Annotated in this window: 41 protein-coding genes (1 of these 41 running past the window's edge); 3 read left to right on the top strand and 38 right to left on the bottom strand. The window is 60.7% G+C overall.

The features are described from left to right. The 18 genes from GE107_RS19195 to GE107_RS19280 form a co-directional block, all read right to left on the bottom strand. A protein-coding gene (locus GE107_RS19195; protein ID WP_219641609.1) for an MBL fold metallo-hydrolase crosses the window boundary here: on the bottom strand, positions 1-119 show its 5' end (the start). 655 nt of this gene lie to the left of the window's left edge; 119 of the gene's 774 nt are visible here — the first part of the coding sequence; the start codon lies at positions 117-119; its stop codon lies off the left edge, out of view. Between the two features lie 20 nt (positions 120-139). Beyond that, positions 140-811 carry a GNAT family N-acetyltransferase gene (locus tag GE107_RS19200; RefSeq protein WP_219641610.1) on the bottom strand — a complete coding sequence of 224 codons (672 nt, stop codon included), beginning with the start codon at positions 809-811 and terminating at the stop codon, positions 140-142. Between the two features lie 21 nt (positions 812-832). Continuing rightward, positions 833-1492 (bottom strand): GNAT family N-acetyltransferase, encoded by a 660-nt coding sequence (locus GE107_RS19205; protein WP_219641611.1) that lies wholly within the window; start codon positions 1490-1492, stop codon positions 833-835. 9 nt (positions 1493-1501) lie between these two features. Continuing rightward, the gene (locus GE107_RS19210; protein WP_219641612.1) at positions 1502-2359 is read right to left on the bottom strand and encodes a carbon-nitrogen hydrolase family protein; all 858 of its coding nucleotides are present in this window, start codon (positions 2357-2359) and stop codon (positions 1502-1504) included. 115 nt (positions 2360-2474) lie between these two features. Next, on the bottom strand, positions 2475-3131 hold the full coding sequence (locus GE107_RS19215) for an SGNH/GDSL hydrolase family protein (protein ID WP_219641613.1): 657 nt from the start codon (positions 3129-3131) through the stop codon (positions 2475-2477). 63 nt (positions 3132-3194) lie between these two features. Further along, positions 3195-4550, bottom strand: coding sequence for a sensor histidine kinase (locus GE107_RS19220; RefSeq protein ID WP_219641614.1), 1356 nt, complete (start codon positions 4548-4550; stop codon positions 3195-3197). Further along, the gene (locus tag GE107_RS19225; protein ID WP_219641615.1) at positions 4547-5248 is read right to left on the bottom strand and encodes a response regulator transcription factor; all 702 of its coding nucleotides are present in this window, start codon (positions 5246-5248) and stop codon (positions 4547-4549) included. The genes GE107_RS19220 and GE107_RS19225 overlap by 4 nt, the downstream gene beginning before the upstream one ends. A gap of 15 nt (positions 5249-5263) precedes the next feature. Then, the gene (gene chrA / locus GE107_RS19230; protein ID WP_219641616.1) at positions 5264-6511 is read right to left on the bottom strand and encodes a chromate efflux transporter; all 1248 of its coding nucleotides are present in this window, start codon (positions 6509-6511) and stop codon (positions 5264-5266) included. Between the two features lie 41 nt (positions 6512-6552). Beyond that, positions 6553-8154, bottom strand: a complete 1602-nt coding sequence (locus GE107_RS19235; protein ID WP_219641617.1) for a serine/threonine-protein kinase — start codon at positions 8152-8154, stop codon at positions 6553-6555. 427 nt (positions 8155-8581) lie between these two features. Continuing rightward, complete coding sequence (locus tag GE107_RS19240; protein ID WP_219641618.1) at positions 8582-9604, bottom strand: 23S rRNA (cytidine(2498)-2'-O)-methyltransferase RlmM; 1023 nt, start codon at positions 9602-9604, stop codon at positions 8582-8584. 2 nt (positions 9605-9606) lie between these two features. Continuing rightward, a complete protein-coding gene (locus tag GE107_RS19245; protein WP_219641619.1) occupies positions 9607-10380 on the bottom strand; it encodes an ABC transporter ATP-binding protein in 774 nt (257 codons plus the stop codon). Then, positions 10377-10712 carry a thioredoxin family protein gene (locus GE107_RS19250; protein ID WP_370636458.1) on the bottom strand — a complete coding sequence of 112 codons (336 nt, stop codon included), beginning with the start codon at positions 10710-10712 and terminating at the stop codon, positions 10377-10379. Before GE107_RS19250 ends, GE107_RS19245 begins: the two co-directional genes overlap by 4 nt. Continuing rightward, positions 10705-11055 (bottom strand): cyclic-phosphate processing receiver domain-containing protein, encoded by a 351-nt coding sequence (locus GE107_RS19255; protein ID WP_219641621.1) that lies wholly within the window; start codon positions 11053-11055, stop codon positions 10705-10707. The genes GE107_RS19250 and GE107_RS19255 overlap by 8 nt, the downstream gene beginning before the upstream one ends. Next, on the bottom strand, positions 11052-11891 hold the full coding sequence (locus GE107_RS19260) for a deoxyribonuclease IV (RefSeq protein ID WP_219641622.1): 840 nt from the start codon (positions 11889-11891) through the stop codon (positions 11052-11054). Before GE107_RS19260 ends, GE107_RS19255 begins: the two co-directional genes overlap by 4 nt. 3 nt (positions 11892-11894) lie before the next feature. Next, entirely contained in the window at positions 11895-12713 is an 819-nt protein-coding gene (locus GE107_RS19265; protein WP_219641623.1) for an Fpg/Nei family DNA glycosylase, read from the bottom strand. 32 nt (positions 12714-12745) lie between these two features. Further along, a complete protein-coding gene (locus GE107_RS19270; RefSeq protein ID WP_255570646.1) occupies positions 12746-13591 on the bottom strand; it encodes an HAD-IIA family hydrolase in 846 nt (281 codons plus the stop codon). Further along, positions 13578-15032, bottom strand: a complete 1455-nt coding sequence (locus GE107_RS19275; protein ID WP_219641624.1) for a ribonuclease H-like domain-containing protein — start codon at positions 15030-15032, stop codon at positions 13578-13580. Before GE107_RS19275 ends, GE107_RS19270 begins: the two co-directional genes overlap by 14 nt. Next, the gene (locus GE107_RS19280; protein WP_370636460.1) at positions 15029-17314 is read right to left on the bottom strand and encodes a DEAD/DEAH box helicase; all 2286 of its coding nucleotides are present in this window, start codon (positions 17312-17314) and stop codon (positions 15029-15031) included. The genes GE107_RS19275 and GE107_RS19280 overlap by 4 nt, the downstream gene beginning before the upstream one ends. Positions 17315-17591: 277 nt before the next feature. On the opposite strand from GE107_RS19280, the gene tlp reads away from it, so the two are divergent. Then, positions 17592-17813, top strand: coding sequence for a small acid-soluble spore protein Tlp (tlp, locus tag GE107_RS19285; protein ID WP_219641625.1), 222 nt, complete (start codon positions 17592-17594; stop codon positions 17811-17813). Between the two features lie 193 nt (positions 17814-18006). Here the strand turns inward: tlp and metH are convergent, their stop codons facing one another. Next, positions 18007-21447 carry a methionine synthase gene (gene metH / locus GE107_RS19290; protein ID WP_219641626.1) on the bottom strand — a complete coding sequence of 1147 codons (3441 nt, stop codon included), beginning with the start codon at positions 21445-21447 and terminating at the stop codon, positions 18007-18009. Between the two features lie 224 nt (positions 21448-21671). Here metH and GE107_RS19295 point away from each other — a divergent pair, with 224 nt between their 5' ends. After that, positions 21672-22214: a 1,2-dihydroxy-3-keto-5-methylthiopentene dioxygenase gene (locus tag GE107_RS19295; protein ID WP_219641627.1), complete on the top strand. Its 543-nt coding sequence runs from the start codon at positions 21672-21674 to the stop codon at positions 22212-22214. 118 nt (positions 22215-22332) lie between these two features. Here GE107_RS19295 and GE107_RS19300 read toward each other — a convergent pair whose 3' ends face one another. From GE107_RS19300 to GE107_RS19315, 4 genes are all read right to left on the bottom strand, one after another. Beyond that, on the bottom strand, positions 22333-23124 hold the full coding sequence (locus tag GE107_RS19300; protein ID WP_219641628.1) for an HAD family hydrolase: 792 nt from the start codon (positions 23122-23124) through the stop codon (positions 22333-22335). A 12-nt stretch (positions 23125-23136) separates the two neighbouring features. Further along, positions 23137-23655: a hypothetical protein gene (locus GE107_RS19305; RefSeq protein WP_219641629.1), complete on the bottom strand. Its 519-nt coding sequence runs from the start codon at positions 23653-23655 to the stop codon at positions 23137-23139. A 68-nt stretch (positions 23656-23723) separates the two neighbouring features. Continuing rightward, positions 23724-23909, bottom strand: a complete 186-nt coding sequence (locus tag GE107_RS19310) for a DUF896 domain-containing protein (protein WP_219641630.1) — start codon at positions 23907-23909, stop codon at positions 23724-23726. Positions 23910-24035: 126 nt separating this feature from the next. Then, positions 24036-24563, bottom strand: coding sequence for a LysM peptidoglycan-binding domain-containing protein (locus tag GE107_RS19315; RefSeq protein ID WP_219641631.1), 528 nt, complete (start codon positions 24561-24563; stop codon positions 24036-24038). Between the two features lie 159 nt (positions 24564-24722). Here GE107_RS19315 and lexA point away from each other — a divergent pair, with 159 nt between their 5' ends. Then, a complete protein-coding gene (lexA, locus tag GE107_RS19320; protein ID WP_219641632.1) occupies positions 24723-25343 on the top strand; it encodes a transcriptional repressor LexA in 621 nt (206 codons plus the stop codon). 305 nt (positions 25344-25648) lie between these two features. On the opposite strand, the gene glnA is transcribed toward lexA, so the two are convergent. The 15 genes from glnA to GE107_RS19395 all read right to left on the bottom strand — a co-directional run. Next, entirely contained in the window at positions 25649-26977 is a 1329-nt protein-coding gene (gene glnA / locus GE107_RS19325) for a type I glutamate--ammonia ligase (protein WP_219641633.1), read from the bottom strand. A gap of 128 nt (positions 26978-27105) precedes the next feature. Then, complete coding sequence (locus tag GE107_RS19330; RefSeq protein WP_219641634.1) at positions 27106-27522, bottom strand: MerR family transcriptional regulator; 417 nt, start codon at positions 27520-27522, stop codon at positions 27106-27108. A gap of 118 nt (positions 27523-27640) precedes the next feature. Next, positions 27641-28915, bottom strand: a complete 1275-nt coding sequence (locus tag GE107_RS19335; RefSeq protein WP_255570648.1) for a methionine gamma-lyase family protein — start codon at positions 28913-28915, stop codon at positions 27641-27643. A 38-nt stretch (positions 28916-28953) separates the two neighbouring features. Further along, positions 28954-30255 (bottom strand): GTPase HflX, encoded by a 1302-nt coding sequence (gene hflX, locus GE107_RS19340; RefSeq protein WP_255570650.1) that lies wholly within the window; start codon positions 30253-30255, stop codon positions 28954-28956. 39 nt (positions 30256-30294) lie between these two features. Beyond that, the gene (locus GE107_RS19345; protein ID WP_219641636.1) at positions 30295-31287 is read right to left on the bottom strand and encodes an AAA family ATPase; all 993 of its coding nucleotides are present in this window, start codon (positions 31285-31287) and stop codon (positions 30295-30297) included. A gap of 118 nt (positions 31288-31405) precedes the next feature. After that, positions 31406-32071, bottom strand: a complete 666-nt coding sequence (locus GE107_RS19350) for a YdcF family protein (protein WP_219641637.1) — start codon at positions 32069-32071, stop codon at positions 31406-31408. Continuing rightward, positions 32071-32634 carry a ribonuclease FAU-1 family protein gene (locus GE107_RS19355; RefSeq protein WP_219641638.1) on the bottom strand — a complete coding sequence of 188 codons (564 nt, stop codon included), beginning with the start codon at positions 32632-32634 and terminating at the stop codon, positions 32071-32073. The genes GE107_RS19350 and GE107_RS19355 overlap by 1 nt, the downstream gene beginning before the upstream one ends. A gap of 249 nt (positions 32635-32883) precedes the next feature. After that, positions 32884-35412, bottom strand: coding sequence for a transglycosylase domain-containing protein (locus GE107_RS19360; RefSeq protein ID WP_219641639.1), 2529 nt, complete (start codon positions 35410-35412; stop codon positions 32884-32886). A gap of 193 nt (positions 35413-35605) precedes the next feature. Then, positions 35606-35848, bottom strand: coding sequence for an RNA chaperone Hfq (hfq, locus tag GE107_RS19365; protein WP_219641640.1), 243 nt, complete (start codon positions 35846-35848; stop codon positions 35606-35608). Positions 35849-35912: 64 nt separating this feature from the next. Beyond that, positions 35913-36899 carry a tRNA (adenosine(37)-N6)-dimethylallyltransferase MiaA gene (miaA, locus tag GE107_RS19370; protein WP_219641641.1) on the bottom strand — a complete coding sequence of 329 codons (987 nt, stop codon included), beginning with the start codon at positions 36897-36899 and terminating at the stop codon, positions 35913-35915. Next, the gene (locus GE107_RS19375) at positions 36896-37669 is read right to left on the bottom strand and encodes a class I SAM-dependent methyltransferase (protein WP_219641642.1); all 774 of its coding nucleotides are present in this window, start codon (positions 37667-37669) and stop codon (positions 36896-36898) included. The genes miaA and GE107_RS19375 overlap by 4 nt, the downstream gene beginning before the upstream one ends. Next, positions 37666-39666, bottom strand: coding sequence for a DNA mismatch repair endonuclease MutL (mutL, locus tag GE107_RS19380; RefSeq protein ID WP_219641643.1), 2001 nt, complete (start codon positions 39664-39666; stop codon positions 37666-37668). The genes GE107_RS19375 and mutL overlap by 4 nt, the downstream gene beginning before the upstream one ends. Positions 39667-39688: 22 nt before the next feature. Further along, positions 39689-41122, bottom strand: a complete 1434-nt coding sequence (locus GE107_RS19385) for a S41 family peptidase (protein WP_219641644.1) — start codon at positions 41120-41122, stop codon at positions 39689-39691. Continuing rightward, positions 41119-43764 (bottom strand): DNA mismatch repair protein MutS, encoded by a 2646-nt coding sequence (gene mutS / locus GE107_RS19390; RefSeq protein WP_219641645.1) that lies wholly within the window; start codon positions 43762-43764, stop codon positions 41119-41121. The genes GE107_RS19385 and mutS overlap by 4 nt, the downstream gene beginning before the upstream one ends. A 596-nt stretch (positions 43765-44360) precedes the next feature. Beyond that, positions 44361-44553: hypothetical protein (locus GE107_RS19395; protein ID WP_219641646.1), on the bottom strand; the 193-nt coding region annotated here is incomplete at its 5' end.

Genomic DNA, 44553 nt, shown 5'->3' on the forward strand with positions numbered 1-44553 from the left:
AACGAAGAGCGGAGCCTCCGGTTCGCGCCCGTCGTCCTCGCTTCTTCGCATACCGCGCACTCGCAATAGACCCGGGGCGTGCCGAGCGAATCTCCGTGACCCAAAAAGGTGATTTCCATGGCCCCCGCCTCTCCTTTGGTTAAAGCGGCAGCAAGCCGATTTCTTCCCGGCTCTCGAGACCGGCGATCATGTCCAGCCATTCTTGCGGCTTGTTCGGCAGCGCTTCGTAGTACCAGCGCAGGAACGATACCACAAGAGAGGATGGCAGCGACCGGATTTCCCCGTCTGCGGGCCGGAACCCGAGATCGAGACCGGTCACCGCTTTGCCTTCATGATCCCAGGAAGGGTGAACGTACGCGATGTCCAGCTTGCCGAAGCCCAGGTGCGACAGCACTTCGCGGCGAACCGCCGGGTGCATGGGCAGCACCTGTCCGAAGGCCAGCGAGGCATTCTCCAGCGGATCGTATATTTCGGCGAACATGCCGAGCGACTTCGTGCCCGATTCGCTTTCGAGCCTGCGCAAATCCTTCTCCCGATTGACGTACAGAAACCTGCCGATGCCGAGTCCGGGCTCGCCTATGATCGTGAAATCGGTCATGGACACGCGCAGCTTCGATTGGTAGCGGTATTCCGTGGCACCGACCACGCGGCCCTCATGAACGGCGACATAGACGTGAATGTCGGGATCCCGGAGCGGCTCTTCCCACAATTCGTAAGCCAGCACTTCCTCGGGCGGGAAAATCCGGCCCAACAAGCGGTGCATGTCGGCGAATTTCCCGTCCTGGATCGATTGGACGCGTATGTATTCCATGGTCTGCAATCCCTCCGGATATTATGATTTAAACGGGTTGCGCCATTCCATCAAGGCAGCGTACCCGCAAGACTCTTCGTCTTCCAAATAATCCGCCGCCACGCCGACCGGCAGCCGCCCGCACCGGAGCAGGAATGTCAGCACCGGATCTTTGCGGAAGCCGCCCGCGACCTGCTCCACGTATTGCTCGGGACTCATTTCCGATGCAACGAGATGGTATCCCGGCATTCTTCCGCCCCCAAGCAGCCTGCTCGCGCCCAAATGGACGACCGTCTCGTACATCGACTGCATGAGCCATTTGCCCAATCCGAATTTGCGGAATTCGGGCGCCACGCAAATATCGACGACATACAACGTATCGCCCGCGGGATCATGGTTGCGGATAAAGCCATGATCGGTCACCGACGCCCAATCATGCCGCTCGCCTTCAGCCAAGGTAACCCGCAGCGCGGTCATCGAGCCGGCGATCCGGCCGTCGATTTCGGCGCACAGCGCACCTTCGGGAAATCGCGTGACGTGCTCCGTCAGCTGTTCGGCGTTCCACCACAGCTCCGGCGGAAAAGGCGGCGGAAAGCTAAGCGCCTGCAAGGCGATCAAGCCCTCGAAATCCGCGTAACCGTAATTCCGGATGACGGCGGGAAGCATCCGGCTGCCGTCCGTCACCCGTAACCGTTTGTACATCTCGCTCACCTAATTCCAGTCCGGGTACAAATCCGTCCGGCGGTCCCGCCACGTCGTCACCGATCCGCTTCGGCGGACCTCCTCCAGCAGGGACAGATCCAAATCGGCGGTGATCAGCATATCCGCGTTGATCTCGCCTTCGCACAGAATTCCGCGAGGCGGGAACGGGATATCGTTCGGCGTGATGACGGCCGCCTGTCCATAGTTGGCCCGCATGAAATCGACGCGCCTGAGGGAGCCTACCGTACCCGTCGTCACGATGTACATCTGGTTTTCCACCGCTCTCGCGTGGCAGCAGTAGCGTACCCGGTAGAAACCGTGGCGGTCGTCGGTGCAGGAAGGGCAGAAAATGACGTCCGCCCCCTTCGCCCGAACGATCCGGACGATTTCCGGAAACTCGATGTCGTAGCAGGTCAGCAGGCCGATCGTGCCATAAGGCGTGTCGAATACGCGGACTCCGTCCCCTTCCTGGACGTTCCATTCGTCCTTCTCCGTCGGCGTGATGTGCAGCTTGTCCTGCGTGTTCACCGAGCCGTCCGGTCCGAACAGGTAAGCGGTGTTGCGAAGCCGATTTCCCCGGCGCGTTACATGGGTTCCGCCGATGATGTAAATCCCGAAGCTCTTGGCCAATCCCGAAAACAGCGACTCGTACGCTTCCGTATACTCGGGAAGCTTGTCTACGGGGTCTCCCGATTCCTCTCCTCCGCCTGCGGACAGCAAAGGGGTCGTGACGAATTCCGGAAACAGCAGGAACCGCGCCCCGTATTCAGCCGCGTTTCGCGCATAGTGGACGACCTGCCGGCTGAAATCATCAAAACTGGCGACGTCCCTGAGTTCGAACTGGACGGCGGATACCCTCATTTTCACCGGTGACGATTCCTCCTCTAGACGGCGACCCTGCCATTCGCCATTGGCGCGATGAAACCTGTCAAGCGATAAGAACGGCACCCGGCCGACTCGGACCGAATGCCGCTGTGCCATGCTATCCGCGGTTCCAATCGAATCCGACGGCCTGCAGGAACGCCCGGGCCAGCACCATGTGTCCGGCTTGCGTCGGATGCACGCGGTCCCAGGCGAGCGTAGCGGCGTACAGATGGGTCAGAACCCGGTCGAATGCCGCTTGCGTGTCCACGAACAGCGTCCCGTTCTCTTCGGCGATCCTGCGCACGATGGCGCCGTATTCATCCATGCGTCTGCGCATGGCGTCGGACTTGTTCGACTCGATATAGAACGGTGTCATGAGAACGAGACCGCGGACTTTCGGAAGCGTCAGCTTCACCAACTGGCGGAGGGTCGACTCGTATTCGTCCGGCTGGACCTGCCATTCCCGGATGAACGGCGTATCGAACTGCCGCCATACGTCGTTCGTGCCTATCATGACCGACAGCCAATCGGGTTTCCTCTGCAAGACATCGGTTTCCCAGCGCCCGGCCAGATCCCGGACGGTATTCCCGCTTACTCCCATATTGACGACCCGGATGCCCAGCTCTGGATACGAGGCTTGCAGGAAGGCGTCCGCCAGCGAGACGTAGCCTTTGCCCAGCGCCCCGAACAGTCCTTCCCCATCCGGCCTCTGGCGTTCGCAATCCGTGATCGAATCCCCGATGAAAAGCAGCTTTTCCCCGTTTTGCAGCTTCATGTTTCCCGTTCTCCCCTCGGTTCGGAAATGAAATGGAATGGAATAGAATCGAATGGCTTCACGTCAATTCGTGCGCGGAAACTGGATCGAAATCGTCGTCCCGATGCCCGGCTTGCTGAATACTTCCACGTTTCCGTCGTGCAGCTCGACGATGCGCTTGGCGATCGACAGCCCCAGCCCGTGACCGCCCGTCAGCCGATGGCGCGCCGTATCCACCCGGTAGAACCGTTCGAACAGATACGGGATTTCGCTTTCCGGGATCCCGATTCCGTAGTCGGTCACTTCGAGCTTCACGCCGGTTTTGTCGTGCCGGATCCGCACGTCGATCGGCTCTTTGCTGTACTTGATCGCGTTGTCGATCAGGATGAGGAGAAGCTGGCGGATCTTGTCCTTGTCTCCCCGCATCGGTACGGACTGGCTCTGCGAATGTACGCGGATTTCGCGAGCGAAGGTCGTGCCCAGCATGCCGGCGAGCTCCCGGACCACCTTCGTGACGTCGAAACGCGTGACGTTGACCCAGTCGTCCTGCTCCGCTTCGGCGAGCGTCAGCATGGAACGGGTCAGCTTCTGCAGCCGTTCCGTCTCCCTGCCGATCGCTTCGATCGCTTCGTCCCGAACCGCCTCGTTGTCCCGGCCCCACCGTTTGAGCATATCCGCGTAGCTGCCGATGACGGTCAGCGGGGTTTTGAGCTCGTGGGAGGCGTCCGCGACGAACTGCTTCTGGTGCTCGATCGTCCGGTCCAAACGGTCGATCATTTCGTTGAAGGCGCGGACGAGCTGCTGCAGCTCGACGGACTCCTCCCGGCCGTTCAGCTTGACGCGGTGCAGCTTCCCGCTTCGGTCGATTTCCCGCATCGTCTGGACCATCTGGGCGATCGGACCGGTCATCCGGGACGTAAACCAATAGGTTCCGAAAATGGCGACCAAGATCGCCCCCACGCTGGTGGCGGCCAGAACGCTGACGAGGATTTGGGTGTAACTGTCCAACACGGTCAGCCGACGGGCGCCCTCCACGGCGCCGATCAGCCTGCCGTCCTGATACAGCGGAACCGTCAGGAAAATGACCCGCTGGCCGTTCACTTGGAGCGATTCGGAAGTGAGCGCGGACGGATCGCCCGTCGGCAAGGACAGGAGCTCGGTGTCGATGCCGATTTTGTTCACGACCTTGTTGCCGACAAGCACGATGCGAAGCATCTCGTTGGCGTTGAACAGGTCGGTGAGCAGCTTCGGATCATCCAATCCGCCCATATGCTGCTTGCGCAGCGTCTCCGCGACCAAGTCCGCTTTGTTCGCGAGCAGTTGAAGCTCTCCCCGCGTCGTTACCCGGATGACGAAAAAATAGACGAAAATATTATACAAGATCAAGATGAAGATTAGCCAGAAAACGGTGAAAAGGGTGAAGCGAACCCTTAGCGTCATGCGTCGGGCTCCTTCAGCATGTAGCCGACGCCGCGGACCGTATGGAGAAGCTTATGGCGGTAACCCTTGTCCATTTTTTGCCGCAAATACCGGATGTAGACGTCTACGACGTTCGTATCCCCGATATATTCGTAACCCCAAACGTCGGACAGGATCTCTTCCCTCGTTTTCTCCTCGTTCTTGTGGCGCGCCAAGTAGAGCAGCAATTCGAATTCGCGCGGCGTCAAATCGATGGAATGGTCTTTGCGGTATACTTTGCGGGTAATGAGCTCGATCGTCAAATCCCCGATTTTCAAACAATCCTCGTTATCTCCCTCGCGGGATGCCTTGAAAATCCGCAAAATGTTCCGCACCCGGGCGAGCAGCTCCTCCATCGCGAAAGGTTTCGTGATGTAGTCGTTCGCCCCGTGCTCGAAGCCGCTCACTTTGTCAGGCACCGTGTCGCGGGCCGTAAGCAGAATCACGGGCACGGCCGATTCGCTTTGGCGAAGCCGGCGAAGCACCTCGATGCCGTTCAGCTCGGGCAGCATGACGTCGAGAAGAACGAGGTGCCAATCGCCGGATTGGGCCATTTCCAGGCCGGTCCGGCCGTCGGCGGCGCGTCCGACCCCATACCCTTCGTGCTCCAGCTCCAATTGCAGGATTCTCGCGATTCCGTCTTCGTCTTCTATGATCAGGATATTTTCCTTCTCTTTCATCGGGTATCCCCTTCCTTATGTCTCGATGATCCAACCTGCCGCCGCGCACGCCGCAACGACCGCGATCGGCGGGATCCGCTTGTACGCCAGCGCCGCGAACGCGGCGGCGGCAACGGCGACGTCCCCGGCATCGCGGACAGCGGAGGTCCAGACCGGGTCGTACAGAGCCGCCAGCAGCAGCCCGACGACCGAAGCGTTGACGCCGGCCAGCGCCGATCTGGCCGAGCGGTTGGCACGAAGGCGCTCCCAATACGGCATCGCTCCCGCCACGAGCAGGAACGAAGGCAGGAACACGGCCGTCAGCATGACGGCTGCGCGCAGCCACCCCGCGGCTCCGGGTGCGGAAGCGGCGCCGACGAAAGCGGCGAACGTGAAGAGCGGCCCCGGAACCGCTTGGGCCGCGCCGTAACCGGCCACGAACCGCTCTTCGCTGAGCAAGCCCGCGGCCACCGACTCGTGCTCGAGCATCGGAAGCACGACATGCCCGCCTCCGAACACGAGCGATCCGGCGCGGTATCCGATGTCGGCGAGAACGGCGAGCGGCTCGCCCGTGAACCGGGCCAACCAGGGCAGCAGAACCAGCAGAAGGCCGAACGCGATCAAGTACAAGTAAGCGTATGGGGCCGGGGTGCCGTGCAGCCCGGAACCCGGAGAGTCGGACGCGGATCCGGATGCGCCCTGTGGCATTTTGCCTCTGAGCGTCCTCCATCCGAGAATGCCGCACAGGATGATCGGCAGCAATTGGCCGGCCGGTCCCGGATACGCCAAAGCGGCGGCAGCGGTGGCGATAGCCATCGCGCCGCGGAGCAGATCGGGAATCAAGGAACGTCCCATGCTCCACACGGCTTGCGCCACGACGGCTACGGCCGCCAGCATGAGTCCGTGGATCGCTCCCGAAGCCGAAGCGGCAAGCGAGGGCAATCCCCAGGCGAACAACGCCATCAGAATGGCGGAAGGCAGCGTGAATCCGGCCCAGGCGGCAAGAGCGCCGGGGATTCCCGCCCTGCGCATCGCGATGGCCATGCCGAGCTGGCTGCTCGCGGGTCCAGGCAGGAATTGGCACATTGCCGTCAGGTCGGCGAACGTCGCTTCGTCGAGCCAGCCCTTGCGGCGGACGTAGGTTTCCCGGAAATATCCGATATGGGCGATGGGCCCTCCGAAGGAGGAGAGACCCAGCTTCAGAGCCGTCCGGCCCGTTTCGATCCAGCCGCTGCGATCGGCGGCGCGCGGCGCGGCTACCGCGTCTTCGGTTTCTTCTCTCATGCGACTATTGTAGCACGATTGGCACGGGACTGAAAAATCCTTCACTTTCCGGGGTCGGGAAGCATTGCCTCCGCCCATGCTTGAAATGCCCGGCCTCCAGCCTGCGAAGCGAGCGCTTCCCGGGGATAACCTTCTCCTTGCCAAACGGCTTGCAAAACGGATTCCGCGGACAACCACGGCAATTTCGCGACCGGTGCCGCCGGAAAACACCCCAACCACTCTCCTCGTTCCGCAAAAGGCCGATCCCGGTTGGCGATCCATCCGCACCTCGTTCCTCTACGGGCCGCGTTCTCCGACAAGTCCGCCTCCGCCGACTGCCTTCGAAGCGTCCACTTGGAGGGCAGGCAATCGGCGATCCACCACATCGAGCGCAAACCCAAGCGGACAAGCCATTCTTCCATTCCCGGCCGCTCCCAACGGCTGGATACGTCGAGCAGCACGAGCGGAACGCCGAGCTGCCGGAGCCAAGCGTCGAATCCGGCTTCCGGCAGACGAATAACGCCCGACGGATCGGCGGGGTAGTAGGAGGCGCTGCCGCTGCGCCATGCGGGAATCGCAGCCCCCTGTCCCGACGGATCGGCGAATACCGCGTGTTTGGGCATGGCACGGCGACCGTCGAGCAGCCCGAATAATTCAGGTTCGCCTCCGGGCACTTCCACCACGGCATGGTGAATGCCCTGCGAGGAGAGAAATCCGGACAAACCCAGCGTGGCGAAGGTCGCGCCCGCTGCAGGATAGGCGGAAAGAACGGCCGCGACCGTGACTCCTTGGGTACAGGGGGACGGTTGACCGGGTATCGCCCTTTCCCCTTTTACCTCCGGCAGCCAGACTTCTCCCAGCCGCCCGAGCAGCCGCTTCAGCTCGCCGGCGCTTTGGGGGCGCTTCTCCGGGTCTTCGGACAGCACCGATTCCAGCAGGTCGAGAAACCCGTTCGGCACATCGGCCTGAAGCTCCCGCCGAACGGAACCCGTCCGACGATACGCGAATCGGCCGCCGGATAGCAAGCAGTAGGCCATCGCGCCCCAGCCGTACAAGTCCGATCGCGCGTCGGTCTGCTTGCCGCGCATTTGCTCCGGGGCCGCGAACGCGGGTGTGCCGAGCCGCTCGGTGTCGGCGCCGGCTTCCGGGCGGTACGTCCGGGCAATGCCGAAATCGACGAGCACCGCGCGGTCGTGCCGGTCGATCAGAACGTTGGCCGGCTTCAAATCCCGGAACACGATCATCGGGCGCTGGCCGTGCAAGTAGCAGAGCAAATCGCACAGCTGCTCCAGGTAGCGCAGCACCCGAACGAACGGCAGCCGGTTGCCGCTGCGGGCGAACAGGTCGGCGAGGGTATCCCCCGGCACGTATTCCATGACGATGGCGGCCCAGCCGTCCGCGTCCGGCGGATAATAATCGACGATGTCCGGCAGATGGGGATGCTGCAGTTCCGACAATATCCTCGCTTCCCGGATGAACGCGTCCTTCTCCGCCGGATGCGCGGCCGTCAGCTTCAACGCCCTACGCTTGCCGTTTAACCGGATATCTTCGGCCAAATATACCCGTCCCATCCCGCCGCGGCCGATCTGGGCGACGATCCGGTATCGGTCTCCGTAGACCGCCCCCGCCTCCAAAACCGGGAGGGATCTTCTATGCTCCTCCATCCGCATGCTCTCCTTTTCGTTCGCCGATTTTATAAGTGATCCCGGAAGCCCTGCCTTTTTTTTCGCCGGCATCCGATGCCGCACGTCTGTCAACAGGCTGCGAACAGGTGTCCCCAAGTTTAAGCCTGTTTGGCGAGCTTAACTCTACCAACCGGTTCGAATCTTGATAGCTTACGCCTGTCTCGCGAGCTTAACTTCTCCAACAGCGCCGAAGCACCCGAGTTAAGCCTGTCGTGGGCTTAACTTCTCCAACAGCGGCGAAGCGCCGAATGATAAGCCTGTCCGGCGAGCTTAGCCTCGACCACCAAGCGAAAAATCCCGCGCCCGGCGGCCGATGCCCATACAGGGACACCGGCGCCGAACGCGGGATGCTTTCCCGGTCCGATACCAAAACCTATATCTACATTCCATCATCCGCCTACCGCAACTACGGCTTGCGTCTTACCCACATTGTAACTTCTTCCCGGTTATGAAACAACTGCTTCACCTTGCGGATCTCGAACCTCTCCGCGTACGCCTCCGTGAGCTCTCGCAGCGTCTGGAACGGCTTGCGGTACATCAGCTTGAGCGTAATGATGCCGGATCCGCCCGCAGACAGCGCAGGCGCCAGCGCGGTGACGAGCCGGCTCGTCCGGTGCGGGTCCCAGCTCATGTCGCAGACGAGAAGGTCGAACGTCCCCGGCGGGAACGAGAGATCCGCGGCGTTGCGCTTCAGATGCGTCAGTCTCGGGTGGCCCTTGAGCGAAGGATCCATGTCCGCCGGGTCGACGGCCGTTACTTTCAGCCCGCGCTCGAGCAACACGGAAGTCCAGCCCCCGGGGGCCGCGCCCAGATCCAGCGCGTTCGTGAACCGGTCCAGCGGCAGCTTGAACGCTCGCTCCGCTTCCAGAAGCTTAAACGCCGCCCGGGACAGAAGCCCTTCTTCCCTGCGGAACCGGACAGCGCCTCCGGGCCAATCCGACAGGTTGTCGCGCGGCTCGGAGCACCCGATGTGCAGCGTTCTGGCTGCGGCATAGACGGATACGATCCAGTCGGCATCCTGCAGCACCGGCTCGGCGCCCATCTCCCGAACAACGGCCGCCACGATGTCCCTGCCCTCCGCGGAACTGAACGGAAACGGACTATTCATCGCCTTGCGGACCTGGACGGCAACTTTCCTTCCATCCACTCTCCCGGAAAGCGTCCTGGCGTATTCGGTAAGCGCTTCGGCCGTACGGTCGCGATCCTCCGTCAGCGGAATTTCCGCTTCTAACGGAAACAGATGCCGGAGAAACACGGGCTCGTCCCGGCGGAGCTCCTTCAGCCAATCGGCGTCGTCCTCCCTGCCGGTCGAGATGCGGAACGTCTCCCCGGACAACCCGGAGACCGACAAGCGGGGATCGCGCCTGCGCAACTCTTCCATCGCGTATGCGGCGAATCCCGGATTGGCCGTTCCGATGAACGTCCCCATGGTCAAGCCTCCCTTCCGACGCGGATCCAAGGACGGCCGTCCACCCAATCCACGGCCAAGGGAAGTTCGTACGCTTCGCGGAGGAGCTCAGGCGAAAGCACTTCCCGTTTCGGTCCTTGCGCGGCCATCCGGCCATCGGCCATAAGCGCGACGTGGGTGAACAGCGGAACGATTTCCTCGATATGGTGCGTTACATAAAGCATGGACATTTCGGGAGAAACCAATCCCGCTAGCGTCTCGAGAAACTTCTCGCGCTCGAACAGATCGAGTCCCGCGCACGGCTCGTCCAGAATGAGCAGCTCGGGAGACGCCATCATCGTCCGGGCGAGCAGCACTTTCTTGCGCTCTCCCTGAGACAGCGTTCCGAACGGCTGGCCCGCGGCAGCCAGCAGTCCGGTGCGTTCCAATTCGCGCAGCGCCCGCTCCCTCACTTCCGCGGGGACCTCCTCGTATAAGCGAAGGTACGCGAACGCCCCACCCGCGACGATTTCCCAGACGGGATCCCGCAACGTGAACTTCTCGATCAGCGACGGGCTGATGTAGCCGATTTTCTTGCGGACTTCCCTCAAATCCACGGTGCCGTAGCGGTTGCCCAGCACGTCCACCGTTCCGGTCGTCGGAAACAGGTAACCTGCGATCATCTCCAGGACGGTCGTTTTGCCGCATCCGTTGCGGCCGAGCAGCGTCCAGTTCTCGCCTTTCCCGATATGCAGGTCGACGCCGCGGAGGATGTCCTTGTCCCCGCGGCGCAAAGTCAATCGTTCCAAATGGATCATGGCAGTTTGGTCCTCCCCCGTAAATCCGCCGATCGCAAACGTTCTAGCAATTCCGTGACCGACCCGAAGCGGTAGTGTTTCCGGACGCCTCCGTCCGGCCGTTTGATCAGCAGGCACGGCACGCTTTCGATCCGGAACGTCTGCGCGAGGTCCGGCATGATGTTCAAATTCGCCGCGGCCAGCGGAAGCTCCGGCATCATTGCCTGGACGACCTCCATCATCCGCCGCGCCGCCTTGCAAGTCCCGCAAAGCGGCGTATGTACGAGTACGGCGAGCGGTCCCGGCGCCGCCGTCCATTCCCTCCGCCATTCGGACGGTTCCCATTCACGCACGGCGCCCATCCTCCGCGGCGGCCGCGGCTTGCAGGACATCCGCCGGCATCGGGCCGTCGTGCACGCTCACGCCGGCGGGAGCGGCCGCCCGAAGCTCGCGGGCCATATATTCCCTGCCCAGCTTGCTGGAGGAGTGAACGTAAATTTCCTTCGGGTACTTGCCGCTTACGATGATGCCGCGCACGACTTCCGAACCGTTCGGCTGTCCGTAGCCGAGATCGTAATCCAGCGAGAGAATGCCGACCTCGCACTCGGCCAGCAGCAGCAGGCACTCTTCCGCCGTCCGCGCGGCAACGAACCCCGGAGGACAAGGACGCAAATCGTCCAAAAACACGTTGATCATGGGTCAGACTCCTCCCCCCAACGTTTCACTAAAGCCATTTGTTGCCGATGCGTGCCGTCTTCTTCGGCCGGAGTTTCCAGGATCAGAGGCACGCGCCGGATACCGGGCGCCGACAAGAGCTCGCGGAACCCTTCTTCCCCGATCCAGCCCTCCCCGATGGCGGCATGACGGTCCTTGCGCGAACCGGAAGGATAGCGGGAGTCGTTCAGATGCACAGCCTCCAGCGCGTCCCAATAGCCGAGCGATCCCGCCCGTTCCGCGAACGCCGTCCAGCCGCCGGGTTTCCACCCGCCGCTGGCGAACAGATGGCACGTATCGAGGCAGAACCCGATTTTGCCGGGGGAATCGCACAGGTTGCGGATCTGAACCAGCTCTTCCGGCGTCGTGCCGATGTCCCCGTGATCCCCCGCCAGATTTTCGAGCAGCACCTTTGCTTTTCCCGTCCACGCGGAAGTCACGGCGTTCAACCATTGAATGATATTCCGATAGCCCTGCAGCGGATCCTTGCCCTTGTAAACCCCGAAATGGACGACGACGCCGACCGAGCCGCACGCCTCCGCGATGTCCAAATCGTTCAGCGTCGACAACGCCATCTTCCGAGCCGCTTCCCCTTCCGCCGCGGGATTGACCGGATACGGGCCGTGGGCGACCGAGGTAACGCCGTTCGTCCGGCACCAGTCGGCGCAGGCTTCCGCGTCCCGACGGTCGAAGGCTTTGACGTTCAGGCTCCTCGGATTTTTGGGGAAATACTGAAACGCGTTTCCTCCCGTGGCGACGGCAACGCGGGCAGCGCCGCGATATCCGTCCCTCGTGCTGACGTGCGCTCCGATCCGCATGCGTTATCCCGACCTTTGGCAATGGGGACAGTAGAAGGCTTTGCGTCCGGAAATTTCCCCTTTCACGACCTTCGTCCCGCAGCGGACGCAAGGCTCTCCTTCGCGGTCATAGACACGGCAGCGTGGGTCGAATCCGCCCGTCAGCTTGTCGTCCGGCGTAAGCGGGCGGTCCATGTAGCCTCCGTATTCGGCGGCCTCCTCCAGCACCCTCCTCATCGAAGCGAACAGCCGGTCCGAGGCTTCCCGATCCAAAGAAGGAACGGGGGTTTCCGGATGAATTCCCGATTCGAAACAAATCTCGTCGCTGTAGCAATTGCCGATGCCGGACACGAGCTTCTGGTCCGTCAAGGCCGGCTTCAGTTTGCCCCGTCTCGCCGACAACCGGCCGTAGAACGTTTCCGGCGTCAGCCGGGGGTCGAACGGATCCGGACCCAACTCTTTGAGCTGCTCCAGCACTTGTTTGGCGCTCAAACGATGCAAGTAGCCGAGCCTCAGTCCGCCGAAATACAGGTTCTCCCCGCCAGCGAATCCGAGAATGACTTGAAACTCGCCGTCCTCTTTCGGCCCCTCGGCGCCGTAAGCAAGCCAACCGCCGAGCATAAGATGGAGCAGCAGGCGATTGCCGTCGTCGAGGTGGAGGATCAGCTGCTTGCCCTTCCGCTCCACGAACAGGATTCGGCGGCCTGTCAGCGCGGCTCGGAACGTGTCTTCCGGCTCGTTAACCGACTTGGCGCGGTTCACCGCGACCCGGGTGATGATTTGGCCGCACAGCCGCTCGTTCAGCAGCTTGCGGTACGTTTCCATTTCCGGCCATTCCGGCATGACGCTCTTCCCTTCGTATGTCTTGGCTGCGATTACGGCAGCATGAATTCCAATTCGTCCAATCCGGCGCATACCGCGTCCGGGAAGACGCCGGCCGACCGGCACCGCGCCTCCCAATCCCCGGCCGAGCACAGGCCGGTCAAGGTCAGAACGGAGGGGCAACCGACCCGGACGGCAGCCGCGATATCCGTAGCGGGATTGTCGCCGACGACCCAGGCTTCCTCCGGGCGAACCCCGGCCCGCTCCAGCGCGTAATCCATCAGAATCGAGGACGGCTTGCCGATGACGACGGGTTCTATGCCGGACGCGGCCCGCAGCGCTGCACCCAGACTGCCGGCTCCCGGCCGCAAACCCCCGTCCGTCGGCAGCAGGAGGTCGGGGTTGGTCAGGATGTACGCGGCACCGTCCAGCAAATGGCGGACGGCGGCCGCCAGCTTCCCATAGTGGAATTCGCGGTCGATTCCCTGCACGACGAGGTCCGCCGGCCCGTTATCCCCTTCGCTCAGTATGCGGATGCCGGCTTCGGCTAACGCCTCCCTCAGCCCGGCTTCCCCGATCGCGAAGGCGCGGCTGCCGGGATGATGCCGCTTCGCGTAGTCCGCCGCAGCCAACGCGGAAGTGACCACCTGGCGAGGCGCGGCGGGAATGCCGAGACGAACGAGATGCTCCGCCACTTCTCCGGGCGTCCTGGAGGAATTGTTGGTCACGAACCAGCAAGGAATCCCGGCATCCGCGAGCCGAGTAATCAGACGGTCCGCGCCCGGCACGCGCTCTCCTCCCCGGTACAGCGTTCCGTCCAGGTCGAACAGGATCGCCCGGGGCGCGGGCAGCGGCTTCTTCATCGCGCAGACGCCCTTCCCCCGTTCATGCATACTCATGCGGTAATCCTCCTGCTTGTTGTTCGGTCAAATCGGGCCTTCCTCTCCCGGCGTTCAGGTCGAAGGACTCCCGGTACAGCTTACGGTTCAGCCGCTCGATTCGCTTCTCCAAGCTCGCTTTCAGCTCCCGGAACTGGGACGGGGTCCGGAGCAGCGACAAACGGCGGCGGACCAGCTCCAGCGCCGCTTCCGCGTAGCCCAACGCGGCGCCGTAGTCCTTGGCCCGGTGCTCGTAATAAATCGCGAGCTCAAGATGGGCGTCCGTTCTTGGCAGCCTCGCCTTCTCCGCCAGCTCCGCGGCCCGTTTCCAGAGGGGAACCGCCCTTTCCCATTTGCCGAGACGTTTGTACTTCGCCGCAAGCGCGAGGCGGAAGCCGGTCTCGCTTCCGGAGGCTGCCGGTGCTTCTTCTGCCAGCGAATCGTACAGCCGCCGCGCCTCCTCCGGTTGCCCGTGCCGCTCCAGCCAAGCGCCGGTGCGGAACCGCTCCTCCGCGTCCGCCGGATCGGGAGCGGCGGATCCGAGTCCTCCTCCGAGCAGATGGCCGAAATGGATCGCCAGCGCCGCCAGCGTCAGCACGTCCTTCTCATTATGGACATACACGCCTTCCAGATGCTCCGGATTGCCGTCCCGCAAATACCGCATGTAGAGCTCCGGCGCCAGCGCGCCGGAAACGTCGGGTCCGCGCGCGATGCCGAGCCTCTCCTCCTCCACGATGCCGAGCCGGCATGACGGGAGCGTGTTTTTCCATAGCGCCCGCGAAGGATGAAGGAAATCCAAATGGCCGGGCTCGGGTCCGCTGCGCCGCCAGCCGTTCAGGATAAACCGGCCCACAAGCACCGGCCAATCGAATGAACGCCCGTTGTAAGTGGCCAAATGCGTCACCCCGTCGAACTTGCCGGTCAGCCACGTCAGCATCGCCCGCTCTTCCCCGGGGTCCCGGATGAGCCCCTGCTCGACGACGAACGCTGCCTCGGTGCAGCTTCCGATGCCGATCATGAACGGCACGTTCCCCGCGCCCACGCCGAGTCCCGTCGTTTCCGTATCGAGGAACAGCAGTCCCCGGAAAGTCGGAATCGGTGCATCCGCCGTCTCCGAATCGCGGCTCCCTCGGCTTGTGCTTCTTGTCTTGCCGTTCTGCCGGCAAGCGACAGGGTGCAGCCGGGGCGCGCAAGCGATCAATTCCTCCAAGCCGTACCTGCCGTGACGGTACGGGAACGGATAGACGATTCGCCGCAACAGGAACGTGCCGGCATCATTCGTCATTTCCTCGACCCCGAGCTTGCGGAACGCCTCGTGGAGTCCCGTATTCCCCGGCGGCGCAGGCGGAACCGCGTCCGATCCGCCATGCTCTTCCCTTTCGGCCGGATCCGCCCCTCCGGCGCTCTCGGCCGCCTTCGCCGCCGCTCGCAGCCGCTCCAGCCTTTCCTTGAGGCCGCTCATGACCGAACCCCGATCCCTTCCAAGAGCGACAACGCCAAATCCTTGCCGAGCAGCCCGACTTCCTCGATCGGCCCGACGCAGGCGGGACAGCCGCTCAGGCAGCCGCAGCCCCGGATCAGGTGCCCCGCCTCCTTCAGAATCTCGTCGTGCAGCTCGTACAGCCGCTGGCTGAGCCCGATGCCGCCGGGATAACGGTCATAGAAATAGATCGTCGGCTTCTTGTTGTGGACAGCCTTCACCTGCGGAACGACGCGGATGTCCTGCGGATCGCACATCAGATGCAGCGGAGCCAGATGCACGAGCACGTTGGCCAAGCCGAGCAGCGCCATCTGCATGTCGTTCGCCGACCGTTTGGCCGTCTCCTCCTCCGAGAACGAGAACCAGTATCCGCTCGTGTGCAGCTCCTCTTCAGGCAAGTGGATGGGTCCCGAACCGATGTTCTCGTGCGTCCTCAGGCGGATTTTTTTGAAAATGGTCGGTTTGGCCGTCACCATCACCTCGCCGTATTGGCGGAGCAGCGGTCCCTCCAGCTGTTCCCGGTCGACGTGCAGCACCTTCAGTTCCGTAGCGAGGTTGGCATCCGTGAAATAGTCGACGTTCACTTCGCGGACGTAAGCCTTCTTCTCGGGGTAGTCCAGCTTCTCCACCTGGTATTGTACCCCTTCGTGCAAGTAAATCGCTTCCTCGTGGATGAGCGTGGGGGCGCCGAACCGGTCGACCTCGCCGATGACGCGGTGCCCTTCGGTCACGTCGATGATGACGAAGTTCTCCTGGGCGGCCGACCGAAGCGAGATGTTATGGGCGGGGAACCCTTGCTCCATCCAGTACCAGCGCGTGCCGACCCGGTGCAGCACCTTCTCTTCGGCGAGAAACTCGAGCAGGTCCGACAGCTTTTCTTCTCCGAACGTATCGCCTTCCTCGAACGGCAGCTCGTAAGCCGCGCATTTGACATGGTCGAGCAGAATGAGCAGGTTGTCCGGATGGATCCGCGCTTCCTCCGGCGGCCTCCCGAGGAAGTAGTCCGGGTTCTGGATCAAATACTGATCGAGCGGATTCGAGCTCGCGACGAGGAATGTCACGGAGCTCCCGTGCCGCCGTCCCGCCCGTCCCGACTGCTGCCACGTGCTGGCGATCGACCCGGGGTAGCCGTTCAGGACGCACGCTTGCAGCTGGCCGATGTCGATGCCGAGCTCGAGCGCGTTCGTGCTGACGACCCCGCGGATTTCGCCGTTGCGGAGCCCCCGCTCGATCTCCCGCCTCAGCTTGGGCAAATAGCCGCCCCGGTAGCCGCGGATCGATTTCGGACCGAGCTCCCGCTTGACCAGCTCCTGCAAATACGTCAGAAGGATTTCCACCCGGACGCGGCTGCGGGCAAACACGATCGTCTGGATGCCGTCCTTGAGCAGAGACCCGGCCAGCTTCTGCGACTCCAGCACGCTGCTGCGGCGAATGCCCAGCTGCTTGTTCACGACGGGAGGATTGTAGAACACGAGATGCTTCTCCCCGGCCGGCGCGCCGTTATCGTCGTTCAAGTCCACGGGACCCCCGACGAGGCGTTCGGCATGCTCGCGGGGGTTGCGGATCGTCGCGGACGCGCACAGGAATTGCGGGCTGCTTCCGTAAAACTTGCAAATCCGTTTCAGCCTGCGGATGACGTTCGCGACATGGCTCCCGAAAACCCCTCGATACGCATGCAGCTCGTCGATCACGATAAACCGGATATTTTCGAACAGTTTGACCCATTTCGTATGATGCGGCAGGATGGCGGAATGCAGCATGTCCGGGTTCGTCACCACGATATGGCCGGCGTTCCGGATCGCCTGGCGGACGGTCGGCGGCGTGTCCCCGTCGTATGTATGCGTCTTGATGTCCGCTTCCATCCAATTGGCGAGCTCTTGGAGCTCCGCGACCTGGTCCTGGGCCAGCGCTTTCGTCGGGAACAAATACAGCGCGCGGGCGCTATCGTCATGGAGCAGCGTCTGGAGCACCGGCAGGTTGTAGCACAGCGTTTTGCCGGAAGCCGTCGGAGTAACGGTGACGACGTTCCTCCCGGCGGCAACGCTGCGGAATGCGGCCGCTTGGTGCGTGTAAAGCTCGCCGATCCCTTTGGCGGCCAGGGCTTCCTTGAGCTTGGGATGGATTTCGTCCGGCAACGGAACGGTCCGGGACGGACGGGCCGGCTGCGTATGCCAGTACGTCACGTTCTCCATGATGTCCTGCCGGGTACGCAAAAACGCAAGCCACTCTTCCATCGACTCGGTTTTGCCCGTCAAACGGTTCACTTGCGCCGCCTCCCTTGCTGTTGTCTCGTTATCTTGATTGTACAGAATATATGTTCGCCCAGCAATGCGCGAACGCTCCCGTTTTTTGGCACCGCGGCGCAATTTATCGACCTGTCTGCACCCGGATTCGCCCGAAATCCCTTCTGGGTGACAATTCGTGTCTGTTCCTGCGCTTTCCCGGGAAAAGTTTATCCCCGTCGAATAAAGATTTGCCGGCTTTGCCATCCTATCCTCGGGTCGGCAATGAATCCCATAGAACCCTAAGGAGAGATGGAAAATGGCCAAGCCGGACGACCGTTCGGACAACGTCGAGAAGCTTCAGGAAATGATCGGGAACACGATCGACAACCTCGAGGAGTCCGAGGATTATTTGGACGAGCATGCCGATGAGATCGCGCCTCAGGAAGCCGAAGCCCTCTCCGGCAAAAACGAGAACCGCCGCCAGAGCATCCAAGGCTTCCGCAGCGAAATCAAAGACGAAGCCCGCGCCGGCGAATGAAGAACCAAGTAAAACGGCGCCGTCCTTTTTTTCGGACGGATGAGACGTTTTAGCGAGATCAATCAGAGCGAGATCAATCAGAAAGGCATAACAGATGTTTATTAATTCTGATTGATCAAGAAAGGGATGCCTCCTCCCGGAGCGCATCCCTTTCACCATCCGGAGGACGGCGACCGCCGCTAATACTTGCCGGCTACGCTTTGTCGACGTTGAAGTACTGCGCTTCCGGATGCGCGAACACCATCGCGGACACGGAAGCTTCCGGGTCCATCATGAAGCCTTCCGTCAGCTCGACTCCGATATCCTCCGGATGCATCAGCTCGAACAAAGGACCTTGCATCTCCAGGTCCGGGCAGGCCGGATAGCCGAAGGACACCCGGATCCCCTGATACCGCGCTCCGAACCGCTGCTTCATCGTCATATCGGCCGGATCGGGGAAGCCCCAATTGTCCCGCATGATCTGATGGACGCGTTCCGCGAGCCCTTCCGCCGTTTCCAGCGCCGTGGCCAGCAAAGCGTGGGAACGCAGGTAATCCCCGCTCAGCTTCCAGCTCTCCGCTTGCTCGCGCGCTCCCTGTCCAGCCGTAACGACGAGGAAGCCAACCGTGTCCATGACCCCGCTGTCCACGGACTTGAGGAAATCGGACAGGCACAGGAACGGCTCCACCTGCTGTCGGGGGAACGAGAAGCGTTGCAACACCTTGCCCGTGTCCCCGGGATCGTAAACCAGGATATCGTTGCCGTCCGATTGCGCCGGGAAGAAGCGGTACATCGCCTGCGGCTTTAGCCAGCCGTTCCGCTCGGCCTCCCGGATGATCCCGTCGATCGTTTCCTTCAATTGGACCGTGCGATCGTCCCCCGCCGCGAGAAGCTCTTCCACGTTCCCCTTCAGGCCCAGATGATGGCCCATGAGCATCTGCATGTTCACGTACGGCAAGACGTGGGCGAGCGGATAATCCCTCAGCACGTGACGCTCGTAATCCGGCGGCGTAAATACCGGCGCGTCCTGCGAAATCTTGGAGCGCCTGGCCCGCGTGAGCGCGGGCAGTACCGCCGGCTGTTCGGCTTCCTCCGTCAACAGGGCGAGCGCGGCGCGATGCTCCTCCTCCAGTCTTGCGCGATGCTCGGGATCCTGCAGCTTGTTTGCCAGGTCGAGGCCGTCCATCGCATCCTTCGCGTACAGGACGATGCCGTCGTATTCGGGCGAAATTCTCGTTTTCGTGAATTTGCGGGTCAGCGCGGCGCCTCCGACGAGAATCGGGGCGTCGATGCCGGCGGCGCGCAAATCCTGGGCCGTCACCACCATCTGCTGCGCCGATTTGACGAGCAAGCCCGACAACCCGATCGCATCCGGCTTCTCGGCCCGGTACGCTTCGATCAGCTGCTCCGGCGGTACCTTGATGCCCAGATTGATGATCCGATAACCGTTGTTGGAGAGGATGATCTCGACCAGGTTTTTGCCGATGTCATGAACGTCTCCTTTGACGGTCGCCAGCATGATGGAGCCTTTGAGCGCCGATTCCGCCTTCTCCATGTGCGGCTCCAGATGAGCGACGGCCGCTTTCATCACTTCCGCGCTTTGCAGCACTTCGGCGACGATCAGTTCGTTGTTGTTGAACAGCCGGCCGACTTCCTCCATGCCGGCCATCAAGGGACCGTTAATGATCTCGAGAGGCGCATATTTGCCGAGCGCTTCATCCAGATCCGGCACGAGGCCCTCCTTGCTGCCTTCGACGACGTAACCGGCCAACCGTTCTTCCAGCGGCAGATTGACGGCTTTCGCCTTCTTCTCAACCTTCTTCTCCCGGAACGCGGCGACGAAAGCGGCCAGCGTTTCGTCGTTCGTGTCGTAGAGCAGCTCTTCGGAGAGCCGGCGTTCTTCCTCCGGAATCGATGCGTAACGCTCCAGCTTCTCGGTGTTGACGATCGCGTAATCCAAGCCCGCCTTCGTGCATTCGTACAGGAAGACGGAGTTGAGCACTTCGCGGCCCGCTTCGGGCAAACCGAACGATATGTTGCTGATCCCGAGGATCGTCTGGCACTGCGGAAGTGCTTGCTTGATCAGGCGGATGCCCTCCACCGTTTCCTTCGCGGACCCGATGTACTGCTCATCGCCCGTTCCGACCGGGAAGACGAGCGGGTCGAAAATGATGTCTTCCGGCTTGAGGCCGTATTTGTTCACCAGCAGGTCATGCGACCGGATCGCCACCTGCAGCTTGTCTTCGCGGGAGATGGCCTGGCCCCGCTCGTCGATCGTGCCGACGACGACGGCCGCGCCGTACTTGTGCAGGATCGGCACGACCCGTTCGAACTTCTCTTCCCCGTCCTCCAGGTTGATCGAGTTGATGATCGATTTGCCCTGGATGTACTTCAGAGACAGGTCGATGACGGAAGGGTCCGTCGTATCGATCATGAGGGGCACCTTGACCTTCTTGGTCACGAACGCGAGGAACGCCTTCATGTCCGCGGTTTCGTCCCGGTCCGGATCCTGCACGCACACGTCGATGACGTGCGCGCCGTTCTTCACCTGGGCACGGGCGATTTCGGACGCTTCCTCGTACTTGCCTTCGGCGATGAGCCGCTTGAATTTCCGCGAGCCGAGCACGTTCGTACGTTCTCCCACCATGTAAGGACGGTTCGCATCCTCGATATAAACCGTCTCGATCCCGGAAACGGCCGGCGGATGCTCCCCTGCGATCGGACGAGGCGCGACGTCCTTCATCGCTTCGGCCATGGCGGCGATATGCGCGGGAGTCGTGCCGCAGCAGCCTCCGGCCACGTTGATCCAGCCCTGCTCGGCGAATCCCCTCAGCTTGCGCGCCAGCGACTCCGGCGATTCGTGGTAATGCCCGTTCTCGTCCGGAAGTCCGGCGTTCGGATAACAGCTCACGGCCGATTTCGCGATGCCGGACAGCGTCCGGATATGGTCCCGCATGAATTCCGGGCCCGTCGCGCAGTTCAGGCCGACGGAAACCGGATTCAGATGCTCGAGCGAAATATAAAACGACTCGATGTTCTGGCCGGCAAGCGTCGTGCCCATCGGTTCGATCGTGCCGCTGATCATGATCGGAAGCTCGACGCCCGTTTCCGCGAATGCCTTGCGGACCGCGATGCTGGCCGCCTTGACGTTCAGCGTGTCCTGGCTCGTCTCGATCAGGATGCAGTCGACCCCGCCTTCGATGAGGGCAACCGTCTGTTCGTGATAACTCTCGATCAGTTCGTCGAACGTAACGCCTCCCGTAACCGATAACGTCTTGGTCGTCGGTCCGAGCGCTCCCGCCGCATATCGCGGCTTGTCCGGAGTCGAATATTTATCGCAGGCTTCCCTCGCCAGTCGGGCCGCCTCCAAATTGATCTCTCTCGCTTTTTCCGGAATGTCGTATTCGGCCAGCACGACGCCGGTCGCGCCGAACGTATTCGTTTCGATGATATCGGCACCCGCGGCCAAATAAGCCTCATGAATGCCCGCGATGACATCCGGACGGGTCAGCACGAGCATTTCGTTGCAGCCTTCGAGGGCATCTCCGCCGAAATCCTCGGCCGTCAGATCCGCTTGTTGGATCATGGTGCCCATGGCACCGTCCAAAATCAGAATTCTATGGAGCAGCTGTTCCTGCAATGCGGGTTTGCGCATGTCCGCGATCTTCCTTTCCGTGTCCGAGCCGTGCGAGCCTTACTCTGTTGACTTCGTATTAGTGTATCAGAATCGAAAATGGTTGAAAAGAATGAAACGAGCACAATTCCAAGTGAAAGCGTAGGGATTATATCGACAACCTCGCTCATTTCCATTATAATCATAATACGAATCGTTACCGAAACGGCTATTTGGCCGATATCAGGAAGAAAGCAGGGATCGCGATGGCAGAAGTCCGCATTCGCAACACGGATGAACGAATCTCGGGCGAAGAGCAAGTGAAGGCATTTCTGGAAAGCCAAGAAGTGCTGTACGAACATTGGGACATGAACAAGCTTCCCGAGCGGCTTCGGGAGAAGTTCGTCCTGACCGACGAGGAGAAAGCGGAAATCCTCTCGACTTTCGACCCCGAAATCCGGGATCTCGCGGCGCGCCGCGGCTACCAGATTTGGGACATCATCACGTTGTCGGAATCCACCCCGAACCTTGAGGAACTGCTCAAAAAATTCGAAGCCGTGCACACGCATACGGAAGACGAAATCCGCGCGATTACGGCGGGACGCGGCATTTTCATCATCAAAGGCCAGGACGACGTCGGCTACTTCGACGTGGAACTGACCGCTGGCGACGTGATCTCCGTGCCGGAGAACAAACCGCATTTCTTCACGTTGATGGACAACCGCCAAATCGTCGCCGTCCGCCTCTTCATCGAGAAAGACGGCTGGATCGCGACGCCGTACGACGATCCGTCGTTTGTCAAAGCATAAACATTTAACGGCCTTAAATGAATGATAGGAGCAGTCCGACGGGACTGCTCCTGTTTTGTTGTTCTGCAAGCGGGTCGTTCGAGGATGATCTTGCCTTTTCCGCCCGCTTTATTCGTATTTAGGATTCAAGAATGCGGAACAACGCTTCGAGATCCGCCGCCTCGTACGTCGGCACGATGGTGTCGTCCCGGGTTGCGCCATGGCGATTCAGCCATAGGTTCTTCATGCCCGCCCGATTCGATCCGAGGATGTCCGTCGTCAGCTTGTCCCCCACCATGATGCCTTCGTGGGGTTCGATGCCGAGCAAGACCATCGCGTGCCGGAAAATCGACGGAGCCGGCTTGCCTTCCCCGAAGCTTCCGGAAATGACGATATGATCGAAATAAGGTGCCAGCTCCGGCACGCCGTCGAGCTTCTCCTGCTGCAGGTCGGGCGCGCCGTTCGTCAGGAGCAGGAGCTTGTACTTCCCCTTCAGCTTGTCCAGCACGCGGAACGTCTCCTCGTATACGAACGGGCGCTTCCTCCGCTCGGAAGCGAACATTTCGCCCAGCCGGTGCCCCAGCTCGGGGTTGTCCACGCCGAGCGAGCTTAATCCCCTCGTCCACGATTCCGTCCGGTATCCCGGAGCGAGCTTCTCCAGCTTGCGGAACTCCTCCTGGTGTCCGCCCGTAAAATGCGCCCACAACCCCTCGAACGGATTGATGCCGATCATTTGCGTAAACGGAAAGGTCTCGTAAGACTGATAAAGAGCGCGGGCTTCGCGCCGAACGGCCTCCTCCAATTGCTCGGGCCGAATGGACGGTACTTCTTTCGCCGCTTCCGCGCAAACGGCTTCAAACGTTTCTTTGACGCTTCTCTCATCCCAAAGCAGCGTATCATCCAAATCAAACAGAACGGCTTTGACCGACATGCCCATGGCTCCTCACTTTTCCTTGACTTCCAACTCCACGCGGTGGACGGCGGCAAACTCCTTCAGTCTGTCCCCCATCCGCCCGACCGGAAAACGATTGATGAATTTCGAGAACACCCAGTTCGATCCCTTTACGGTCTCGATGACCACATACCCCGGCGACAGCGCGATTTTTCGGATTTCCGAAGGACGAAGCGTTTTATAGCCCGAAAATTTGCGCGTTTCGAGCGTGTCCTTCGTGACGGTCAAATACGGTCGGCGCATGAAATAGAACAGCGCGAGCAGCGCGTAACAGCCGAGCGTGACCCAGAACATCGTCGTGTCCTCTTTGATGTCGGTTGCCCAAGGCGCGAACATGATCACGTAAAATGCCATTAACAAAATCAGTAAAATGGGAAAAATATAGTTGCGTCCCAAAAACTTGTCGGCGTGCGCCGCTTGCGCGGAAAGGGAAGGCCTGCCATCCTTCTTGCGCCTCTTGTCGACTTTCTTGGCGTTGCGTTGAACCATGCGTTCCCACGAGCGGGACATGACGTTCCTCCTGTTCGCGGCCATTCCCTTCCGGGAGCCGGGCTGTCTGTTTCACGGGCATTTATCCATCAATGGCGCAGCGTCGGTTTCTCGTCTGTCCATTCGATGCTGTCGAGCTGCTGGCGGAAATTTTTCTTGAAAATTTGCAGGTACTGCTGGCGCAGCTGCGCGCGTTCGGCGAGCTCCTCTTCGTTTAACCCGACCGACTTGTGCTTCCGCGACAATTCGTTGATCCTGGCGATCAATTTATCCATGGGAACCCTCCTTTCAAGCATCCCTTCTACTTTGACATTGGTCTCCCCGCTCTGTCAAGGTAAAGAGAATGCAAAAAAAGGCCGATTCGGGAACTCAATCCCGAATCCGCCCGATATCGGAACCCCTTAGGGGAGAATTTCATTCGGCACGATCAGCATCTGACCGTTCTGCAGGGCTGAATCTCGAAGATCGTTGCGTTCCATCAGCAAATAGACCGCTTGGCGGGTGTCCATCGATTCCTTCTTCAAAGAGGACGCCAACGTCCATAAGGTATCTCCGGCATCGGCATAGATTACGGTTTCCGTTCCCGTGGGTTGTTGTACGTGTTCTTCCGAAGCGAACGTTCTTACAAGGGTAAGACCGCCGAAAAGCAGGACGAACGCAAGCATGAAAAACATGAGCCTAGCCAGCAACCACCCTATGCCGGCTGCAACGCCTGAACCGGATGCTTGACGAGTATTGTTCGCATAGCGAGAACCGGATACTTGACCAGTACCGTTCGCATAGCGAGAATCGGATACTTGACCAGTACCGTTCGCATAGCGAGAATCGGATGCGTGGCGTGAAGAAGCATGTATCGAAACCTTCGCTCTCCCGCGAATTGTTGCCTTATCGGAAGAGGTATGCGAACCCAATGCCCAAGCTTGTACCATCCTGTCCACCCCAAACGTTTGTTCTGGTAAAATCGTAACACGAACACACGTTTGAGTCAACAACTTTTTGGAACGTCTGTTCGGAAGAACGAGTGTTTGTGCGAACTCGGGTTCTGTGTTATAATTTGTCATCATGTACTTGTCATAGGAGGGGCACACGTGTCCAAGATGTCCAATCGCCAGAACGCGATCCTGGAATTCATTAAGAACGAAGTACGCGAGAAAGGGTATCCCCCTTCCGTCCGGGAAATCGGAGAAGCCGTCGGACTGGCCTCCAGCTCCACCGTTCACGGTCACCTCGACCGACTGGAGAAGAAAGGCTTGATCCGCCGGGACCCGACCAAGCCTCGCGCCATCGAGATTTTGGACGACGACGGTTCTTCCTTCGGCTTTACCTCCTCCGTCCGTCAAGTCCCGCTGGTCGGCAAAGTCACCGCGGGCGTACCGATCACCGCGACCGAGAACATCGAAGAGTATTACCCGCTTCCCGTGAGCATGGTCGGGGATCAACCGGTGTTCATGCTCTCCGTCATGGGTGAAAGCATGATCGAGGCGGGCATCCACGACGGCGACTACGTGATCGTCCGTCAGCAGCAGACGGCCAACAACGGCGACATCGTCGTCGCCATGACGGAAGAGAACGAAGCGACCGTCAAAACGTTCTACAAGGAACGCGATCATATCCGGCTGCAGCCGGAGAATTCGGCCTTGGAGCCGCTCCGCTTGAAGCACGTCAGCATTCTCGGCAAGGTCATCGGGTTGATCCGCTCGTTCGTCTAATTTGTGCGGCTGGTCCCTTTCATCAATGCGAACTCCCGTTCGGCATCGCCGACGGGAGTTTTTTGTGCACCCTTTTCTTTGGGCAGACTCGTCGTTACTTCTTCCGTGGAACGGCCAATCGGCGGCACCTGACGCCTATTCCGGCGGTTTCATCCGAAAGCGTGCGGATTCGTGCCGCTGCGGCATTATTTCGGCGGATTCGCCGAACAGGGAGGGGATTAGCGCCGCTCCACTCCTCTCCCCTCGAACCGCCCCGCCAAATGGCAAAAATCCCTTGACATCGAAACGTCAAGGGATTTTCCACTCTAATAATTCGTCATGTACTGGTCGCGTTCCCACTGGTGGACTTGCGTCCGATACATGTCCCACTCGATTTCCTTCAGCTCGTAGAAGTGGCTGAGCGCGTGATCGCCGAGCGCTTCGCAAACGACATCGTCGCGCAGCATCTCCTTGAGCGCTTCGATCAGGTTGGACGGAAGGCTCGAAATGCCGGTATCGGCCAGCTCGTCTTCGCTCATCACGTAGATGTTGCGATCGACCGGAGCCGGGAGCGGCAGCTTGTTCTTGATGCCGTCGAGACCGGCTTTGAGCATGACGGCCAGCGCCAGATACGGATTTGCGGACGGGTCCGGGTTCCGCGCTTCAATGCGGGTGCTGAGACCGCGCGATGCCGGGATCCGGATCATCGGGCTGCGGTTGCTAGCGGACCAGGCGACGTAGGACGGCGCTTCGTAACCCGGCACGAGGCGTTTGTAGGAGTTGACTGTCGGATTCGTGATCGCCGCGAATCCGCGCGCATGGGCCAGAATGCCCGCCATGTAATACCGGGCGACATTGCTTAAGCCCAGCTTATCGTTCGCGTCGTAGAACGCGTTCTCGTTACCGCGGAACAACGACTGGTGGCAGTGCATGCCCGATCCGTTCACCCCGAACAGCGGCTTCGGCATGAATGTGGCATGCAGGCCGTGTTGGCGGGCGATCGTCTTGACGACGAGCTTGAACGTCTGGATTTGGTCGGCAGCTTTGATGGCCGGCGCGTATTTGAAGTCGATCTCGTGCTGGCCGGGCGCGACTTCGTGGTGGGACGCTTCGATTTCGAAGCCCATTTCTTCAAGCGTCAGTACGATGTCGCGGCGGCAGTTCTCTCCGAGGTCCGTCGGCGCCAGGTCGAAATAGCCGCCCTGGTCGTTCAATTCGGTGGTCGGGTTGCCTTTGTCGTCCGTTTGAAAGAGGAAAAATTCCGGTTCCGGCCCTACGTTCATCGCGGTGAAGCCCATCTCTTCCGCTTCCTGGAGCACGCGCTTCAGGATGCCGCGGGGATCGCCGGCGAATGGCGTACCGTCAGGCATGTAGACGTCGCAAATCAAACGGGCGATTCGGTCTTCCGTTACCCAAGGGAATACGACCCAAGTGCTGAGGTCCGGATACAGGTACATGTCGGATTCTTCGATCCGCACGTAACCTTCGATGGAAGAGCCGTCGAACATCATTTTGTTGTCGAGCGCCTTCTCCAGCTGGCTCAGCGGAATTTCGACGTTCTTGATGGTACCGAGAAGATCGGTGAACTGGAGACGGATGAAACGGACGTTCTGTTCTTTCGCGTTGCGCAAAATGTCTTCGCGTGTGAAGTTCATGACTGCCTCCTCGATTTACGACCAATCGGCCTATTTGATCGATCAGGATTCACAAGATGAACAGTTCATCACTGCCCGATCTCGATAAAAACGGCACTCTTCGCGAGAAGCGGCCTCCGAAGCCGTTTTTACTTGGTTTTGAAAAACCGGGAGAGTTCCCCTTGAATGAGCGAGACCTGCCCCGGCCGCTTGCCGGACATCAATTGTTGCTTCAGCATGCGGTGAAGCTGGGAATCGCTCATTTCGCGTCGTTTCACTTCGGATTGTTCGTTGATCACGGTCGGTTCGTCCGAACCGTTGCCCACGGGGTTCATTACCTGCTTGATTCCGGCAATGTTGACGCCCTTCTCGATAAGCGCTTTGATTTCCAACAATCTCTCCACGTCGTTGAAGGAGAAAAGCCGTTGGTTGCCCGCGGTCCGAGCGGGTTGGATCAATTCATGCTGTTCGTAATAGCGGATTTGGCGTGCCGTCAGATCCGTCAGCTTCATGACGATCCCGATCGGAAACAGCGCCATATTCCTGCGTATTTCATCGCCAGCCATGTCGTATCAAACCTTCCATCGGGACTTGTTGGATTTGCAATCACTATCATTTTAGCCTTCCAACATAAACATGTCAAGGAATGTAAGGTTATTTAACGGCCTGTTTGGGCGATTGTTGTCACTTTGGCAAGTAACCGCGTTCCGCCAGATCGAAGCAGGCTTGGCGAACGGCCAGCTTCACATGCGCGTAAGTCAATCCGCCTTGCATATAGGCGATATACGGCTCGCGGATCGGAGCATCCGCGGACAGCTCCAGGCTGCCGCCCTGGATGAACGTGCCCGCCGCCATGATGACCGGATGCTCGTAACCGGGCATATCCCACGGCTCCGGCACGACATGGGCGTCGACCGCGGCCGCTTTCTGCACGGCTTGTACGAAGGCGATCAAAGGCTCAGAGGACGGAAACCGAAACGCTTGGATCAAATCCGTTCGCTCGTCGTTCCAGCGGGGATGCGTGCGGAAGCCGAGATTTTCGAACACGGCCGAGGCGAAAATGCTCCCTTTGACCGCTTGTCCCACGAGAAGCGGCGCGAGAAACAAGCCTTGGTACAGCGACCGCGTCGTTCCCAGCATCGCGCCCACTTCCCCGCCGATGCCGGGGGCCGTCACCCGGTAAGCCGCCAGCTCGACGAGGTCCGTCCGACCGGCGATGTAGCCTCCGCTCGGCGCCAGTCCGCCGCCGGGATTCTTGATCAGGGAACCGGCGATGAGGTCGGCCCCGACTTCGGGGGGTTCCCGATCCTCCGTAAACTCCCCGTAGCAGTTGTCGACGAATACGATTCCTTCCGGCGCCAGCGACTTGATCCGGCGAACCATCTCTCCGATCTGCCCGACGGTGAACGAAGGGCGCCAATCGTATCCGCGGGAGCGCTGAATGGCGAACACTTTCGTCCGCTCCGTCACCGCGGCTGCGACGCCGTCCCAATCGACGGTTCCGCCTTCCGCCAGCGGTACCGTTTTGCAGCGAATGCCCCAATCCGACAGCGAGCCCGTCCCGTCTCCCGGTTTCCCGATGACCTTATGCAGCGTGTCGTAAGGACTCCCCGTCACGAAGAGCAGTTCATCCCCGGGCCGCAAGCAGCCGAACAGCGCGGCCGAAATCGTATGCGTTCCCGATACGAGATGAGGGCGCACGAGCGCGGCCTCCGCTCCGAACACGTCCGCGTAAACGAGATCCAGCACCTCGCGGCCCCGGTCGTTGTATCCGTAGCCCGTGGAGCCGGCGAAATGGTAATCGCTCACCTTGTATTTCTGAAACGCGCGGATCACTTTCTCCTGGTTTCTCTCCACGACGGCGTCAACGGCCCGCAGCCGGTCTTGCGCCATCTCCTCCGCCTCGCGGGACCATCGGTCCCAAAGCTTCCGCGGATCCAACCTTTCCGAATCTGCCATCCTTTACGTTACGCTCCTTCACTTGTTGCCATGAAAAGTTACGGCTGCACGACGTCGCCCGTAAAGTAAGGTTCCAGCGGACGCCCCCGCTTCTCCATATCCGACGGGTTCAAACGCACCGTCAGCAGCAGCCAGTCGTCGTCGGTTTCCGCCGATGCGACCTCGCCCACGCGATAAGCGAGCGATGCCAAATCGCCGCGGGAAGCGGGGATGCGCAGCGTGCACCATCCTCCAAGGAGCTTGTCCTCGATCACCGCCAGCAGTCTCCCCAAATCCCGTTCGTTCAAAGCGCTCATCCGGATCGTATCCGGTCCGCCGGTCAGCAGCGCCATCGTGGCGGCCGACACCTTGTCGATCTTGTTCCAGACGTGGAGAGTCGGTTTTCCCGCCGCCCCCAGCTCTCCAAGCACCTCTTCGACCACCGCTTTCTGGCGGTCCCTCATGGGAGAAGAGGCGTCCATGACATGGAGGAGCAGGTCGGCTTCGTTCGCTTCCTCGAGCGTGGCCCGGAAAGCGGCGACAAGATCGTGGGGAAGGTTCTGGATAAAGCCGACCGTGTCGGTCAGCACCACTTCTTTGCCGCTGGGCAAACGAAGCGCGCGGGAGGTCGGATCGAGGGTGGCGAAAAGCTTATCCTCCGCCAGCACGTCCGCTTGGGTCAGCTGGCGGAGCAGCGTCGACTTCCCCGCGTTCGTGTAGCCGACCAGCGCGACCTGCACGACGCCGCTCTTGCGTCTCCGCTCGCGGTGCAGGTTCCGATGCTGGATCACGGACTCCAATTGCCGTTTGAGCTCGAAAATCCGGTTTCGGATATAGCGCCGGTCCGTTTCCAGCTTCGTCTCGCCGGGGCCCCTCGTACCGATGCCGCCGCCCAGCCTCGACAGGTTCTTGCCCTGTCCCGATAACCGGGGAAGCAGGTAGGACAACTGCGCCAGTTCCACCTGCAGGATGCCTTCCCGGGTTTTGGCCCGGCCGGCGAAGATATCGAGAATCAGCTGCGTGCGGTCGATGATTTTCAAATCCAGCTCTTCTTCGAGGTTCCGGACCTGCGCGCCGGACAGCTCCTGGTCGAAAATCGCCGTCTCCGCGCCGGTCTCTGCCGCAAGCGCCTTGATTTCCTGCACTTTGCCCTGGCCGACGAACCATTTGGAATCCGGCACATCGCGATTCTGCACGAGGGTGGCGGCGACCTCCACGCCGGCCGTCTCGGTCAGAGACACCAACTCTTGCAGCGAATGGCCGGGATCCGCTCCCGACCTTTTGACGGAATCGGTCACGAGGCTGACGAGAATCGCTTTCTCCGTTTCCCCGGCTCCGGTATCGTACGCGTTCGGTCTCAAACTCATCTTCCCCTCGTCGATGCCTTGCCGATTTGCCTTTCATAGTCCCCGCACGTCCTCCGGGCGCAGGGCCATCAGCTCCTGTTTCCCGGGCGAACCAGAGGGATATTGCGAGAGCAGCCGTACCGCTTGGTAACGGATCGCGCGTTCGATCACGTTCCGGACGAACCGGGCGTTGCTGAAATGGTATATCGACTCCGCTTTCTCCTGGACGAGCAGCTCCCGCAGCTTGAACAGCGTCTGGGGCAGCAGCGTGTAATCCCGGTCCTTCGCCATGCCTTCCGCGATTTGGATGAGCTGGTCCACGGAATAGTCGGGAAACTCCATCTGGATCGGAAACCGGGAAGGCAGTCCTGGATTCGTCAGCAAGAAGCCCTCGATCTCCAGCGTATACCCGGCGAGGATGAGCACGAATTGGTTTTTGTAGTCTTCCATCGCCTTGACCAGCGTATCGATCGCTTCTTTGCCGAAGTCCTTCTCGCCGCCGCGTGCCAAACTGTACGCTTCATCGACGAACAGGACGCCGCCGAGCGCCTTTTTCACGAGCTCGCGCGTTTTCTGCGCCGTATGCCCGATATATTCGCCGACCAAGTCGGCCCGCTCCACCTCGACGAGATGGCCCTTGGCCAGCAGTCCCATGCCTTGGAACAGTTTGGCCAGCAGGCGCGCGACCGTCGTCTTTCCCGTTCCCGGATTGCCTTTGAAAATCATATGGTACACGTGGGACTGCGCCTGAAGCCCGGCCTCATGGCGGAGCTGCGTCACTTGCAGCAAAGCGAAGATTTCGTATACGAGTTCCTTCACATTATCCAAGCCGACCATGCGTTCGAGTTCCCGGTGCCATTCAGCCCAGGGACCGCTCTGCGGCAGCGCACGGCCGCTTCCCGTGCCTTCTGCGTACCCTCCGCCTGCCATAGGGGAAGAAGCTCCGTCCGAATCCGTTTTGCGAAGAATGATGTTGATTTGTCTGGATGGCCGTATTGCGGCGGCCGCCGTATCCCGGACGTTCTCTTTGCCCGCCCTCGCGTTCATTTCGGTTCACCCCAAATGGCCCTTAGTCGGCGAAAGTCCCCCTCCCGATCCTTTCCGAATCGCGCGTAAAAGGGGAAACTCCCGCCCTACCAATGTATTCCGGGCGGGCGGAAGCTAGTCATCCGAATGTCAGGAGGAGCTTGTTCCATTTCCACTTGGTGAACGCGAGCACTTCTCGGGCTTGGTGGTACCCCACGTTCATCACCTTGGTCTCGGTCACGCTGACCTGCACGGGGTCATAACCGAGCGTCCGGGCGATATCCGCGGCCCGAGCGCCATGGTACCGGTGCGTGACGACGACCGCCGACTTCCAGCCTTCGGCCTTCATGATGTCTTGCGCGAAGATGAGGTTTTCGTAGGTGCTGCGAGATTCCGTATCCATGAAGATCGCGTCTTCCGGCACGCCGCGTTCCGTTAAGTAATTGCGCATCCCTTCCGCTTCCGTGATAGTCGCGCCGCCGGCATCCAACCCCCCTGTAACGATAATCCGCGGGAAAACGCCTTCCCGGTACAAAGCAAGCGCATGATCCAGACGTTCGCTTAACCCCGGGCTCGGCTTGTCGTTCCAGAGGGAAGCCCCGAGTACGATGCCCGCGTCGGCCCGCACGGTCTTGTCCGAAGAGGAAATCCCATGGAAGGTCGCGATTTGGGCGTACAGCCAGCCGCACCAAACCAGAAGCAAGGCGAACCCCGCCGCAGCCGTCCATACGAATGCCCGTAACGCGCGTCGCGCGCGTGATCGCCGGGGCCGGGCGTAAGACAGCTTCGCTCTGGCCATGCTCATCACGTAGCCGCCCCTTTTTCCCAGCCGAGCTTATCCAACAGCATTTTTCGGTGCCGCACGCTCATTTCGAAATAAGGAAACTTCTTCTGACGGATCAGCTCGAGCAATCGGTTCGCCGTGCGCTGGGCCATGTCGGAATCCTTCTGGGAGATGATGCCGTCGTCGAGCGCTTCCTCGAGCTCGTCTTCGTCCAGGAGAAGCGTCTCCCCCGTGGGCAGCATGACGATATCCAAATAGAGATCGTCGAACCAAGGCACTTGCTGGTCGGTCATCCCCTGCGTTTTGCAAATATCGATATACCACTGAACGACGCGGCCTTGAGGATCGAACATCGTCGTCACGACGAAGTGCTCGCCTTTCGGGAAATGCTGCATCCATAAATAGCCTTTGTCGGCGAGGCACATTCTCCGGCCGTTGTATTCCTTCCACAGCGGGTCGCGGAGCTCCAGAATCCGATACAGCGTCACGAAGCCGCGAAATCCGGGATCGTCCATCGGAAAGCAGGCGTAGTTCTTCTTTAAAATACGGCGCCAATTGGCCCGGTCCGAAAATTTACGTTTCATCGTGGACGTTCCTTTCCGTCCGGCAGGTTCTGAGTGACAGAGGAAACGCCGGGCAGTCTTGAGCGGATAACCAAAGCTTACCACAACTTTCCCCCGCTCACCAGTTGACGTCCCTCCCGATGGACCCAGATTCCGCATCAAACCGGAAGCGAATCCGTCCTTCCCGGCCGTTCCGTCGTCCGTCAGACCGGTCGTATCGCGCGCAAAACCCGGCATCGCCTCGGATGCCGGGTTCGTGCGGAACGCGAATTACGGGAGACTTATGACCGGCGCTTCGCTTGGCGAAGGGCTCGCGGACGGCCCGTCGGCCGGCTGTGAAGGAGGCGGCGGCGACTCGCCCCCGGGTGTCTGCTCTCCGCCTGGCGGCGTACTCGGGATGGGCAGCTCCGGATTTTCCCCTCCGCCTTCTTCTGCACCTCCGCCTTCGTCCGTGCCGCCCGCATCGCCCGGAACGGGCGATTCGGTTGGCGAAGGCGACGGCGATACGGCCCCCGACGCGATCGTCACCGATACTTGCTCAGAAGGCTTGCTTTCCTGCTTCGTCTCCGGATCGTAAGCCGTGACGTAATACGTGTAGGTCTGATCCGGGAAAATCGCGTAGTCCTCGTAGTCCGGCGCGGGCGTTTCCACCAGCATGGTGAACGCGCTCTCCGTCTCGGCCTTGCGGTACACCCTGTAGCTCGTGCCTGCCTTGGCGTTCTGGGCGGTCCATTTGAGCTCGACCGAAACGGTTTGCTCCGAATAGGCCGCGGTGAGCCCCGATACCGATACCTCCGGTGCCTGTTCGACGATGCCTTCCGGTTTCGGGAACGACTTCTTCGGCTTGCCCTCCAGCGCCTTGGACATGACGGCGGAGAACAGGGCGGCCGCTTGGCCGCTGCTTTGGCGGACGAGATGGTTCTTGTCCGTGTTGTCGTATCCGACCCATACGGCGGCGGTCAGTTCGGGCGTATAGCCGACGAACCAGACGTCACGGTTGCCGCCCGCGTTCACCGGAAGACCCGGTATGCCGTGCTGCGTCGTGCCGGTTTTGCCGACGACGGTGCGGCCGGAAATCCGGGCGCGCGTACCGGTTCCGCCCGGCTGCGTGACGCTTTGAAGCAGTTGGGTCACGTAATAGGCGGTTTCGGGCTTCATGACCCGCTGGGGCTTCGGCTGCTTGAATTCGTAAACGGTATCCCCATGCTTATTCGTAATCGACAGGATGCTGTGAGGATCCTCCAGGATGCCTCCGTTCGCGAATGCGCCGTACGCCCGCGCCATCTGGAGCGGAGAAGCGCCGTGCGTAAGGCCGCCCAGCGCGATCGCCAGGTTCCGGTCCTGCTCGCTGTCGAGCTCGATCCCCAGCTTCTCCGCGAAATCGAGGCCTTTCTTGACGCCGATCTCGTTCAGCAGCCAGACGGCCGGCTGGTTCCGGGATTCCTGGATCGCCTGGGTCATCGTCACCGGTCCGAGATATTTGACCTTGTTGGAGTCCGTCGGACAATATTTGCCGTTGTTGTAGCACACTTTATCGTCCCGCAGAATGGACCACGGAAAGTAATTGCCCGTCTCGATGGCCGGACCGTACGTCGCGATCGGCTTAAACGAAGAGCCCGGCTGCCTCGGCTTGGTTGCCCGGTTCCAGCCGTTCTTCTCGTAATCCCGGCCGCCGATCATGGCGACAAGCGAGCCGTCATGCTGGTCCATGATGACCATGGCGCTCTGGATTTGCACTTCGTCCTTGCTTTTCTCGAACATGTTGTCGTTCTTGTAGACGTTCTCCATCGCTTGCTGCGCTTTGGTGTCGATCGTCGTCTTGATCGTATAGCCGCCGGTCAGCAGCTCTTCCTCGCTCAGGTCGGTGACGGCTTGGGCTTCGTCCACGACATAATCGATGAACGATTGGTACTGCTTATTGCTCTTCGGAACGACATTCGGATTATAGTCCACTTTCTTGGCGGCTTCCGCCTGCTCCGCGGTGATGAGCCCTTGCTCCTGCATCAGCGAAAGCACGACGGCTCGTCGTTCCTTGGACTTGTCCGGATTCGAGATCGGATTGTACGTGCTGGGCGCCTTCGGCATCGCGGCCAGCGTGGCGATCTCCCAGATTTGCAGCTGCTGCTTCGGGTCCTTGCTCGTGATATCCTTGTTGAAATAATATTTCGCGGCCGTCTTGATCCCGTATTGGCCTTTCCCGAAGTAGATCCGGTTCAAGTACAGCTCGAGAATTTCGTCCTTGCTCTTATGGCGTTCCAGCGCAAGCGCGATCGAGGCTTCCGTGCCTTTGCGGAACAGCGTTTTGTCCGCGTTCAAGAATATGTTGCGGGCAACCTGCTGCGTAATCGTGCTGGCCCCCTCTTTGGCGCTGCGATGGATGATATCCTTGACGAGCGCCCGGCCGATGCCGAACAGGTCGACGCCCCCATGCTCGTAGAACCGTTTGTCCTCCGTCGCCACGAACGCTTGCTGCACCAGTTTCGGAATCTGATTGATCGGCACGTATTCCCGGTTGCCTTCGGCAACGGAAAGCTTGGCGACTTCCTTGCCGTTCTTGTCCACGACGAGGGACGCTTGGTCCAGGTTCAACTTGTTCAGATTCTCGCTCAGGATGCGTTCCCCGTTCAAAATAATGAGCAAATAGCCGACGATGGCGCATACGATGCCGAGAAGAACGACGAAAAACAGCCACAGAAGTCCCCGTTTCTTGCTGCGCTTGCGGGGAGCTTGCTTCTTGCCCCCTTGGCCGCCGCCCCGGTTGCCCGCGGCAGCTCGTCCCGTTGCCGGTCTTTCCTGCATGGTTGGTTCCCCCTTCTGCTCCACTTTCTCTCTCTGCTGCTAACATACCCTTTTTCAAATTCTCCATCTTCATGCCGCCCGGAAAATAGAGAACAACCCGCTCTCGAGGGTTGCTCCGTCCGGGCTCTATTCAGTTTAACGATAGGCGTGGGGGAAAAGTTTCACTTCTCCACGGGCTTGCCGTGCTTCCGAATCAGGCTTCGGAGGCGTTTTCCTGCTGCATCAGCGACACGTTGCGCTGCGGCATGAACGTGCTGATCGCGTGTTTGTACACCATCTGCTGCCGACCTTCGCTGTCGATCACGATGGTGAAGTTGTCGAACGCGCGGACGACGCCGCGGATTTGAAACCCGTTGGTCAAATAGACGGTGACCGGGATGCTGTCTTTGCGAAGTTGATTTAGGAAGGTGTCCTGGATGTTGATGGATTTGTTCATCGGTTCAAAACCCCCATCGCCATAGTGAATTCACGTCGTCTGGATTCTCCGGTTAAAGTTTTTCTCAACGAATATATTCAAGATCGAGAAGAAACTTTCCTGCTATTATAGCACAAATCGATGCGAAAAGTTCGGTGTTTTTTGCCTGCGTGCCCACATCCACCCATTCGAGGTTCTTCATGTGCCGGAACCACGAGAGCTGGCGTTTGGCGTAACGGCGGGTATCGCGCTTCAGCAGTTCGACGGCTGCATGCAGGTCCAAGTCTCCGCTCAAATAGGAAGCGATTTCCTTGTAGCCGAGTCCCTGCATCGAAACGGCATTCCGCGGCACGCCGGACTTCAGCAGCGCGTCCACTTCCGCGACGAGTCCGTCCTCCATCATGGAATCGACCCTGGCGTCGATCCTCCGGTACAGCTCCGCCCTGTCCATGGTCAGGCCGATCAGGCACAGCCGGTAAGGAGACCGCTTGTCGTCTCCCCGCGTCTGGGCTTGCGTTTCCGACAACGTGCGTCCCGTCGTTTCGAACACTTCGAGAGCTCGGATGACCCGGCGTTCGTCGTGCGGGTGGATTCGCTTTGCCGCCGCCGGGTCGATGGCGGCCAGACGCGCATGCAGCGCTTCCGGTCCGTGCTCGTTCGCGTATGCATGCATCCGCGCGCGGAACGCTTCGTCTCCGGAATCGCCCTGGAACGTGTATCCGTAACATACCGATTCGACGTAGAGGCCCGTGCCCCCGACGATAAAAGGCAGCTTGCCACGGGAGCGGATCTCCTCGATCTTCTCCGTGCAGAGCTGCTGGAACATGGAGACGGAGAACGGCTCTTCGGGGTCCAGGATGTCGATCAGATGGTGCGGAATGCCTTGTCGCTCATCGGGCGGCAGCTTCGCCGTGCCGATATCCATGCGACGGTATACCTGCATGGAATCCCCGCTGATGATTTCGCAATCGAGCGCTTGGGCGATCCGCAGGCTCAGCTCGGTTTTGCCGACCGCGGTCGGTCCGACCAGCACGAGAAGCGGAGGACGACGATCCTCCTCAAGCAGCGTCATATCCGAATCACTCCATACGAGACGGCGGACGCGGAGACGCGCGCCTGGACGAATCCGAGGCGCGAGAATTCGGCGCTTCCGCCTGCATTTTTGAGCAAGACCGATTTGCGGGCCACGCGCACGGCTTCCCGGACCGTCTCCTCGGAGAGCGGATCGTGCCGGGCGTGAGACCGGAGCGGCAGCAAAGATGCGGAAGCTTGGACCGGGCGCTCGAACATCGGGTCGAAATAGACGATATCGACGCTGCGGTCCGCCAAGCTCCTCAGAACCTCCGCATGGTCGCCAAGCCGAACCGCGATGCGGCGGCACGCTTCGTCCGCTTCCGGCAGACCGGTTCGCGCGGTTTGGAGCCCTTCCCGAACGACCGCGTACAGCAGCGGAGAAGCTTCGATCGCCGTCACTTGGCCCCCGGCGCCGACGGCGTGGCTGAACACGATGGCGTCGGACGCGAGCCCCGCCGTGCAATCGAGAATGCTATCCCCGGGCAACGCGCCGGATATCCCGATCATGGCGTCGGGTTCGCCCCGGATCAGCCTTTTCACGCGGATCAGCCCCATGCTCGGGTGGAAAAACAAAGGCGGGCGGTCTACCGACACGTATTTCAGGCCGTCCGGTGCGACCACGAGAACGCCGTCCGAACCGTGCTTCCGTTCCAGACCCCGCAGCGTATCCCGTCTCCTCGGAATATAAGGGGCGTCCAGCTCTTCCGCGAGCCGTTTTGCCTTCTCCACCAGGGCGCCCTCCGGCTTCTCGGCGGTCGTGACGATCAAGACATCACCCGCTTGAACATTTTCTCCAATTCGTACTTGCTGAAGCTGACGACGATCGGCCGTCCATGCGGACAGGTGTAAGGCTGGCGGCATTGGCCGAGCCGCTGGAGCAGCCGGTCTCCCGATTCGCGCGTCAGCGCTTGGTTCGCTTTGATCGACGCTTTGCAGGAGCAGAGGATGGCTGCCTTCTCGCGCAAGGCGTGCAAGTCGATTTTACGTTCCTGCAGAACCCAATCCGCGATTTCCCGGGCGACGTCCGCTTCGTCCCCCTCGGGAAACCAGTGGGGCACCGCGCGTATGATAAAGGTATTGCCCCCGAACTCTTCCAAATATACGCCGGCCCCGGCGAACACGGGGAGTCGTTCCCGTAGCAGGGCGAATTCGTCCGGCGCGAACTCCATCGTCACGGGAAACAGCAGCTCTTGGCTGGCTTCTTCGGGACGGCCGAACTTGTCGTAATAATATTCGTAATTTATGCGCTCGTGCGCGGCGTGCTGGTCGATCAAGAACAAGCCGTTCTCGTTCTGGGCGACGATATAGGTGCCGTGAAGCTGGCCGATCCAGCTCAGTTCGGGGAACGCCGGTTCCGCGGGCTTCTCCGGCGGAGCGGCGAACGCCGCCTGCCAGACGGACTCCGGGATCGGTTCCGACGCGGCCGCGGCTTGCTCCGCCGGCAACGATCCGTTCCCGCCGGAGGCAGGCGGCGGCTTCCTCTGCTGCGATGCGGCCGGCGACACCGCGGGGGAAACTGCCGGGGAAGCCGATGCCGGCCGGGTTGCCGCAGATGGCGCGGCCGCGCTTTGTCCGGACCCGGCGGCATACGGCGTTCGGGTTTCCGCCGAGGGCATTCCCGCGAAAACCCCGCGGGACGGCACTTCCGCTACCGCTACCGCTTCCGCCGGAGCCTGTGCTTCGGCCTCCTCCGGAGGCAGTTGAAAGCGGATTTGATCCTGCATCCAGGCAGGCGCCTGCTTCGGCTTGCGGACCGACGTACCCGAAGGGATATAGGCCTGTCCGGCCAGCGCTTCCTTCACGGTCTCTTCGATGAAGGCCCTCAGCTCCGCTTCCTTGCTGAACCGGACCTCCAGCTTGGCGGGATGCACGTTAACGTCGACCAACGCGGGATGCATGCGCAGGTTCAGCACCGACAGCGGGTAACGGTGCAACGGCAGCAGCGTGTGGTACGCCTGCAGCAGCGGCTGGACGACCGCCTGGCTGCGGACGTACCTGCCGTTCACGAGAATCGTGACGGCGTTCCGGTTGGCGCGCGTCTCGACCGGAAGAGCTGTCAGACCGGTCAGCGAATAATCCGGGTCGTCCGACCGGAGCTGGACCATCGCTTTCGCGGCGGCCGTCCCGTAGATGGCGGCCACCACTTGCCGCAGATCGCCGTTGCCCGGCGTGCGCAGCAGGACGGTTTCGTTGTGCCGGAACGTGAAGGCGATGTCCGGCCGGGCGAGCGCTTGACGGTACACGACGTCGGACAGGTGCCCGAGCTCCGTCTGGATCGTTTTCATGTATTTCAGCCGAGCCGGGGTATTGAAGAACAGATCCCGGACGGTCATCTCGGTGCCCCGGGGCGCGTTCGTCTCCCCTTCGCTTTTGACGGCTCCGCCTTCGATTTCGACGTACCGCGCCAAGCCGTCATCGGCGTTCGCGCTCACGCAGCGGACTTTGGCTACGGCCGCGATGCTGGGCAGCGCTTCGCCGCGGAAGCCCAGCGTCTCGATCTGGAACAGGTCTTTGGCGCTGGAAATCTTGCTCGTCGCGTGGCGCCGGAAAGCGGTCAGCAGATCGTCCGGCTGGATCCCGGCTCCGTCGTCCTTGATCCGCAGAAACGTCAGCCCGCCCTCTTCCGCCGTGATCTCGATATGCCTGCCGCCGGCGTCGACGGCGTTTTCCACCAGCTCCTTGAGCACGGATGCCGGCCGTTCCACGACTTCCCCGGCCGCGATCTGGTTCGCCAAATGCTCGTCTAACGGTCGGATGATCCCCATCCTCGGACCTCCCTTCTGCCGCTTAGCGGACGGTCAGCTTCAATTGTCCGTTCGCGGCGGCTTCCGCGGTCAAGCCCGGAAACCATCTCGCCAGCGTGCCCGAATCGATCAGGTTAAAGCCGTTCTTGTTGGCAAGCCGGCTGTCCCCGCTCTTCAGCTTGTAAATCGTGCTTCCGCGGCTTAACGTGATCGTTTTCGTTTTGCTGTCGTAGCCGACCTTCGCGCCCGCCAAAGCCGCTGCCAACCGCAGGTTGACGTACCAGCTGCTGCCGCGACGGAACGCGGCGTTTGGGCGGGCGGTGCGCACACCGTTGATCACGACCGAGCCTTTGCCGATGCCGACCGTCAAGGCTTTGCCCCCCGCATCGCGATAGGCCCCGATCAGCTGCTCCCCCGCCCCTTCGATAACGTGATCCGGCGTAAGGCCCGTTTTGTCGACTTTGCGGCCGTTCGGCGTGTAATATTCCTGCACGGTCACCTTCAGCACGCCTCCGCTCTTCAGCGGGATGATCGACTGCACGACGCCTTTGCCGAACGTTTTGGTGCCGACCAGCTTCGCGACTCCGTAATCCTGAAGGGCGCCGGCGAGGAGCTCCGAGGCGCTTGCCGAGTTCCCGTTCACCAGGATCGTGACCGGATAAGGCTTGCCGCCTCCGCTGACGGAGATCGGATCGTCCTTGCCGTCGCGGTCCTTGAGATGCGCGAGTACCCCGTCTTTGATGAACAGACCGGCGATGTGCTGCGCCGCGGTGACGTATCCGCCCCCGTTATTGCGCAAATCGATCAGCAGCGAGCGCATGCCTGCTTTTTCGAGTTTGGCCACTTGGTCGGCGAACAGGCTGCCGGCGTCGGAGGTAAAGCCGGACAGCGCCACGTAACCGACCCCGTCGCCCATCATTTGGCCCGTCGCTACCGGAAGCTGAAGCGTTTTCCGCACGATCGGAAACGCCAGCGTTTTGCCGTCCCGTTCAACCCCTACCGTGACGCGTGTGCCTTCTGCGCCGCGAAGCTGCTTCTGCAGCTCGGTCACGTTCAGCCCTCTCACCGACTTTCCGTCGGCGGATACGATGGCGTCGCCTGGCAATAGACCGGCCGCTTCGGCGGGACTGCCGGGAATGACGTCCTCGGCATAGACGACGCCGTCTTCCTCGATCAGAACGATGCCGATGCCCGTGAAATTCTGCTCCAAATCGGACGAAAACTTCTTCCATTCCTCTTCGTCGAAATATTCCGTGTAAGGATCGTGGAGCGTTTCCACCATCCCGTCGATTGCCGACTGGTTCAAATCTTTGTCGTCCGGTTTGCTGAGATGATACTGCTCGAGGAGTTGCCGAACTTCGTTCACCTGCTCCGAGGTTTCGGCCCGGGCGGCGGAAGGCATCCATATCGTTGCCCCAACGAGGGCGGCAAGCAGCGCGAACGAGGCGCGCCGGCGGATATTCATACGGTTCATCATGATGGATCCCCACTCTCCGTGATTTGGTTTTTCGCGTCGTTTAACCACTCCAAAGCCTGCAGAGGGGTCATCCTCATTACGTCCAGCTTGCGCAGCTTCTCCATGACTTTCTCGTGCGCGGAAGGCGCGCCGCGTTTCGGTTTGTCCGCCGGAGGCGGCTCGGGTGCGAACATGGCGAGCTGAACGACCTCGGCTTGCGGCGCCGGAACCGGAGCCGGCGCGGATGCCGCCGCCGTCTCGCGCTCGGCCTTGGCCGCCGGTCGCTGCCCGCCTTCGATGAGCGAATACGCCCGCCGGACAATCGTATCCGGCAAACCCGCGAGCTGGGCGCAGTAGATCCCGTAGCTGGAATCCGCCGCACCCGGCACCAGCTTGCGGAGGAACGTCACCCCGTCCGCGCTCTCCTTGACCGCCATGCAACCGTTGCTTAAGGAAGCCAGTGAATCTTCCAAATGCGCGAGTTCATGAAAATGGGTGGAGACGAGCGCTTTGCAACGGATGTGATCGTGAACGTACTCGATGACCGCTTGCGCGATGGCCATTCCCTCTTCCGTGGAAGTACCGCGTCCCAGCTCGTCAATGATGACCAGGCTCCGATCGGTTGCTTGATCCGTCATAACCTGGATGTCCTTCATTTCGACCATGAACGTGCTTTGTCCCCCGACCAGGTCGTCGGCCGCCCCGATCCTCGTGAAAATGCGGTCGACGAACGGAAGCACGGCGCTCTTTGCCGGAACGAAGCAGCCGATCTGCGCCATGATGCAAATGATCGCCACCTGGCGCATGTAGGTGCTCTTGCCGGCCATGTTCGGACCGGTGATAAGCAGGATCGAGTTGTCTTGCGTCAGCGCGGTATGGTTGGCGATGAAGCTGCCGCCTTCGGTGACCGCCTCCACGACCGGATGGCGGCCGTCCTCGATGCGGAGGTCATACCCGCCGCTCCAGGAGGGCCGGTTGTATCTCCGCTCCGCGGACACCTCGGCAAGCGACTGGAGCGCGTCCAGCGCCGACAGTCCCTCGGCCAGCCGCTGAAGCCGCGGAATCTGGGCGGCGATGCCGTCGCGCAGACGGACGAACGTCTCGTATTCGAGGTCGACCATGCTCTCTTCCGCCTCGAGAATGAGCGCTTCCTTCTCCTTGAGCTCCGGCGTCACGAACCGCTCGGCGTTCGCCAGCGTCTGCTTGCGCTCGTACCTGCCTTCGGGAAGAGAGCCGAGATTGGCTCGCGTAACTTCCAAATAATAGCCGAACACCTTGTTGAAGCCGATTTTCAGCGATTTGATGCCGGTTGCTTCCCGTTCCTGCCTCTCCAGCTCCGCGATCCACCGTTTCCCGTTCTGGCTCGCCTCGCGCAGCGCGTCCAGCTTCGGATCGAAGCCGGGCCGGATCAGCCCGCCTTCCCGAACGGAGACGGGCGGCTCTTCCGAGATTGCGGCGCGGATCGCGTCCGCGATGTCCGCGCAAGCGTCCATTCCTTCGGCCAGCTGAAGCAGCGGAGCCGCGCCGATGTCCCGGCAAACGGCCTGGATGGCGGGCACGCGGTCCAGCGAGGCTTTGAGCGCGTTCAAGTCGCGCGCGTTGGCGGTCCCATAGGCGATCCTCCCGACCAAGCGCTCCAGGTCGTACACCTCGCCGAGTTCGGCGCGCAGTTCTTCCCGGCGCATCCAATCGCCATGCAGCGCTTCGACGGCGTCGAGCCTGCGGCTGACGGCGTCCCGGTCAAGCAGCGGCTGATCGACCCACCGTTTGAGCAGCCTGGCGCCCATGGCGGTCCGCGTCCGGTCCAGCAGCCACAGCAAAGAGCCTTTGCGCGAACGGTCACGGACCGTTTCCGTCAGCTCCAGGTTCCTCCTCGTAAACGCGTCGAGCGCCATGTACGATTCGGGATCGTAGGCTTTGACCTTGCGCAGGTGGCCGAGCGAGCGCTTCTGCGTCTCTCCCAAATAAGCGATCAGCCGGGCGACCGCGATCCGCCTGACTTCTTCGTGGGTATCCCATCGCTCGTCCGGAAATTGGGAAGCGAGCACGGCCGTGTCGTCTTCGTTCCGGACCGTGCAGACGACGGACCGGAACGAGCCGTTCGTTTCTTCCCGGATCATCGCGAGAGCGGCTTCGTCGCCTACGGCTTCCACGGGCTTGTACACGTTCAGTACGTTTTTGACCGCTTCCCGCGCCGTGCCGAACGAGGTGACGTACAGCTCGCCCGTCGTCAAGTCGCACGCGGCCAAGCCGAACCGCCCGCCGCGTTCGGCCGAGCCGACGATGAAATTGTTCGTGGCTTCCTGGGCCGCTTTCGTCTCCATGACGGTGCCGGGCGTGACGATCCGCACGATCTCGCGCCGGACGACGCCTTTGGCCGACTTCGGATCCTCCACCTGCTCGCAGATCGCGACTTTGTACCCTTTTTCGATCAATCTGGCTATGTATCCTTCCGCGGAGTGATAAGGCACTCCGCACATCGGAACCCGTTCTTCCTGACCCGCGCCGCGGCCGGTCAGCGTGATTTCGAGTTCGCGCGAAGCGGTCAGCGCGTCTTCGAAAAACATTTCATAGAAATCGCCGAGACGGAAAAACAGCAGCGCGTCCCGCGCCTCCGCCTTGACGGACAAATATTGCTCCATCATGGGGGTATATCCGGCCATGTCGACCCTCCGATACATGCTGGCAGAATGGATTTCGGTGACATGGACCATTATATCAAAAAAAGCCATCCCGCGAATGGTAGGATCGGTTCATGACGCCAGGATGAGTGCGGATGGCAGATGATTTCAGGTGCAAGCCGGTATTTCGCGCAATCTTTCCCAGTCGGGGCGGGGGGTTATCCCATCGGTTCAGGTTGTTGGAGTTCATCCCTTCGGTTCTGAATAGTCGCTGTTTCCGTCAAATCAGCATTGAAGTTTTCCAAGCGATGAGGATCTGCTAAGTCCCTTCTGCTCAAGATCGAATTTATCCCCTCCACTCTGGATTTGATTGTCCGCTCAACATAAGACTGATGTTGTCCCTTCGACTCCCGTTGGACATGTTCAAGCGTTTCCTCCCCATTCGACAGCTTCTGTTGTTCTATTAACTTATCTTCGAGAGGACTAAGAGCCGAAATACAACTAGATTCCATATAACGATGTCTTTTCTGCCCAATAAAGGCCAGAATACATTTAGTCTCTTTCATTTCAGTTGAGTCAAAGTATCGAATTTTGATAAAAATAACTGTAATAATGCTCTTAGCAGCTCGAAAACGGGTTTATTTCGAAAAAATAATTGTATTTTTGCTCTTAGCTGTCAGCAGCTCCGTCAATAAGTTGGGAATGTGCGGTTTGCGGTTTGCGGTTTGCGGTTTGCGGTTTGCGGTTTGCGGTTTGCGGTTTGCGGTTTGCGGTTTGCGGTTTGCGGTTTGCGGTTTGCGGTTTGCGGTTTGCGGTTTGCGGTTTGCGGTT

It is taken from the genome of Cohnella sp. CFH 77786 (assembly GCF_019400745.1).
Classification (GTDB): domain Bacteria; phylum Bacillota; class Bacilli; order Paenibacillales; family Paenibacillaceae; genus Cohnella.

Bases quoted from the DNA above. Each gene is read 5' to 3' on its own strand.
- GE107_RS19200 (WP_219641610.1), bottom strand. From the start codon at position 811: ATGGAATACATACGCGTCCAATCGATCCAGGACGGGAAATTCGCCGAC.
- GE107_RS19205 (WP_219641611.1), bottom strand. From the start codon at position 1,492: ATGTACAAACGGTTACGGGTGACGGACGGCAGCCGGATGCTTCCCGCC.
- GE107_RS19215 (WP_219641613.1), bottom strand. From the start codon at position 3,131: ATGAAGCTGCAAAACGGGGAAAAGCTGCTTTTCATCGGGGATTCGATC.
- GE107_RS19220 (WP_219641614.1), bottom strand. From the start codon at position 4,550: ATGACGCTAAGGGTTCGCTTCACCCTTTTCACCGTTTTCTGGCTAATC.
- GE107_RS19225 (WP_219641615.1), bottom strand. From the start codon at position 5,248: ATGAAAGAGAAGGAAAATATCCTGATCATAGAAGACGAAGACGGAATC.
- chrA (WP_219641616.1), bottom strand. From the start codon at position 6,511: ATGAGAGAAGAAACCGAAGACGCGGTAGCCGCGCCGCGCGCCGCCGAT.
- GE107_RS19235 (WP_219641617.1), bottom strand. From the start codon at position 8,154: ATGGAGGAGCATAGAAGATCCCTCCCGGTTTTGGAGGCGGGGGCGGTC.
- GE107_RS19240 (WP_219641618.1), bottom strand. From the start codon at position 9,604: ATGGGGACGTTCATCGGAACGGCCAATCCGGGATTCGCCGCATACGCG.
- GE107_RS19245 (WP_219641619.1), bottom strand. From the start codon at position 10,380: ATGATCCATTTGGAACGATTGACTTTGCGCCGCGGGGACAAGGACATC.
- GE107_RS19255 (WP_219641621.1), bottom strand. From the start codon at position 11,055: ATGATCAACGTGTTTTTGGACGATTTGCGTCCTTGTCCTCCGGGGTTC.
- GE107_RS19260 (WP_219641622.1), bottom strand. From the start codon at position 11,891: ATGCGGATCGGAGCGCACGTCAGCACGAGGGACGGATATCGCGGCGCT.
- GE107_RS19265 (WP_219641623.1), bottom strand. From the start codon at position 12,713: ATGCCGGAATGGCCGGAAATGGAAACGTACCGCAAGCTGCTGAACGAG.
- GE107_RS19270 (WP_255570646.1), bottom strand. From the start codon at position 13,591: ATGAGTATGCATGAACGGGGGAAGGGCGTCTGCGCGATGAAGAAGCCG.
- GE107_RS19275 (WP_219641624.1), bottom strand. From the start codon at position 15,032: ATGAGCGGCCTCAAGGAAAGGCTGGAGCGGCTGCGAGCGGCGGCGAAG.
- tlp (WP_219641625.1), top strand. From the start codon at position 17,592: ATGGCCAAGCCGGACGACCGTTCGGACAACGTCGAGAAGCTTCAGGAA.
- metH (WP_219641626.1), bottom strand. From the start codon at position 21,447: ATGCGCAAACCCGCATTGCAGGAACAGCTGCTCCATAGAATTCTGATT.
- GE107_RS19295 (WP_219641627.1), top strand. From the start codon at position 21,672: ATGGCAGAAGTCCGCATTCGCAACACGGATGAACGAATCTCGGGCGAA.
- GE107_RS19300 (WP_219641628.1), bottom strand. From the start codon at position 23,124: ATGTCGGTCAAAGCCGTTCTGTTTGATTTGGATGATACGCTGCTTTGG.
- GE107_RS19305 (WP_219641629.1), bottom strand. From the start codon at position 23,655: ATGTCCCGCTCGTGGGAACGCATGGTTCAACGCAACGCCAAGAAAGTC.
- GE107_RS19310 (WP_219641630.1), bottom strand. From the start codon at position 23,909: ATGGATAAATTGATCGCCAGGATCAACGAATTGTCGCGGAAGCACAAG.
- GE107_RS19315 (WP_219641631.1), bottom strand. From the start codon at position 24,563: ATGGTACAAGCTTGGGCATTGGGTTCGCATACCTCTTCCGATAAGGCA.
- glnA (WP_219641633.1), bottom strand. From the start codon at position 26,977: ATGAACTTCACACGCGAAGACATTTTGCGCAACGCGAAAGAACAGAAC.
- GE107_RS19330 (WP_219641634.1), bottom strand. From the start codon at position 27,522: ATGGCTGGCGATGAAATACGCAGGAATATGGCGCTGTTTCCGATCGGG.
- GE107_RS19335 (WP_255570648.1), bottom strand. From the start codon at position 28,915: ATGGCAGATTCGGAAAGGTTGGATCCGCGGAAGCTTTGGGACCGATGG.
- GE107_RS19345 (WP_219641636.1), bottom strand. From the start codon at position 31,287: ATGAACGCGAGGGCGGGCAAAGAGAACGTCCGGGATACGGCGGCCGCC.
- GE107_RS19350 (WP_219641637.1), bottom strand. From the start codon at position 32,071: ATGAGCATGGCCAGAGCGAAGCTGTCTTACGCCCGGCCCCGGCGATCA.
- GE107_RS19355 (WP_219641638.1), bottom strand. From the start codon at position 32,634: ATGAAACGTAAATTTTCGGACCGGGCCAATTGGCGCCGTATTTTAAAG.
- GE107_RS19360 (WP_219641639.1), bottom strand. From the start codon at position 35,412: ATGCAGGAAAGACCGGCAACGGGACGAGCTGCCGCGGGCAACCGGGGC.
- hfq (WP_219641640.1), bottom strand. From the start codon at position 35,848: ATGAACAAATCCATCAACATCCAGGACACCTTCCTAAATCAACTTCGC.
- miaA (WP_219641641.1), bottom strand. From the start codon at position 36,899: ATGACGCTGCTTGAGGAGGATCGTCGTCCTCCGCTTCTCGTGCTGGTC.
- mutL (WP_219641643.1), bottom strand. From the start codon at position 39,666: ATGGGGATCATCCGACCGTTAGACGAGCATTTGGCGAACCAGATCGCG.
- GE107_RS19385 (WP_219641644.1), bottom strand. From the start codon at position 41,122: ATGATGAACCGTATGAATATCCGCCGGCGCGCCTCGTTCGCGCTGCTT.
- mutS (WP_219641645.1), bottom strand. From the start codon at position 43,764: ATGGCCGGATATACCCCCATGATGGAGCAATATTTGTCCGTCAAGGCG.